This is a genomic window from Bacteroidota bacterium (assembly GCA_016722375.1).
Lineage (GTDB): Bacteria > Bacteroidota > Bacteroidia > Chitinophagales > LD1 > Bog-950.
This window is the reverse complement of record JADKJG010000005.1, coordinates 57,672-115,342: the sequence shown is the minus strand read 5'-3', so window position 1 is coordinate 115,342 and position 57,671 is coordinate 57,672. Positions and strand designations below refer to the sequence as shown.

At 43.1% G+C, this 57,671-nt stretch carries 50 protein-coding genes and 4 pseudogenes (2 of these 54 cut by a window edge); 28 read left to right on the top strand and 26 right to left on the bottom strand.

All coding sequences use genetic code 11. From position 1 onward, the window contains the following. Window positions 1-545, bottom strand: the 5' portion of a protein-coding gene (locus IPP77_07850; protein MBL0309574.1) for a hypothetical protein. The gene continues 25 nt to the left of window position 1, outside the view; 545 of the gene's 570 nt are visible here — the first part of the coding sequence; its start codon is at window positions 543-545; its stop codon lies beyond the left edge, outside the window. A gap of 512 nt (window positions 546-1,057) precedes the next feature. Here IPP77_07850 and IPP77_07845 point away from each other — a divergent pair. Further along, window positions 1,058-2,128, top strand: coding sequence for a nucleotidyltransferase domain-containing protein (locus IPP77_07845; protein ID MBL0309573.1), 1,071 nt, complete (start codon window positions 1,058-1,060; stop codon window positions 2,126-2,128). Further along, on the top strand, window positions 2,128-2,907 hold the full coding sequence (locus tag IPP77_07840; protein MBL0309572.1) for a hypothetical protein: 780 nt from the start codon (window positions 2,128-2,130) through the stop codon (window positions 2,905-2,907). Before IPP77_07845 ends, IPP77_07840 begins: the two co-directional genes overlap by 1 nt. A gap of 39 nt (window positions 2,908-2,946) precedes the next feature. On the opposite strand, the gene IPP77_07835 is transcribed toward IPP77_07840, so the two are convergent. Both IPP77_07835 and IPP77_07830 read right to left on the bottom strand, forming a co-directional pair. Then, window positions 2,947-3,453, bottom strand: coding sequence for a hypothetical protein (locus tag IPP77_07835; GenBank protein MBL0309571.1), 507 nt, complete (start codon window positions 3,451-3,453; stop codon window positions 2,947-2,949). Window positions 3,454-3,704: 251 nt separating this feature from the next. Further along, window positions 3,705-5,509: pseudogene (locus IPP77_07830) on the bottom strand (ATP-dependent helicase). 400 nt (window positions 5,510-5,909) lie between these two features. Here IPP77_07830 and IPP77_07825 point away from each other — a divergent pair. Further along, window positions 5,910-6,116, top strand: a complete 207-nt coding sequence (locus tag IPP77_07825) for a hypothetical protein (GenBank protein MBL0309570.1) — start codon at window positions 5,910-5,912, stop codon at window positions 6,114-6,116. Window positions 6,117-6,180: 64 nt separating this feature from the next. On the opposite strand, the gene IPP77_07820 is transcribed toward IPP77_07825, so the two are convergent. The 4 genes and pseudogenes from IPP77_07820 to meaB all read right to left on the bottom strand — a co-directional run bounded on the left by IPP77_07820 (window position 6,181) and on the right by meaB (window position 9,741). Further along, complete coding sequence (locus tag IPP77_07820) at window positions 6,181-6,690, bottom strand: peptidylprolyl isomerase (GenBank protein MBL0309569.1); 510 nt, start codon at window positions 6,688-6,690, stop codon at window positions 6,181-6,183. Between the two features lie 95 nt (window positions 6,691-6,785). Beyond that, window positions 6,786-7,818, bottom strand: a pseudogene (gene selD, locus IPP77_07815) (selenide, water dikinase SelD). Continuing rightward, the gene (gene mnmH / locus IPP77_07810) at window positions 7,808-8,842 is read right to left on the bottom strand and encodes a tRNA 2-selenouridine(34) synthase MnmH (protein MBL0309568.1); all 1,035 of its coding nucleotides are present in this window, start codon (window positions 8,840-8,842) and stop codon (window positions 7,808-7,810) included. Before mnmH ends, selD begins: the two are co-directional and overlap by 11 nt. 5 nt (window positions 8,843-8,847) lie before the next feature. After that, on the bottom strand, window positions 8,848-9,741 hold the full coding sequence (gene meaB / locus IPP77_07805; protein ID MBL0309567.1) for a methylmalonyl Co-A mutase-associated GTPase MeaB: 894 nt from the start codon (window positions 9,739-9,741) through the stop codon (window positions 8,848-8,850). Window positions 9,742-9,794: 53 nt separating this feature from the next. Here meaB and IPP77_07800 point away from each other — a divergent pair, with 53 nt between their 5' ends. From IPP77_07800 to IPP77_07790, 3 genes are read left to right on the top strand one after another with little or no spacing between them, the layout of a single operon-like run. After that, complete coding sequence (locus IPP77_07800) at window positions 9,795-11,021, top strand: O-antigen ligase family protein (GenBank protein MBL0309566.1); 1,227 nt, start codon at window positions 9,795-9,797, stop codon at window positions 11,019-11,021. After that, entirely contained in the window at window positions 11,014-11,763 is a 750-nt protein-coding gene (locus IPP77_07795) for a glycosyltransferase family 2 protein (GenBank protein MBL0309565.1), read from the top strand. Before IPP77_07800 ends, IPP77_07795 begins: the two co-directional genes overlap by 8 nt. Further along, window positions 11,760-12,887, top strand: coding sequence for a glycosyltransferase family 4 protein (locus IPP77_07790; protein MBL0309564.1), 1,128 nt, complete (start codon window positions 11,760-11,762; stop codon window positions 12,885-12,887). Before IPP77_07795 ends, IPP77_07790 begins: the two co-directional genes overlap by 4 nt. A gap of 31 nt (window positions 12,888-12,918) precedes the next feature. On the opposite strand, the gene IPP77_07785 is transcribed toward IPP77_07790, so the two are convergent. Together IPP77_07785 and IPP77_07780 are read right to left on the bottom strand one after the other, a co-directional pair. Further along, window positions 12,919-13,158, bottom strand: a complete 240-nt coding sequence (locus IPP77_07785; GenBank protein MBL0309563.1) for a type II toxin-antitoxin system HicA family toxin — start codon at window positions 13,156-13,158, stop codon at window positions 12,919-12,921. Continuing rightward, a complete protein-coding gene (locus tag IPP77_07780) occupies window positions 13,155-13,388 on the bottom strand; it encodes a type II toxin-antitoxin system HicB family antitoxin (GenBank protein MBL0309562.1) in 234 nt (77 codons plus the stop codon). The genes IPP77_07785 and IPP77_07780 overlap by 4 nt, the downstream gene beginning before the upstream one ends. Before the next feature lie 126 nt (window positions 13,389-13,514). Here IPP77_07780 and IPP77_07775 point away from each other — a divergent pair, with 126 nt between their 5' ends. Next, on the top strand, window positions 13,515-14,234 hold the full coding sequence (locus IPP77_07775) for a DUF4292 domain-containing protein (protein ID MBL0309561.1): 720 nt from the start codon (window positions 13,515-13,517) through the stop codon (window positions 14,232-14,234). Beyond that, complete coding sequence (locus IPP77_07770) at window positions 14,231-15,565, top strand: peptidoglycan DD-metalloendopeptidase family protein (protein MBL0309560.1); 1,335 nt, start codon at window positions 14,231-14,233, stop codon at window positions 15,563-15,565. Before IPP77_07775 ends, IPP77_07770 begins: the two co-directional genes overlap by 4 nt. 39 nt (window positions 15,566-15,604) lie before the next feature. On the opposite strand, the gene IPP77_07765 is transcribed toward IPP77_07770, so the two are convergent. Together IPP77_07765 and IPP77_07760 are read right to left on the bottom strand one after the other, a co-directional pair. After that, entirely contained in the window at window positions 15,605-17,023 is a 1,419-nt protein-coding gene (locus IPP77_07765) for a hypothetical protein (protein ID MBL0309559.1), read from the bottom strand. 25 nt (window positions 17,024-17,048) lie between these two features. Beyond that, the gene (locus tag IPP77_07760; GenBank protein MBL0309558.1) at window positions 17,049-18,152 is read right to left on the bottom strand and encodes a hypothetical protein; all 1,104 of its coding nucleotides are present in this window, start codon (window positions 18,150-18,152) and stop codon (window positions 17,049-17,051) included. A gap of 632 nt (window positions 18,153-18,784) precedes the next feature. Between IPP77_07760 and IPP77_07755 the strand changes: the two are divergent. The 13 genes and pseudogenes from IPP77_07755 to IPP77_07695 all read left to right on the top strand — a co-directional run bounded on the left by IPP77_07755 (window position 18,785) and on the right by IPP77_07695 (window position 34,352). After that, a pseudogene (locus tag IPP77_07755) lies at window positions 18,785-19,613 on the top strand (IS5 family transposase). Window positions 19,614-19,697: 84 nt separating this feature from the next. Beyond that, complete coding sequence (locus IPP77_07750; protein ID MBL0309557.1) at window positions 19,698-20,180, top strand: hypothetical protein; 483 nt, start codon at window positions 19,698-19,700, stop codon at window positions 20,178-20,180. 302 nt (window positions 20,181-20,482) lie between these two features. Continuing rightward, the gene (locus IPP77_07745) at window positions 20,483-20,773 is read left to right on the top strand and encodes a hypothetical protein (GenBank protein MBL0309556.1); all 291 of its coding nucleotides are present in this window, start codon (window positions 20,483-20,485) and stop codon (window positions 20,771-20,773) included. A 7-nt stretch (window positions 20,774-20,780) separates the two neighbouring features. Further along, window positions 20,781-21,068 (top strand): hypothetical protein, encoded by a 288-nt coding sequence (locus IPP77_07740; GenBank protein ID MBL0309555.1) that lies wholly within the window; start codon window positions 20,781-20,783, stop codon window positions 21,066-21,068. Between the two features lie 54 nt (window positions 21,069-21,122). Continuing rightward, a complete protein-coding gene (locus IPP77_07735; GenBank protein MBL0309554.1) occupies window positions 21,123-21,578 on the top strand; it encodes a hypothetical protein in 456 nt (151 codons plus the stop codon). Between the two features lie 1,011 nt (window positions 21,579-22,589). Beyond that, complete coding sequence (locus IPP77_07730) at window positions 22,590-23,201, top strand: fibronectin type III domain-containing protein (protein ID MBL0309553.1); 612 nt, start codon at window positions 22,590-22,592, stop codon at window positions 23,199-23,201. A 172-nt stretch (window positions 23,202-23,373) separates the two neighbouring features. Further along, window positions 23,374-23,592, top strand: coding sequence for a hypothetical protein (locus IPP77_07725; protein ID MBL0309552.1), 219 nt, complete (start codon window positions 23,374-23,376; stop codon window positions 23,590-23,592). Continuing rightward, window positions 23,582-23,914 (top strand): type II toxin-antitoxin system RelE/ParE family toxin, encoded by a 333-nt coding sequence (locus IPP77_07720; protein MBL0309551.1) that lies wholly within the window; start codon window positions 23,582-23,584, stop codon window positions 23,912-23,914. The genes IPP77_07725 and IPP77_07720 overlap by 11 nt, the downstream gene beginning before the upstream one ends. Window positions 23,915-23,973: 59 nt before the next feature. Beyond that, window positions 23,974-24,210: a twin-arginine translocase TatA/TatE family subunit gene (locus tag IPP77_07715; protein ID MBL0309550.1), complete on the top strand. Its 237-nt coding sequence runs from the start codon at window positions 23,974-23,976 to the stop codon at window positions 24,208-24,210. A gap of 62 nt (window positions 24,211-24,272) precedes the next feature. Next, the gene (gene gatA / locus IPP77_07710; GenBank protein MBL0309549.1) at window positions 24,273-25,706 is read left to right on the top strand and encodes an Asp-tRNA(Asn)/Glu-tRNA(Gln) amidotransferase subunit GatA; all 1,434 of its coding nucleotides are present in this window, start codon (window positions 24,273-24,275) and stop codon (window positions 25,704-25,706) included. Window positions 25,707-25,817: 111 nt separating this feature from the next. Then, window positions 25,818-26,414: a Holliday junction branch migration protein RuvA gene (gene ruvA, locus IPP77_07705; GenBank protein ID MBL0309548.1), complete on the top strand. Its 597-nt coding sequence runs from the start codon at window positions 25,818-25,820 to the stop codon at window positions 26,412-26,414. 30 nt (window positions 26,415-26,444) lie between these two features. Beyond that, complete coding sequence (gene sprA, locus IPP77_07700; protein ID MBL0309547.1) at window positions 26,445-33,953, top strand: cell surface protein SprA; 7,509 nt, start codon at window positions 26,445-26,447, stop codon at window positions 33,951-33,953. 171 nt (window positions 33,954-34,124) lie between these two features. Further along, window positions 34,125-34,352, top strand: a complete 228-nt coding sequence (locus IPP77_07695) for an OmpA family protein (protein ID MBL0309546.1) — start codon at window positions 34,125-34,127, stop codon at window positions 34,350-34,352. Here IPP77_07695 and IPP77_07690 read toward each other — a convergent pair. From IPP77_07690 to IPP77_07675, 4 genes are all read right to left on the bottom strand, one after another. Beyond that, entirely contained in the window at window positions 34,339-35,019 is a 681-nt protein-coding gene (locus IPP77_07690; protein MBL0309545.1) for a phosphatase PAP2 family protein, read from the bottom strand. The two genes, IPP77_07695 and IPP77_07690, sit on opposite strands and share 14 nt — an antisense overlap. Window positions 35,020-35,564: 545 nt before the next feature. Continuing rightward, on the bottom strand, window positions 35,565-37,517 hold the full coding sequence (locus IPP77_07685; GenBank protein MBL0309544.1) for a KUP/HAK/KT family potassium transporter: 1,953 nt from the start codon (window positions 37,515-37,517) through the stop codon (window positions 35,565-35,567). A 290-nt stretch (window positions 37,518-37,807) separates the two neighbouring features. Beyond that, window positions 37,808-38,488, bottom strand: a complete 681-nt coding sequence (locus IPP77_07680) for a response regulator (GenBank protein MBL0309543.1) — start codon at window positions 38,486-38,488, stop codon at window positions 37,808-37,810. Beyond that, entirely contained in the window at window positions 38,485-39,567 is a 1,083-nt protein-coding gene (locus tag IPP77_07675) for a DUF4118 domain-containing protein (protein ID MBL0309542.1), read from the bottom strand. The genes IPP77_07680 and IPP77_07675 overlap by 4 nt, the downstream gene beginning before the upstream one ends. Before the next feature lie 243 nt (window positions 39,568-39,810). Between IPP77_07675 and IPP77_07670 the strand changes: the two genes are divergently transcribed. From IPP77_07670 to IPP77_07650, 5 genes are all read left to right on the top strand, one after another. Continuing rightward, window positions 39,811-40,323, top strand: a complete 513-nt coding sequence (locus IPP77_07670) for a ferritin (protein MBL0309541.1) — start codon at window positions 39,811-39,813, stop codon at window positions 40,321-40,323. Window positions 40,324-40,446: 123 nt separating this feature from the next. After that, entirely contained in the window at window positions 40,447-43,251 is a 2,805-nt protein-coding gene (locus tag IPP77_07665; GenBank protein ID MBL0309540.1) for a gliding motility-associated C-terminal domain-containing protein, read from the top strand. Between the two features lie 9 nt (window positions 43,252-43,260). Further along, window positions 43,261-43,848 carry a riboflavin synthase gene (locus tag IPP77_07660; protein MBL0309539.1) on the top strand — a complete coding sequence of 196 codons (588 nt, stop codon included), beginning with the start codon at window positions 43,261-43,263 and terminating at the stop codon, window positions 43,846-43,848. Window positions 43,849-43,918: 70 nt separating this feature from the next. Further along, window positions 43,919-44,977, top strand: coding sequence for a flippase-like domain-containing protein (locus IPP77_07655; protein ID MBL0309538.1), 1,059 nt, complete (start codon window positions 43,919-43,921; stop codon window positions 44,975-44,977). 310 nt (window positions 44,978-45,287) lie between these two features. Continuing rightward, window positions 45,288-46,565 (top strand): HlyC/CorC family transporter, encoded by a 1,278-nt coding sequence (locus tag IPP77_07650; GenBank protein MBL0309537.1) that lies wholly within the window; start codon window positions 45,288-45,290, stop codon window positions 46,563-46,565. Window positions 46,566-46,574: 9 nt separating this feature from the next. On the opposite strand, the pseudogene IPP77_07645 reads toward IPP77_07650, so the two are convergent. After that, window positions 46,575-48,393 (bottom strand): annotated as a pseudogene (locus tag IPP77_07645) (ABC transporter ATP-binding protein). Between the two features lie 120 nt (window positions 48,394-48,513). Between IPP77_07645 and rbfA the strand changes: the two are divergent. Together rbfA and IPP77_07635 are read left to right on the top strand one after the other, a co-directional pair. Then, window positions 48,514-48,978, top strand: a complete 465-nt coding sequence (gene rbfA, locus IPP77_07640) for a 30S ribosome-binding factor RbfA (protein ID MBL0309536.1) — start codon at window positions 48,514-48,516, stop codon at window positions 48,976-48,978. 6 nt (window positions 48,979-48,984) lie between these two features. Then, window positions 48,985-50,220: an ABC transporter permease gene (locus IPP77_07635; GenBank protein MBL0309535.1), complete on the top strand. Its 1,236-nt coding sequence runs from the start codon at window positions 48,985-48,987 to the stop codon at window positions 50,218-50,220. 68 nt (window positions 50,221-50,288) lie between these two features. Here the strand turns inward: IPP77_07635 and IPP77_07630 are convergent, their stop codons facing one another. The 10 genes from IPP77_07630 to IPP77_07585 form a co-directional block, all read right to left on the bottom strand. Then, entirely contained in the window at window positions 50,289-50,699 is a 411-nt protein-coding gene (locus IPP77_07630; GenBank protein ID MBL0309534.1) for a hypothetical protein, read from the bottom strand. Between the two features lie 153 nt (window positions 50,700-50,852). Continuing rightward, window positions 50,853-51,320, bottom strand: coding sequence for an RDD family protein (locus IPP77_07625; protein MBL0309533.1), 468 nt, complete (start codon window positions 51,318-51,320; stop codon window positions 50,853-50,855). A 35-nt stretch (window positions 51,321-51,355) separates the two neighbouring features. Continuing rightward, window positions 51,356-51,778 (bottom strand): DUF2807 domain-containing protein, encoded by a 423-nt coding sequence (locus IPP77_07620; GenBank protein ID MBL0309532.1) that lies wholly within the window; start codon window positions 51,776-51,778, stop codon window positions 51,356-51,358. A 48-nt stretch (window positions 51,779-51,826) separates the two neighbouring features. Then, window positions 51,827-52,081, bottom strand: coding sequence for a hypothetical protein (locus tag IPP77_07615; protein ID MBL0309531.1), 255 nt, complete (start codon window positions 52,079-52,081; stop codon window positions 51,827-51,829). A gap of 68 nt (window positions 52,082-52,149) precedes the next feature. Then, window positions 52,150-53,829: a PspC domain-containing protein gene (locus tag IPP77_07610; protein MBL0309530.1), complete on the bottom strand. Its 1,680-nt coding sequence runs from the start codon at window positions 53,827-53,829 to the stop codon at window positions 52,150-52,152. 1 nt (window position 53,830) lies between these two features. Continuing rightward, window positions 53,831-54,172, bottom strand: a complete 342-nt coding sequence (locus IPP77_07605) for a PadR family transcriptional regulator (GenBank protein ID MBL0309529.1) — start codon at window positions 54,170-54,172, stop codon at window positions 53,831-53,833. An 86-nt stretch (window positions 54,173-54,258) separates the two neighbouring features. Next, window positions 54,259-54,612, bottom strand: a complete 354-nt coding sequence (locus IPP77_07600; GenBank protein ID MBL0309528.1) for a hypothetical protein — start codon at window positions 54,610-54,612, stop codon at window positions 54,259-54,261. A 388-nt stretch (window positions 54,613-55,000) separates the two neighbouring features. After that, entirely contained in the window at window positions 55,001-56,077 is a 1,077-nt protein-coding gene (gene nuoH, locus IPP77_07595; protein MBL0309527.1) for an NADH-quinone oxidoreductase subunit NuoH, read from the bottom strand. After that, the gene (locus IPP77_07590) at window positions 56,078-57,196 is read right to left on the bottom strand and encodes an NADH-quinone oxidoreductase subunit D (protein MBL0309526.1); all 1,119 of its coding nucleotides are present in this window, start codon (window positions 57,194-57,196) and stop codon (window positions 56,078-56,080) included. A gap of 5 nt (window positions 57,197-57,201) precedes the next feature. After that, window positions 57,202-57,671, bottom strand: the 3' portion of a protein-coding gene (locus IPP77_07585) for a hypothetical protein (GenBank protein ID MBL0309525.1). The gene runs 88 nt beyond the window's last position; the window shows 470 of its 558 coding nt (coding positions 89-558); its start codon lies beyond the right edge, outside the window — the gene reads right to left on this strand; it ends in the stop codon at window positions 57,202-57,204.

The following is a 57,671-nucleotide window of genomic DNA, read 5'->3' as shown; positions in this document are numbered from 1 at the left end:
GCGTTTTTCATATCCGGCTTGGCATCATGCACCGCCCTGAATTCATTCATACTACCAAACCAGTCCAACGCTTCTTGGCGCATCAACTTAGAGGGTTTATCAGACAAAAAGGCACTGTATGAACTATAAGGATACTCTTTGAAATCATCGGCAAGGCCGTGTGTTTCGGGATTGGCGTGAATGTAGCGGATCAAGGTGCCGAAATAATGTTCATTCTCTACTTCTATACGCTTAAAATTTTTCTGAAACAGGCTACCGGTGCGCGACTCTTGTTTGTTGATGGCCTTTGCATAACTCATAAGCATCCTTCGGAACTGTTCGCTAACGATTTGTTCGGGCGTTCGTAAACTTTCCAAGTCTCCGAGACTTGGAAAGTTTTGAGTACGAGGGATGGCATCGGTACTAGGACTTAGAAAGTTTTCTTTAACCCGCACCAGCAGGTGAAAATGATTGGGCAGCAGACAATAGGCGAAAGTATCGAGATAATCGCCGAGGTAGCGATCGTATTGCTTCAGATAAATAGCCTTCTTCGGAAAATCGTCCATTTATCTCCCTCTGGAGGGAGTGTAGAGGGAGGAAATTAAACAAACCCGATTTTCCGAAGAAGGCTAATAAGGGCAATTCTCGGGTCGGTAAAAAATATTCTCCCGATTGTTGCCCCGGTTATAGATATGGTAGAAAGCACCGGAGTGAAGCGGTGAATAATAATCCATCATCTAAAGTATAATTTTCTGAGAACGAAGCGATACCATCCCTCCAAGGGATGGTATCGTTCTACGTGCTCGTAAACATTCCAAGTCTCGAAGACTTGGAATGTTTGTTTAGCTCTGCCCGCTAATAGCCTTCAAGGACAGGGTTTAAATGGTTGTTTGTAAACACCGGAGGTAGTAAAGGGCTTGGGGAAAGGGAGATAGGGATAAAATGCCCCGACGACTTTGAGAAAGTTTGGGAATGGGGGACGTATTTATATGCTTTAATTGCCACCGCTCATTTCGATAGTTAAAATGATAGTCACGCCAAGTATTTTATTTTTGACCAGCATTCCAAACTATTTGCTGTGACAGAATACCTAATTGAAAAAGTAGACTTAATAGAATTTGCAAGGAAACATGGAAGAGAGTGGAAGGGTATTTCTGGGGCGATCAATTTAGCCGAAAAATACCGCGTTTCTATATCTCAGGCCTTTCCCCCACCGCCACTATTTTCTTCTGATATTGACTTGGTTGTGTTCGGTTCTTTGGCCCGAAACGAATGCACAGAAGGAAGTGATTTAGATTGGACATTGCTCATTGATGGTCAGGCAAATTCAGTTCATCGCGCATCTGAATTGAGTGTAAAGCAGGCACTAGAAAAAATCGAACTAGCTAAGCCGGGAACCACAGGGGTATTTGGCCACATGACATTTAGTCATGACTTGATTCATTATATAGGAGGACAGGAAGATACCAATCATAACATAACTCAACGAGTATTAATGTTGTTGGAGTCTGAAAAAATTGCTGTTGGGGGTATTGGTGCTCAAGGAACCGCATATGATCGTGTCACGAGGGGAATTATACAGCAATATATAAATGATGATTCCGGCTTTCGTTCTGAGCGGGGAAAGCAATTAAAAGTGCCTAGATTTTTGCTCAATGACATTATACGTTTTTGGCGGACAATGTGTGTAGATTTTGCATATAAACAGCGGGAACAAGATGGCAGAAAATGGGCTCTGAGAAACCTAAAGCTGCGCATGTCAAGAAAACTGATCTATGCTAAGGGACTTTTGATGTGCTTCAGTTGTTATCAAAACGAAAATCTTAAGAATTTAGCAGACATTGAAAATCATCTTTTTGCCTGCGTTCAAACAAGACCGCTAGAATTTATATTAAGCATTTTGATACGCTTGAAAACACCAGAAGAATTAATTCTTCAACTCATGGATGCTTATGACAACTTTATTGTGCTTTTGAATTCATCTAAAAGAGATCATCTTGAAAAATTGCCACTGGATAAAGTCTATACTGACCCAATATTCAGACAGGCGCGAGACAACAGTGATAAATTTAAAGAAGCGATGAACAGAATCTTTATCTTTGAGGCCCCATTATTGAAAGAGTTTACACTTAAATACGGTATATTTTAATGAACGTTGGATTTTCGACAGGAAGCTTAGCACTCGGTGATTTTCGTAGGGGAATAGAGATGTGCAGAGGGAAACATGTTAATGCAGTTGAGTTATCTGCATTGAGAGAAAGTGAATTGGCTGGACTTATTGATTCGCTAGATGACATAGATATTGCCCCGTTCGAATATATTTCGTTTCATGCACCCAGTAAAATAGTTCATTATTCGGAGAAAGAGGTTGTATCTCTGTTATCCAAAGTGGCTGAGCGGCGCTGGATGATTATTGTACATCCGGATATTATTACGGAGTTTGACGTATGGCAGCAATTAGGGCAATATTTGTGCATCGAAAACATGGACAAGCGAAAGAGCATAGGCCGTACCTTTTATGATATGGATGCTCTTTTTGAAATGCTACCCGAAGCTTCTTTTTGTCTGGATGTTGCACATGCTCGGCAGGTGGATCCGACGATGTCGGAGGCATTATTAATGCTGATGGAGTTTAGAAAACGCATCACCCAGATACATTTGAGCGATGTGAACTCAAGCTCCGTTCATGAGCCCCTGAACATGGAAGCCATTCTTTCTTATCGGAGGATCTCTAAACTGATACATCCCGATACTCCTATTATCATTGAGTCGCCAGTAGTTGAAAATCAGATGAATCAAGAGGTAGAATATGCCGAATACATTTTCGACGATGAAAAGTTTAATCGAGACCTATCCCGCTTTTCCGAAAACTTCATTGTGAAGGAAATGATGAACAAGCAGAAAGAGCAGACCTCAGTCTTTGCATAGCCCGCTCGCTGTATATCCACCATCTTGTTCAAGTTAAAATTAGTATCCAATTAAAACTATTCCTTCTAGTGGAAGTTTTAAGCGGCTATTGATATAAAGGGTTTCAAAGAATTGAAAAATTTTACTGAAATCATCGTTGCCACGATAATCATTTCTTACAGCAAGAATTAAATAATTGACACTTGGCATCATGCAAGCTTGGAAAACATCTTTCAAAAACTGATTGTTGACATAAGCCCTGCCAGCTTCAACTTCTAAAACAATTCTGTTATCACCACTTACAGCATCGGCATCAAATGATTTATCAATTCTGTTATTCAAACTAAATAAAACCGGAACTTTAATTTTATCTACTTGTGATTTACTTGCTTCAACTTTGAAATTTAATTTTTCTAAAGAAGGTCTTATTATCTTTAAAACTTCATCACTATTCAATGTGTTTTCTGGAGATTTTATTTTGTCATAATTTTTATCAAAACAATCAATGACAGCTTGCACCTCTTTAGTGATGCCGAATGAGCGAGGGAATAATTGATACTGTAACATAAAATATAAGTTGCTTGATTTTGACAAAGGTAAATATTTGGTGGACGGTTTTTTCGAATTAGAGATTGCAGGGCACATTCTTATACTGTGTTGGACTTGCTCCGTCGGGTCGTGTTGTATATCTGCGCAAAGGCTGTAAGAAAACGGTTGATTAGATGTTCGAAAGTTTCAAGTTAGTAGTGTTTCAATATAGCAGTCTTTATCATTTTGCGTCTTTTGTTTTTATCGGTCTGCAAGTTGTCACGTGTCCGTTACCCATATAGTTCTTCAAGCTCTAATTTTTTAATTCTTGATCTTATGGCCCCTTTTGTTCGTCCGAAATGTTTAGCAATGTCACGAGTATTTACACCTTCACAAAACATTACTGTCAATTCTTTATCAAGTTCATCTGTCCAGGGTTTGTAAGCGTCTTTGTGTTTTTCTCGCACTTCATCAAGAGAGTATGCTTTTTCAGTTGGCGCATCCCTTTTTCTGTTTTCGGAATCGAAATAGGTTTGTTCCCCTTACTTGAAATTTCAATCACCTTCTTTTCTTCTTCGGCCAAAACTCTCATTACTTGAATTTGAGGAGAAGATGGAAAGTCAGACGGCATCAAGGTTTCTGGAATATAAATTTTGTTTCGCGTTCTTGTTACTGCCACATACAGAAGGTTAACTTCTTCATTGAGTTTGGCTGTGCTGACTTCCCCTTTTTCCTTTTCTTCCTTTATCTTCTCTAATTTTTCTTTGTTGATGAAATCATTTACAATGTGAATTGCATCATACTCCATTCCTTTGCATCGGTGAACAGTTGAAAAAATTACTTCTGCCTTTTCTTTCTCGTCATTCTCAACATGCTTTTCTTTAATTGCTTTGATGATGTTTGGAATTTCATTTCCATACTCCCTCACAATTTCAACCATCATTCCGAGTTGTACATCTTCTGTTTTCTCAATATAATCTTCCAGCTCATTTAAGTCATTCATTGCCTTAATCAGCCTATCTTTGATGAGATGATGTTTGCCGTTGTAAAGATTTAAAACATCATAAAGTGATGCCCCTTCGTCTGCGTAAGTATAAGAGTTAATGTTACCTTCAAAGTAAATGTGCTTTACTTTTTTCTTTTCGGTTACATACTCAATAGCTTTCAAAAGAAGTCCAAGATTTGTTCTTGCAAGAACAGCTTTCGTTTTTACTTCTTTGCTATTTCCTTTTCCTGTAATCGGAATGTGTTTGTCTTCGCCAATATGTTTTTTCCATTTGAGTACTTCCATTGCAAGATTTGCAATGTCTTGACTGAAGCGAAAACTTGTTGAAAGATTGAACGTGTTGAAGTCTGCTTTTTCAAGAGAATTTACCGCATGTCGCCAACCATAAATTTGTTGGTGAGTATCACCAACAATAACTTTGGTTGCTTTCTGTTTGAGAAATACATCAAGCATCGCTTGCGATGCGTCTTGTCCTTCGTCAAACAAAATGTAGTTGTAATATAATTTTGGATTTGACAGCTGAAATTTTTTCAGATAGAAGTCATGAGTGATTTCAATTTCTCCTTTGTCCATCTTACTTAACAGCAAACGAGATTGATTTTCTATGTATTCGTAAAATGTGGTTACAAACGCTTTTGCTTTGCTGTCGGAAACTGTGTCAAGATAATTTAAGTCCTGAACTTTTTGCTTGTCGCTGTTGCAGAAATAAGTAATAAATTTGTTGATGTGGTTAGCCACAACATATTCGGTGTGCTTTTCTCCGTTGCCTTGCAAGTTGAGTAGTTCAGCAATTTCGTTTGTCTTGTAACCTTGTGCCTTTACTTTGTAATCATGTTTGAAAACAACAAATTTGTAAGCAAGCGAATGAGCCGTTTCTACTTTCACATTGTGAAGTCCTTTGTCCGCAAACTTTTTAACGGCTTCTAACTTTACCGATTTGTTGAAAGCAAGGTAAAGTATTTTGCTATTCTTCGGCCGTGTCTTGGCATATTCAATTATGGTTGTTGTCTTACCCGAACCAGCAACAGCATTTATTTTGATGTTACCAGCAGAATTGATAATTGCATTTTGTTCGGCTGTCCATTCCATTTCAATTCAAAGAAAAAGAATGTTACCGGCAAAACAAAATATTTGTGTCATTGTCTATCAGTTGATTTGTTTCAGAATATTTCAAGCTAGCGCTGTCCTAATAAGGTTATCGGTAACATGTATTATGTAGAATAGATATATTAAAAACTTCGAGCAATTTCCCCCCCAATCATCTAATTTCTCAAAATTTTAGATTCGCAAAGTTGTGCGATTTTTAATTATACTCACAAAAAATCATATCCGTCCCTTCCCCATCCACCTTAATATAACAAAACAACCCCCTTTAATCCGAAATATCCTGTGTTTCGTCAAAAACATGTTAAATCATCTATTTTCTGCAAATACCCAGACTCATTCTGTGACAGAATGAGGCAAAACCGCGGCAGAATTAGGCAAGTCTGTGACGAAAATAGGGAAGTCCGCCGCAAGATTAGGGAAACTCGTCATAGAAATAGGGAAGTGCGGCGCAGAAATACCTAAATCCGTCGCAAGAATAGGGAAGTCCACCACGAAAATAGGACAGGTTGCCACAGAAATAGGCAAACTCGCGATGGAAATAGGGAAATCTGTAGTGGAAATAGGCAAGATTGCCGCAGAAACAGACTAAATAATGGCAAAAACAGCTATCGCCGTTGCCAGAAGAAAGAAGAAAGTTTAAAAATCAGTAATGCTTAATGATGGCTGTGGTCGCCGTGTTCATGCACGTGGCCATGCTCCAGTTCGGTTTGGTTGGCTTCGCGTACTTCCAGCACAACGCCCGAGAAATAGAGAGGTTTTCCGGCAAACGGATGATTGAGATCAACCGTAACCTTATCACCTTCTATATTGACTACCCGTCCCTGGAAGGGGTTGCCATCTTGGTCTTGCAGGGGCACTACGTTGCCCACAAAAACCATTTCATCCTGTACTACACCGTCAACGGCAAACACTTTTTTATCTAAAGAGATGACCGCCTGTTGATCATATTCTCCATAGCCGTCCTCGGCGGTGAGGGAGAAGTTGAATTGATTTCCGGCAATCAAGCCTTCGAGGCTTTTTTCAAACTTATCGAGCACATTGTTATGACCGACCAGAAAAGAAAAGGGACTTTCTTTATCTGCCGCATCCATCACCGGTCCGGTGGGTTCGGTGCGCAGTTCATAAGTGATTTTTACAACGGTGTTTGGAGCAGCTTTCATCATTTTAATTGAGCGTTATAGAATAGAACAAGAATCGAAATGCCTATCGGGGGAGAGAAGAATGTCGTTTTCTTGCGAGGCAAAATTATAATTTTTCTTCAGGAATTAATACGAATGCTGACACTGTTTTGAGGGCTCATGCGCCCGATGAGGGCGGGGTGGAGGCCGGATTTTTTGGCAATCGCCAAAAAATCTGTCTGTGCATGTGCATCTATCGAAACCAATAAACCACCGCTGGTTTGCGGATCGCAGAGCGTTAATAAAGACTCGCCGTTGATGCCCGCCACTTTCTTTTCATAAGATTTCCAGTTGCGCATGGTGTTGTCGGCATAGATAAACTTGGCAGCCAAATCTTTCACACCGCTCATCAGGGGAACGTTCGGGTAATCTATTTCGGCACTGAGGCCGGAGCCTTCGCACATTTCAAGGAGGTGCCCGAGCAATCCGAAACCGGTCACATCGGTCAAGGCATGTACGAACGACTGTTCGCCCAGCACTGCGCCAAAGGAATTAAGTTGGCACATAGAATCCACCGCCTCTTGAATGGCTTCGGCTTGGATAATCTCTCTTTTCAGCGCAGTGGCGAGCATACCGGTGCCGAGAGGTTTGGTGAGATAGAGCAGATCACCGGCCTTTGCGGTGGAGTTCTTTTTCAGGTTTTTGATTTCGACGGTACCGGTCACCGCCAAGCCAAAGAAAGGTTCGGGAGCGTCAATAGTATGTCCACCGCCAATCACCACACCCGCCTGTGCGCAGGTGTGTTTTCCCTCCGGCGATGATTTGTTGCGCCACCGCTGCCGGTATTTTTTCAACGGGAAAGCCGAGGATGACGATAGCGAGGAAAGGCTTTCCACCCATAGCATATACATCGCTCAGCGCATTGGCCGCAGCGATTCGTCCATAATCAAAAGGATGGTTGACGATGGGGGTAAAGAAATCGGTGGTGCTGATGATGGCCGTGCCGTCGCCCCGATCATATACCGCAGCGTCGTCTTTCGTTTCGTTACCAACGAGTAGGTTTTTATCCATCGGGCTTTCCCCGCTGTTTTTCAAGATTTCTTCCAGCACGGAGGGGGCAATCTTGCATCCGCAACCGGAACCGTGGGAGAATTGAGTGAGTTTAATTTCCATAATTTTTATGTGCTTGTTCTATAAGTGTATTTGCAATCGAATCCGGTTGGCCATCTTCAAATAGGAGATGGATAATATTCTTGGTGTCTTTCAACGCTATGCCTTTTTCGTAAGCCTTGTCGTAATAGCGCAAGGCGATTTGTACTGCTTGAGGTACATCGCCGGAGGCGAGTGCATCTATAGCCAATTTCCATTGTTCATTGCCCAGTCGCTTTTTAATTTTGGTGATAGATTCTTTCAATTCTTCTATAGAGAAAGAGCCATATTCCCGAATCAGTTTTTTTAAGCGTATTTCTTCGGGCAGTTCAATGACAAACAGAGGTGATACCCTCATGTGGTTCCAAAGATTCAAATCAAGAAATACCCTACCGATGGTGCGGCTTTCATCTTCTACCCAAACCGGTTTGTTCCGATCGAAATACTTCATTTCTTCTGCTACCAGATTTTCGAAATGCTCCGTGCTGGGTTGCGCCGCCTGCCCCAAAGCGCCGAAGGCAGAGCCTTTGTGCTGCGCCAGTGCTTCGAGGTCCACCATTTGCGCACCCCGTTGTTTTAATTGTTGAAGAACATCTGTTTTGCCGCTACCGGTTTTTCCTCCTAATACGATGAACCGGAAGGGTTCAGCCAGAATGTTCAGCACGCGGTGGCGATAAGATTTATAACCACCTTTTAATACTGAAACTTTATAACCGTGTTGATGCAGTAGCATGGCAACACCTTCGCTGCGCATTCCTCCGCGCCAGCAGTGTACGAACACTCGTTCGCTTTTTTTGTGTCCGACTACAAACTCAAGGAAGCCCGGTATTTTCTTTTCGGCAATCTGTCGTCCCATTATAATAGCCTCTTCCTTTCCCTGTTGTTTGTAGAGCGTACCAACTATTTTTCTTTCCTCATTATTGAATAGGGGCATGTTGACCGCCTGTGGAATATGTCCATATTCATATTCCCCCTCCGACCGGACATCTATCATAAGATGCCCCGCTGACTGTTTCAGAAACTCGTCTATTTCGAGTGAAGTAACCATGCCGCTCAAAGATATTGTTGAACGAAACTATAAAGGTTGAAGTTCTGTCGGTTCATCTCGTGACTAAGAGCCTGTTTCATTTTGTCTAAATCGAAATTCTTCATCTTGTTTTTAGAAATGATTCTGACTGCCTTTTCGGATAGCAACACCAATTTGCGTTCTTGATTTTGTGGAGCGCTCTCTAATTTTTTGAATGCAGCAATCAATTCAGGCACACCGGTGGAATCTACCGCTACGGTTTTCAAAATAGGCAGATGTTCTTTACCATTCAATTGCAATTGGTTGGATAATGAACTAACCAGAGCTTCGGCATCGGCACGGTCGGATTTGTTGATGACGAAGATGTCGGCAATCTCCATCAGGCCGGCTTTCATCGTTTGCACAGAATCACCGGCTTCGGGAACCAAGATGACCACCGTGGTATCTGCGAGCCCGGCAATTTCCACTTCGCTTTGCCCCACGCCCACGGTTTCGATAAACAGATAATCAAAGGGATAGCTGCGCATCACTTCCACTACTTCTATAATCTTATCGCTCAGTCCACCCAACGAGCCGCGCGTAGCCAGCGAACGGATATATAAATTGGGATTGGTGAAATGAGCACTCATCCGCAGCCGGTCGCCGAGCAATGCGCCGAGGTTGAAAGGGGAGGAGGGGTCAATCAAAATCAATCCGATTTTCTTGTCTTCGCCCAATAAAATACTCAAGACGGCGTTAAGCAGCGTACTTTTACCTGCGCCCGGCGGGCCGGTGAAGCCCACGACGGGGATGTTTTTGGGTTGCAGGTGATGAAGAATATCTTCAAATCCTTCGACTTCGTTCTCCACTAAGGAAATGGTACGTGCCAGAGTTTTATAATCGGGAATGGAAAGATTGTCTGACAAGAGTTTTATGTTTATGCTTTAAAATTAAAATCCTTTTGCAAAGCCCGATACCCAACAATAGTTTTTCATTGAAAAGATGGATAGGAGAGGATCAGTTATTATGGGTCATTGTCGGCTGCTGTCAACTAGTCTTTATCGGCTTTGTGGCTTCGCGTGCGCTGGCGAGCATCGGGATGATGTCCATGCTGCTGGTCAGTTTGCTGTTTTATGGAGGAGATACTTTTAAAAACTATTTCGCCCGAAAGGAATGGTGGATTCTGTCCCTTTTCTTTTGGATTGTTTTGTTTTCAGGGATTTATTCTGAAGATAAAACGAGTTGGATGAATTGGGTGAGGATAAAATTACCATACATTGCCTTGCCCTTGGCATTTGCCCCGCTTAAAAAGCTTTCCACCAAACAAATCACTGCGCTGCTTTATGGATTTATCTTGGTGTTTGCTGTTAGCACTATAGTGGTATTGGTTCGATATTTTTTGAACTATGAAGCCATCACCGAATCCTTCTCGAGGGGCAATGGTATTCCGATGCCTTATAGTCACATTCGTTATTCCCTGATGTTGGCTTTCTCTTTTTTCTGCTGCCTATGGCTGCTAGAACGGAAAGAATATCTATTTGGTTCCAAAGAAAGATGGGTCTTGATTCTTTTGGCAGCTTTTGCTTTTGTCGCCTTGCATATACTGAGCGTGCGCAGTGGATTGCTTGCGCTTTACATCGGGGTTATCTTTCTCGCATGGCGAGAGGCGTTCCGGCGCAAACGAATTTTTCAAAGTCTGTTGGTTGTTGTAGCCGTATCCATATTGCCCTATTTGGCTTATCACTTTCTACCCGGTTTTCATAATAAGATAGAATACATGAAATGGGATTTGGCTCAATATCGCGAAGGAAACATCAACGACTATTCAGATGCCATGCGTCTGGTGTCTATGAAGGTGGGGATGCAGATATGGAAACAACACCCCTTGATTGGAGTAGGTTCGGGAGATTTGAAAATTGAAAGCGACAAAGTGCACGCCAGTGATTATCCTGAGATCAGCGAACAGAACAGGCGTATTCCGCACAATCAGTTCATCTGGGTGCTGGCAACGACGGGAGTAATAGGGTTACTTCTTTTTCTAATGGCATTTTTTGTTCCGCTTGTGGTGAACGGACATTACAAGCTTTGGATATTGACACTGCTCCACCTGATTCTCTTTTCTTCCTTTCTGACGGAGGACACCCTAGAAGAGCAAATCGGCACGGGCTTTTATCTTATTTTTCTGTTGGTATTCATAAATTACGATCGCCGTAATGAATAAACTAACGGTTGTTATTATCACTTATAATGAGGAAACCAACATCGGAAGATGTTTGGATTCTGTTTGTGGTATTGCCGACGAAATCATTGCGGTAGATTCGTTCTCCACCGACCGGACTCGTGAAATTGCCGAACAAAAGGGAGCGAAAGTCCATGCCAGGAAATTTGATTCTTATGGGATACAGAAAAATTATGGTAACGCCTTGGCAAGTCATGACTATATCTTCTCCATAGATGCAGATGAAGTATTGAGTGAAGAACTTAAACAATCAATCATAGAAGCGAAGTCCAATTTTCTCCATGATGCTTACGTGATGAACCGTTTGAATTTCTTGGGAAGCAAACCAATCCGCACCTGTGGCTGGTATCCGGATAAGAAATTGCGTTTATTCAGGAAGAATAAAGGAAAATGGAATGAAGCGCTCATCCATGAGAAATTAGAGATGCAAAATATGGTATCCGTAGCTCACCTGTTCGGCGACCTGCTTCATTACACATACCCTACTCAAGAGTCGCTTATCAAGCAAAGCGATAGGTTTGCCTCGATAGCTGCACAGCAATTAAAAGATAAATCCCTCCTCTATCTTATAATGAAAATGCTTTTCAGTCCGATGTTCAAACTCTTCCGAAACTATTTTTTGAATTTAGGATTTATGGAAGGCAGCCTTGGTTGGACCATCTGTTATTACCAAAGTCGCGAAGTCTTTCTGAAATATTTTCTAGCGATTAAAATGAAACGGTGATGAAAATCGGTTTCGATGCCAAGCGCGCCTTGAATAACTCCACCGGATTGGGAAATCATGCTCGTATTCTTATCAATGCCTTGGCACAAAAATTTCCCGAGCATGAATACCTGCTCTTTTCGCCCAGATCAAGGGAGGAGGAGTTTTATAAACTGTATGACAAGTTGCAAATCATTGCGCCAAAGACAAAGTTTGATAAGGCATTCTCTCCTTTTTGGCGCTCGTTCAGCATGATCGAACAATTGAAGGGACGAGGCGTGAATATTTATCATGGACTGAGCAATGAACTGCCGTTCAATATACATCAGTCGGGTATTCCATCGGTGGTGACGATTCACGATTTGATTTTTCTGAAACACACGCAGCAGTATTTCTTTCTTGACCGGAAGATTTATGAGATCAAAACCCGCTATGCTGCTAAACATGCCAACCGGATTATTGCTGTGAGCGAGGAGACTAAAAATGATTTAGTGCACTTTTATAAAACCCCAAAAGAGAAAATAACAGTCATTCACCCGGCGGTGGAACCCGTGTTCTATAAAATAGCGACCGTGGAAGCCAAATCAGAGCTCAAGAGGAAATATGCGCTCCCTGAAAAATTCATGCTCAATGTATCTTCCTTTTTCCCACGTAAAAATCAAAAGACATTGATTCGCGCTTTTGATTTAATCAAAGATAAAGTGGACGAGAATTTAATCCTTGTCGGCTCTGGCGGTTCGGAAAGGAAAAGTATCCTTCATCTTATTGCTCAAATGAAATTGGAACGCAGAATAAAAATCATTTCCGGCATATCCAACGAAGAACTGCCTACGCTCTATCAACTCGCTGCTGTGTTTGTATATCCTTCCATCTATGAAGGTTTCGGAGCGCCGGTGCTCGAAGCGCTGTGCAGCCGCACTCCTGTTATCACTACGTCCGGTGGCTGTATGCAGGAAGCCGGTGGAGAGCATTCCATATATATAGATCCACATCAGCCGGAAGAAATTGCTGATGCACTGATTCGAGTGTTGCGGAACGAATCTCTGAGAAAAGAAATGATTGACAAGGGCTATGCTCATGCGCTGTCGCTGACTCCAGAGACTTTTGCAGAGAAAACTATGCGGGCCTATTTGGATGTAACCTGAAACATTTACAGGTGAAAGGTGGAAACCAGATTTATTTTGCTTCTATCCAAACGACAAATTCTTCCATATCCATAATCAAATCTTCGCGAACAATTTTGCGTAGCAGTCCTCTTGGTATATCGTCATTATGATGAACGGGTATAGTTGTCACCCGACCGTCGGGATGCTTCATCCGGTAATGAGAGCCTTTAATGCGAACGATTTCAAAGCCATGTTGCATCAGCAGCCGCACTAAGTTTTTCCCGGACATGACCGGCTGTTTGTTGCTCATGCCACTTTGACGTGCAACTCGCGAAACCCGATAAACTTATTAATCTCTAAGGCAGGCTCATCCTCCATACACAAATCAATTGCTTCACGAATATTTTTTAGTGCCTCTTCCACCGTTTTGCCATAAGAATGGCAACCCTTAAAAGAGGGGCAGGAAACAATATATACATCGTCCTCGTCCTGTTCAATTAGAATAGGGAGGTGCAGGGTTTTCTCATCGCTGATTTTCATAAGGCTAAGATATAAGAAAACCTGATCAGATAGTTCCCTGTTAATTCCCCCTAATTTTTTAGCCCGGCGACGCTGCTTCATAATATTCTACATCTTTGGCACGTTATTTATCAGGGCTCAATTAAAATGAAATTTAAGACGGTTGTTTTATTCATGGTGTATGTGGTGTTCAGCGTTTCTGGCTTTGCACAGGAACCGCCTATTTCTGATGCGGACACTTTGATAGCGCGCATCGCAGCAACACAGTTTGATTATCAAACCCTTTCGGCGCGGGCCAAAGTGAGTTGGAGCGATGGTGATGAGCGGACTTCTTTTCAAACCGGCATAAGGATGAAAAAGGACAGTCTGGTATGGATGAGTCTATCCACCGCGGGTATTGAAGGCGTGCGCCTGTTGATAGGCCGCGACTCGATGCGGGTGCTCAACAATTTCTCTGGCGATATGACTACCCACGACCTTAGCTATTTGCAATTCTGGCTGCCCTTCCCGGTCAACTTCAATCAACTGCAACAATTCATAGCGGGGCAAAGAATGAGCATCGGCGAAAAAGCGGCTTTAGTGACAGAACAGGATAGCTTTTGGGTGCTTCACACTGAATCAAACAATATGCGCGAAACCGTGTGGGTGGACAAACAAGAGTACACCCTCCGCAAAATTCTGTTGAAAGACAAGCTTCTGAACCAGGATATGGAAATTATTTTTGAGGCCTATGCGGCGCTGAATGAAAAACCGTTTTCATATCGGCGACTCATGACTATTCATCACGGAGCGGCAGTGATGCAAATGTCCATTGAAATCAGCCGCGCAAAACGGAATGAAGAATTGACCTATCCTTTTGATAAATGAAAACCCAGTTGACAGTGCCGAAGGCTTGGATGCCAATTGACTTTGGTCGGTGGTCTATGAAAAAGATAGCTCAGGTTTCCCTTTGTATCCTTTTTAGCTTGATCTCCTTTGTCCATGCAGACGCGCAAAGCACACAGAAAAAGAAGGTGCAACTTCAAAGTCAAATGAAGAAGTTGCAAGAGGAAATCAAGTTGATTAACGCCGACATGAAGCGGACCAGTGCCAAAAAGGTGAAGAGCCTTTCGGAGATACAAGCTCTCCAGGCCAAGATTCGTTCTCGCGAAAAACTAATTCAAAATCTCGGAGGTCAAATCAATGAGATGGACGAGGAAATCAACCTGATGGAATCTGAACTCGTCGAAAAAGCAACGGAGGTGGAGAAGATGAAACAGGATTATGCCGAGATGTTGCGCAAGAGTTATGAAAACATCACACTTCAAAATCAGGTGGTGTTTCTGCTCTCCTCCGCTACTTTTTATGAGGCGGCCCGACGATATAATTATCTATTGCGCATTGCCGATTACCGGCGCGGACAGGCTAAGGAGTTGCAACTGGCCATAGAGGATTTACAGAGCCGTCACGATACGTTAGCACTTAGCAAAGAAGAAAAGCAAACTATTCTCGGCCAGCAAACCCACCAGAAGGTGCGCATGGAGCAAGAGAAACAGGAGAAAGACCAAGCGGTAGTCATGCTACAGGAAAAAGAAAAAACGCTGCGCAAAAGAATAGAGCAGAAAAACAAAGCTGCTCAGGCACTCAACAACAAGATTCAAAAGATTATTGAAGAAGAAATTCGCTTGGCAAGAAAGAAAGCGGAAGATGAAGAAAAGCGGCGGCGCGAACAAGATGCCAAGAAAGGCATTGTGCGCAAAGCTCCGACCCTCATCACCTTGACCCCCGAAGAACAGGAACTGTCGAAAGGCTTTTCAAACAATCGCGGCAAGTTGCCTTGGCCGGTGCTGAAGGGCTACGTCATTTCTTCTTTTGGCAAACATGAACACGCGGTGCTGAAAGGAGTGATGGTAGAAAATAACGGCATAGACATTAAAACCGAACGCGGTGCAGAAGCTCGCGCACTTTTTGGAGGAACCGTCGTGAGTGTGTTCTATCTGCCCACCACGCAAAACTGTATCATCATCAAGCACGGCGAATATTTCACGGTCTATTCTAATATTGAAACCGTCAGCGTGAAGCCCAATCAAACGGTAGACATCAAGCAGTCACTTGGCAAACTTTACACCGACTCAAGCGAAGACGTGACAAAGGTCCATTTGGAAATCTGGAAAGGCAAGGACAAATTAGATCCAGATGTTTGGCTAGCGGGCAGATAAATTATTCCGACCAACCGCTGCCATCCATCACCGGCTCCATCACTTCTTATATTTATCCATATACGGGATCAGCACCACATCGCCGTTCAGCATAAAAGGCAGGCGATAGAAGCCGATATTGTCCTCCAGCCATTTGTCTTTTATTTTCCAGTCTGTAAAATTATCGTTCGTCACCAGCAGGCAATGATGTTTTTTGACTTGTTTAATCAAATGTACATCTGCCGGAATGCCCGAAGGAGATTCTGAATATTTGCATAATTCCTTTATCTCCTTCAGCAACTCCCGGTCTTTCACTACATGATAAAGATTGCTATCCGAAATGACGTGGATGTCCTCAAAATGATAATCCGTTCTCAGCTTCTTCACCACAATCAGAATATTTTTCAATTCGGCCTTGAACCCATCCTTCTTCCGGTCGGCCATGTTGGAGTTGTAGGCCACGTTGCTTCCATCTACCACCACCATTCTCAGTTCAATATGTTTGGTTTCAAACAAATTCTTATCCGCATCGTAGGTGCCGAATAGCTTCACCTGATTGCTACTGACTAAAAACTTTTTGACCTCTTCTTCTGTGCTCAGTTGCCGCGTAAACCACTGCGGAAATTTCACTTGGCCATCCTCCTCTGTCCGCTTATAGTCTTCTGTTGATTTGACAAAGAAATCATACAGCTTTTTAAATTCGGTGGTCTGGCCGTTCGGCAGTTTGGAAACAATGCTGATCAGCAGCAGCTCATCAAAGGCGGCATCGGGATAGATGGATAGGCTCAGATCTACAAACTTTTCCAGTTCTTTCTTGCTTAGAATACCCTTCGACTTTGCCAATTTGAATTCCTCCAAAGAAATGAAGCATCCTTTATTGAACAGTTTAAAATCGTCAGAATTATTCAATCCTTTTTCAATCGCCATCTGATGTTCCAGCGGATTGGTAAAGCCCGCTTCCCATACGGTCATGAAATGCCGAAAATCAGTAAATGACTTCTCCTGTGCATAGTCAAACAAATCTTTCACGTGGGTGATTTCCCCTAAGCGAGGCAGCGCCGGATTGTCGTTGCGCGTTCTTTCAAAAACTACATAGCCGTCCACATAGCCTTTCGTTTTCATTTCCTCAAACACCGAGGCATCAGTGATGCTGTGCTCTTGTGCCGTTTGATATTCGGCATAGGTGCTACAGTTGATTTGCTGCGCGGCATAAAAGGTAGTAGAGTCGGGAAAACTATTTTCTGTGGCGGTTTGAAAATCTTCGAGCGATTCGTAGCCTGCTGTGGGGCATACATACAAAGCTCCTTTACTCGCCAAGCCAAAAGCCTCGGCATCCGTTTCGGGAATGCGAGTGACGATAATCTGCTTCAGGTGATTGGCATTGGCATAATGAACAAATTCTTCCAGCGACCGCAATTCGAGCAACTGCTCCGCCTTGCGAATGATGGCGTGGTAGTAGTCATACTTTTTGGTTTTCATCGGCTATGTTTTTAAATGAATAAAGTTACAACTCCAGCGATTGTTTATCATACATTTCTTCCTCCGGTTTGAGCAACTCCGGTTTGTTGACCAATATCAGCACCGCTTTTTCGCCAGTACAGTTTTCGGGCATATTCTTCTTAAAAGCCTCGACAGATTCTTTGGGAATCATTCCACACCACTCCAGATAATCCCAAACAATCTCTGCCGGACAGATGGATAGAAAATTTTCGGTGCGGCTCTTTTGATTCAACTGGGCCCGCACTCTATTCAGCAACATATTCTCTGCTGCTTTTTTCTCTGCCTCTTGCACATAATCCAGCAAATGGGTAGAGAAATAGTTTCGATAAGCATCAAAATTTTCGGGACCAAAGTCTTCCTTCATCAAAATGTGGTGCCAGTCCTCTATCGCTTTCCTCATTTCGGGATGCGGAAATAAATCTTGTTTAATAGATTTCAATTCGGCAGCCGTAAACGCAGTCAAGGCGGGCAAATCAGGCAGCCGAAAGGTCAGCACCTCGGCGTTTTCGTCTGCCTCATCAATATCGCTCACCACTATATTAGCTTCGGACACATAATCCCAAAAAGGGAGAGTGAACGCATAGCCATCAGTTTTGTCGGTCCAATAATCGCGCAGATTTTCGCTATATGCTTTGGCATCACGCTCGATGGACTCCGGCATTTCGACAGAGGAGCCGTGTAGAATAATCTCGTTGGCCTCCACCAGAGGCATCAGTCCCAAATATCCCGCGCGAGCGAAACTTTCTTTGAATCTCTTCACGGCTTCTTCATATAGAACGTCCATGGCATGCTCCACCTTTTTGCGAGCCACAATCATCTCCTTTGTTTCGTGTTTCACTTTATGGCGCATTTTATTCCGCGCTTCATAGTAGATTTCTACATCTTTCAGAAACCGCGGATTGGGCTCATGGCGGGCAAAGTCCATAATCATCGCCTTCTTAAACTGTCCCGATGGATTACTCCACCCTTGTTCAGCGTCCACACCCATCACGCTGCTGCCGGCCACTAGGGCTGCATCGCCAACCAAATAGCTGGTCCGGATAATCTGCCCGTCGAAAAGCGGGTGTATTTTAGAATGTGTGAAATTGATGCATGAGAATATTAACATAAATCTGATTTTTCAAACGAACGTTTCAACCGTCTTTATATATAAGAGCAAATTAAACGCTCTTCCGCGAAACTTAAAAACCAACAATTTCTCTAACGCATAAGTACTTGTTTTATGCTAACAGGGACCGAATAGCTACGAACTGGTCCCTGTCTCTTGCTAACAGGGACCGAATAGCAGCTAACAGGCACCTATCTTTGGCTAACAGGGACCGAATCGCTGCGAACAGGCACCTGTCTTTGGCGAACAGGGACCGAATAGCTACGAACTGGTCCCTGTCTCTTGCGAACAGGTACCGAGTAGCAGCTAACAGGCACCTGTCTTTAGCTAACAGGGACCGAGTAGCTACGAACAGGCACCTATCTCTTACTAACAGGGACCGAATAGCTACGAACAGGGACCTATCTCTTGCTAACAGGGACCGAATAGCTGGAGATGGGTACCGAATAGCAATGGGTCGGTCAAAAATGGAGAGAGGGGAGGACAATTTGGCGGAAGAAAGCAGGTGCTGCCCAAAAACATTAGACTTCTTTCCAAAATGGGTTTATTCTAAAAATAAGTACACTAGACTATGTGTTCTGTTGATTGAATTGTGGAAAAACAGAAGTTTGATAATTTCTTTGCTTCATGCGATGGACAATTATTCAAAACAGCCAAAGGCACAGTTTAAACGTAGTACAGGAGTCACCTGAGAGGTGTTTCATCTGATGGTGCAGGCTCTAGAAGAGGCAAATGCAAAAGCAAGAAAGCACCTGCCGTGGAGTGGCTTCCAAATTAAGTTTAGAGGATAAGATTTTGATGCTCCTGATGTATTACAGGGAGTATCGAACCATGTTCCATATTGGCATTACCTATGACATTAGTGAATCGGCGGTTTGTAAAATAATTATGGATACGGAGCATAAGCTCATCAACGATCCCCGGTTTCATTTGCCTGGCAAAAAAGGTACTTACCTGTCCGGAAAATAAGTTTGAGCTAGTCTGGATAGATGTGACGGAAACCCCTATTGAGCGACCTAAAAAAACAGCGGCGTTATTACTCAGGTAAAAAGAAAAGACACACCTTAAAATCACAGATAATAGCAGACCAAAATACCCGACAGATTGTTTGCACCGAAGTGGGAAATGGACGCAAGCATGATTACAAGCTGTATAAACAAAGCCAAACACCCATCCATCCCACCATAACCGCAGAAGTAGATACCGGATACCAAGGATTACAAAAGGCACATCCCAATACCGAAATACCAAAGAAAAAGAAGCAAGAAAAATCCGCTTACCAAAACAGATAAACAAAGAAACCAACGGATATCCTCCAGCAGGGTGGCTATCGAGAATATCATCCGAAAACTCAAAATATTCAGAATACTGGCTGAAAAATATCGAAACAGAAGAAGAAGGTTCAAATTGCGGCTCAACCTAATCGCGGCTATTGCTAACTTACTAACTAAGCCTATTTGATTTTGGAAAGAGGTCTATTATATACGTTTTGCCTTTTTTGGTGATGCTCATTATAATTGTTTTTCAAAAGATGAAAAAACACGGATGGTGGCGAATGATTATTTAGCCATCTTCGTTCCATACAATAAAACATTAATGATGACTCGAATTCAGGAAATATTTTGTGACAGCACTTCGGATCGGCTCCCTGCGCAGCCGCTCTTTACATATAAGAGTACCTATCACCAGTCGGCGTACCGAGACCGGGTGTTTGTGGACTTTTCGCTTTTCGTGGTTGATAAGCCCTCTTTGCATCTGGGCATCTGGCGATGCCGCGTCAATTTCTGGCTACCTGAAAATACGGACATAAGCGAAGAGCTAAACAACCTGCAATATTATATGACCGGTTTCCGCCGGGCATTGGCAGAAGCCGAAAAGTTTGTTTTTAGCAAATACGGCCTTCAACAAATCCTCGCTCCGCAAACTGATGAGCAGCTAACTGAGAAATACGAGACACTGGAATCTACCCGAATAGCCCGGCAGCAATCCGGCGTGGTACAGAGAGTGGCGAGGAAGTTTGAACCATGATTAAAGTGATTAAATAATTACGATGATTAGCGAAGAGTACAAGCTTTCAAAATTAACCGGGAAAATTATCGGTTGCGCTATGGAAGCTCATTAAAACAATCCTGATTTTCCGAAGAGGTCTAATATACCTTTTAGAAAGTTCGATTCCCACCTTCGGTACTTCCCTAAAAGTTTATTTTCGACCTGTGAATTATTTACTACGGATAGACGAAGCGAAAAGCCACGAAACGTCCAACATTTCATTCCTTTCAAGTTTGTCCGATTACAGGCTCGAAAAGAAGCTCGCCATTATTCGGGAGCAGATGATTATTGCTGAAAAAAATAAACAAGGCGAAGCCATCGAGCTGCTTAAAATCTGGGAAAGACAAGTGATTGAAGCACGAGTTTTGAAACATGAGCAACAACCGGTGCAGGCTGAAATGACGGAGATAGAAAGAGAGCTTGCCGAAATAGAAGCGCAAGAGGAAAAGGTTGAAAAAAGAACGAAAATTCTTGAAGGCCTTACCAAGCAAAGCGAGGAAGCGACTATTGATGATGAAGAAACAACCACCGAATATCAACCGCCGAGCGATAATCAATTAAAGCTTTTTTAGTCCGACCATGACCGTCTCTAAAGAACAGGCGAGAAAAACCCTCGAAAAATTAGTAGCACAGTTCAGCGAACAGGCTGCCTCTTACAAAAGCAGTTCTTACGATGAGGCGAAGCTGCGCATGGACTTTCTCAACAAGTTTTTCAAAGCCCTTGGCTGGGATGTAGATAATGAAGAAGGTCTGGCAGAAAGTTACCGCGAGGTGATTTATGAGGACAAGGTGAAAGTGGGCAAAAGCACCAAAGCGCCTGATTATGGCTTTCGACTTTCGGGCAGTTTCAAACGATTGTTTTTGTAGAAGCCAAGAAGCCCGCGGTTCAAATCAAAACCAACAAAGAAGCGTCCTACCCAGTTGCGGCGCTACGGGCGCAGCGCACAAACGGCTGTTTCGCTGCTCACCAATTTTGAAGAGCTGGCTGTTTATGATTGCAGCAAGAAACCTTCGCTGAATGATAGCGCTGCGGTGGGCAGAATCAAGTACTTGCATTATACAGAGTATCTCAACGAGTTTGATTTTCTATACGACACCTTCAGCCGCGAAGCAGTGGTGAAAGGACGCTTTGACAAATACATTCAGAGCGATACGCAAAAGCGCGGCTCGGTGCCGCTCGATAAAGAATTTGTAGAATCGCTGAACCAGTGGCGCAAATATCTGGCTGTCAGCATGGCGAAAAATAACCAGAAGCTAAACGAAGAGCAATTAAATTTTGCGGTGCAGCAAACCATTGACCGCTTGATTTTTCTTCGCTTTTGCGAAGACCGCAGTAGAGCATTATGGCAAACTGAGAGAAGCATCTGCCAAAGGTGATGCCTACAAAAACCTGCTGGCGGTTTTTACCGAGGCCGACAATAAATACAACAGCGGTCTTTTTGATTTTGAAAAGGACACCATCACCCCCTCTCAAGAGGGGAAGAGTTTAGTCATTCTATGCAATGGATGAAGGAAGCGGAGGTTGTATTTGTCCAGCCCTAGGTGTAGGCTCTGCCTACACCCTACCAAGCATTCAGCTTATAGCTGAAGAATTTCATGCAAAAAACCCTGACCATCTCCTTCCCGTCAACACCATTATTCAATCTGCAATTGCGTTCGACTCCTTTGGAGTCGTATGTTTATAGCATATCGTTCGCTATAAACATACGACCGCATCGCGGTCGCACTTCCTTAACTTAATGGCATTGCCCAGCTCAACTCACCAGATCTTTACCCAATTTTTCCCCCATCAGCAATCTGAATCAAAAATGTTCTTGAAGGGAGAGGAGATATATCGAGTGTTTCTTGTTTACCTTTCATTTCCTCTCGAAAAAAGCACCCGAATACCTTACTCCTTCTGGGTTTCAGAAGATATAGGTCAAAATTCGACCCCTTTTTGAGGCCTGTTAATAATTTTTTTTGCCCTGCCTTGCAGGGCTTTATGCTCGAAATTGAAAGATTTTTTCGATGCACTATTGATTTTAGTATGTTTAGGCTTATATTTGCATCGTCTTTAAGTTCAGAACGCTGATAACAAGGCTCCGAGCGAAGAAGATACCCCGCCGAAAGGCGGTGAACAGACCACCTCCTCTTGGTAATAAAAAGAGGTAATGACAGAACACAAGGTGCGTTTCATATAATGAAGAATCGGTAAATTCAAACTCGACCCTGAATTTGCCGAAGGGGTCGAGTCTTCATCAAAGAAATGTTTTTAGTTCATGGCAGAGGCCTCCGAATGTTACCGGCTGGCGCCGGCAAAGTGGAGATGGTTGCACTAATAATAGTAGTAATAAAGAGCCTGTTTTATGAGAGCAGGACCGTTTTTTTAACCTTTTAAACACAAAAAATATGAAATTGAAAATGGGATTTATAGGATTGAGCGTGCCTTCAGTAATTGAGCGCTCCAGATTGATAACAGGGGCTATGACGGGAAATGTGAATTTCCCGACTCCCGACCCCACCCTTGCAGACGTGGTCACTGCTACAGATGCGTTGGAAGTATCGTATAACGCATCGCGTACCGACTCGGTGGAAATGGCCATCATGCGACTTCGGCTCATGGATTTGATGAACCTCATCCGCAAACTGGCAGCCTACGTACAGGCTACTTCGGGAGGAAATGAGGAAAGCATTTTGTCAAGCCGCTTTGATGTAGTCTATCGCGGTGCCCCTCTGGGCCCGGTGGGTCAGGTGTTAAACCTGCGGATTAAGCCGGGCAGTGTTCCGGGAAGTATTCGGGTTCTTTGGAACTCGGTAGTAGGTGCCGGAGCCTATCAGGTGCAGATTTCGACTACCAATGTTCCGGATTCGTTTCAGTTGGTGCGCATTGCAATACGCACTAACGCAGATTTGAACGGACTGATTCCCGGAGACGTTTACTTCATCCGCATCGGGGCTGTAGGCCGCGATGAATACGGAGCCTGGAGTGACGTAGGCACGGTGAACGCCAGAATATCTTAAGTCCTTTCTGACGTTGAAAGGCAACTGAAAAAAATGATTTGATATCATTTCTCACGCCGAGCGTGAAACAAACAGAAACCCTGTCCCGCTGCAGCCGGATGGGGTTTCTTTATTTTAGAAATCTGCTGAGTCGCGATGCGAATATTTATTTGGTTTATTATATCTTCGTGCAATGACTATAACCCTAAAAATAAAGAACAAGAAGAAATTGCCATTTTTCATGGAGTTGATTCACCAATTGGGTTATGTAGAGGTGGTGGAGACAGAAGAAGGGAGCGACACAGACAAGGAGTTTGTACAGGAGGTTAAAAAATCCATGCAAGACGTAGCGCTTCATCAGTCCGGGAAGAAGAAACTCAAAACAGCCAGACAGTTGTTGGATGAAGTTTAGGATAATTGCTACCGAGCCTTTCGAAAAACAGTTTAAAAATCTTTATTGGAAATATCCTTCTCTGAAAAAAGAATTGGAGTGGCTTGTAAATGGGCTTGAAACTATTCCTAAGCAAGGCACTTCTCTTGGTGCCGATTGTTTTAAGATTAGAATAGCTATCAAATCCAAAGGTCAAGGTAAGAGTGGAGGTGGACGGATAATCACCTGTGTTAAAATCGTTCATAAAACGGTTTATCTCGTCGCTTTGTACGATAAATCGGAACAGGAGTCTCTTTCTGATGAAAGGCTACATCATTTACTTAAAGCCGCAAGGCTGATTTAATAAGCTATTTTCCTCCCCTTTCCCTGTTTTGAATATCTTTGCAGGGTAAATAATCAGTCATGCAAGAACAATATGCAATATTCGGTTTAGGAACTCCCGAAGTGGTGTTAATCGTGATATTGGCTTTGGTACTTTTTGGAGGCAAAAAAATTCCTGAGCTGATGCGTGGTATTGGGCAAGGTGTCCGGGAGTTTAATTCGGCTAAAGCCAACATCAAGACGGAAATAGAAGAGGGAATGAAAAACAAACCAGCCACCACCAACGAAACCAAAGAGAAAGAGGAAGAGAAAGCCTGATTTCCCAAGTACTTTCAACAGGTACTTTCCCTAAAAAAATTTAAGTATTAATTGACGCGGCAGTGTTGCAACACCCTACCCTAAAACATATTCAAGAACAACTGAAGAGCGGAGCGCAAAGCTGCGAAGGCTTGGTGCAGTCCTATTTGCAGAAGATAGAGGCCAACCATCATCTCAATGCTTTTCTTGAAGTATTTGCCGAAGAGGCCTCGCAGCGGGCTTTATACCTCGACCGTAAATTAAAAGAAGGTAAAGCACCGGGCAAATTGTTTGGCTTGGTTATCGCCATCAAGGACAATATCTGCTACAAAGATCATCGGGTTTCTGCCGGATCAAAGATTCTTGAAAACTTCACTTCTATTTATAGTGCTACGGTGGTTGAAAGGCTATTAGCCGAAGATGCCATTATTATCGGTCGCACTAATTGCGATGAGTTTGCGATGGGTTCGAGCAATGAAAATTCTGCCTACGGAAATGTTTTGAATGCCATAGATAATAACCGGGTACCCGGTGGCTCTTCCGGTGGTTCGGCGGTGGCGGTGCAGGCAGGTCTTTGTCATGCTTCGCTGGGTTCAGATACCGGAGGTTCTATTCGTCAGCCGGCTTCATTTTGTGGGCTGGTAGGCCTAAAGCCCACTTATGGAAGAGTTTCGCGCTATGGTTTGATAGCCTACGCTTCTTCCTTTGATCAGATTGGCCCCTTCACCACTAATGTAGAAGATGCTGCGTTGATTACCGAGGTCATTTCGGGTAAGGACGAGCATGATGCTACTTCCTCTTCCCAGAAAGTTCCAGCCTATTCTTCCGAATTAAAATTTGAGAAGAAGGCGCGGATAGCTGTTTTCCCAACGGTAATGAAAAGCGAAGGTTTGAATCGGGAGGTGCTCCATGCAACCGAAGAACTTATTAGGCATCTTAAGGAGGATGGTCATACCGTGGAAGAAGCAGCGTTTGATATGTTGGACTATTTAATTGCCACTTATTACGTGCTTTCTACTGCCGAAGCATCTTCTAATCTGGCCCGTTATGACGGACTTCGATACGGCTATCGCTCAAAAAATGCGAAGGAATTGGAAACAGTTTATCGAAAATCACGTACAGAGGGGTTTGGGAAAGAAGTGAAGAACCGAATTATGTTAGGAACCTTTGTGTTGAGTTCAGGATATTATGATGCCTATTATTCCAGGGCCCAGAAGGTGCGGAGGATATTGTCGGAAAAGTTGCAAATGCTGTTTCAGCAATATGATTTTATACTCTTGCCTACTTGTCCTACGGTGGCGTTTAAGTTTGGAGAAAGAACGGATAATCCGGTAGAGATGTATCTGGCGGATATATTTACGGTATTGGCGAATCTGACCGGTGTGCCTGCTATTTCGTTACCGGTGGCGGAAGCTAAGAATGGCTTGCCGATTGGTGTTCAGTTGATGGCGAATAAATTTCGAGAGACGGAGCTGTTTGGATTTTCGGAAACTTTGATGAATTTAGCACGGACATAATAGACAATCCACAACAAATTATTAGTAATTAATCTGCCTTAAACTAAGCCTATCGCGCCTTTCTACTCTTATTAGAAAATTATTTTTAGCGCGATAATTTATTAGGCAGGCATGATAGCATATCTTAGCGGGAAAATCACATTCAAAAGCCCTACTCATATCCTTCTCGAAACAGGAGGCATAGGGTATATGGTCAAGATTAGTCTGAATACTTATGAAAGAATTCAGAAGATGGACGCCTGCACCCTGCACACTTCACTCATTGTCAAGATTGAAAATCAATCGGTCTCCGGTTTTGACCTCTACGGCTTTTTTGAGGAGACGGAAAAGGATCTTTTTGAAAAATTGATTTCTGTTTCCGGGGTTGGAGCTGCTACGGCGAGGATGATGTTGTCCTCATTTAAGCCGGATGAAATTAAAAATGCCATCATCACAGAGAACGAAGCCATGATTCAGAGTATCAAGGGTATTGGTCCTAAATCGGCTAAAAGAATCATCCTGGAGTTGAAGGATAAAGTTGGAAAAATGTCAGCCGAACACAGTCTACAACCCACTTCAAACAATACTTTGAAGGAAGAAGCGTTATTCGCTCTTCTTGCCCTCGGCTTTAATAAACAGGCGGCAGAAAAGGTGATAATCAGGCTGATGAGTCATGGAGAAATCAAGAGTGTGGAGCAATTAATTAAGGAGGCACTAAAGTTGCTTTAGGCATCAATTGCCTGTTCATTCAGAAAAACTTTGAGAGTAAAACATAAAATATTTGGAAGTATTTTGGCGCTAAGTTCGCTGAGCATTTTGCTCATGGCTTATGCGGGAAGTCGTCCTTTGCCATTTCGGTATTCCTTGCCGGAACCTTTGGCGGCTATCCCTGATTCTCCTGAATTAAAATATCCGTTGAAAGAGCGCGACGGTGATTTTGTATCGGACAAATCCAAAGACCCTTTCTATTTAAAAGATCCGCCGGCAGTAGAAGAGAAGGTGGAATACGATCCGGTTACGGGAATGTATGTCGTTACCGAAAAAGTAGGCGGCAGCAATGTGCGTCCACCGACGTATATGACGTATGATGACTACCTGAAGTACACTGAAAAACAGGAGCGGGATAAATATTGGAAAGAAAGAGCCGGCGCGATTCACCTGGTAGAAGAAAAAAACTTAGTGCCGCCTATTCAGGTAAAGAAACAATTCTTCGACCGGTTGTTTGGTGGAAGCAAAATTGAAATACGCCCGCAGGGGAATGTTGAAATGACTCTGGGAACTAACTTTCAAAAGACAGCCAATCCCAACATTCCGATACGGAACCGGAAAACCGGAGGCTTTGATTTTGATATGAATATCAACCTCAGTGTGATTGGCAAGATTGGGGACAAATTGCAGTTGGGGATCAAATACAACACCCAGTCGGGTTTTCAATTTGATAATCAGGTGAAGATTGGTTACACCGGTGATCAGGATGATATTATAAAGGTGATTGAAGCGGGAAATGTGAGTCTGCCATTAAATACCCGTCTGATTACCGGAAGTCAGGCGCTGTTTGGTGTCAAAGCACAATTACAATTTGGAAGGCTGACCTGGACTAGCATTATATCTCAACAGAAGTCGAAGAAGGAAACGATGGTGATTGAAAACGGAGCACAAAGGCAGAACTTTGAAATTCGTTCTGACCAGTATGACGAGAACCGACACTTCTTTTTATCGCAGTATTTCTATGATCAGTATGATAATGCCCTGTCCGGCTTGCCTAACATTCGTTCGGTAGTGAACATTACGCGGATGGAGGTTTGGGTAACCAACCGCACGAACGTAACACAAAACGTAAGGGATGTGCTGGCATTGATGGACTTGGGGGAGGCAGCACCCTATTCCAATAAAATTGTCAATACCTCTGGTGGAGATACACGTCCTCGCAACGAAGCAAACGACCTCTATCCGAAACTTGTTTCCAATCCATCTTACCGCTTCGTAGATAATACGGTGGCTACGATGCTCAGCTCTAATTTTCAGTTGGAGCAAGGTCAGGATTTTGAAAAAACTTATGCGCGCAGACTGAATGAGAATGAGTACACCTATCACAAGCAATTAGGTTATCTCTCCCTCAATTCTCAACTGAATCCTAACGAAGTGCTGGCGGTGGCATTTCAATATGAGTATAATGGAGCGGTCTTTCAGGTGGGCGAATTTGGCAATCAGATTCCGCCGGACTCAAATGCTACCTCCAAAGTGCTGTATCTGAAAATGTTGAAGGGAACATCTGTTCGTCCCACACTTCCAATATGGAGACTGATGATGAAAAACATCTACTCGCTCGGAGCTTATAATGTAAGCAACGAAGATTTTCGTCTTGACATTTACTACAATGACCCGGGCGGCGGATTAAAGCGTTACATGCCCAAAGGCTGTATTGAAGGCAAGCCGATTATCCGCGTAATGAATCTGGACAAACTCAATGCAAACAATGACCCACAGCCGGATGGGCTATTTGATTTTATACCGGGTGTAACAATCCTTCCACAAAACGGACGATTGATATTTCCGGTGGTGGAGCCTTTTGGTTCTAATCTTCGAAATGCTTACACCACCTGTGGCACCGGTGAGAGCATCATTAACCAGTATACCTATGATCAGTTGTATGACTCTACAAAATTCAGGGCGCAACAATATCCGGAGTTTAATCGCTTTGTTATTAAGGGGCAATACAAAGGCACCAGTGCCAATCAGATTTCGCTGGGGGCAGGGAATATTCCACGAGGCTCGGTAGTCGTTACCGCCGGTGGACAAAAATTAGTGGAAGGCGCACAGTACACCGTGGATTATAATTTAGGAAGGGTGACCATATTGGATCAGGGAATTCTTAACTCGGGACAACAGGTGAAGGTGGATTATGAAAACAATAACTTGTTTGCCACGCAAGTTCGCTCGCTATTTGGAACGAGATTAGACTACCGGATCAGTAACAAAATAAATATTGGTGGGACGCTGATGCACATGGGCGAACGGCCCTTCACCCAAAAAGTAAATATCGGCGATGACCCCATTCAGAACACTATTATGGGTCTGGACTTCAAATATGAAACCAATGCGCCTTGGTTGACGAAGGCCTTAGATAAATTGCCCTTTTATTCTACCAAGGAAATGTCCACCATCTCCACTTATGGAGAGTTCGCCTATCTGAAGCCGGGGCACTCCAAAGCCATTAATGGTCCGGGTAAGCAAGGGCAGGTTTATATTGATGATTTTGAAGGGACCAGCACCGGTTATGATTTGCGCACCCCGGCCATCAGTTGGAAGTTGGCGTCAACACCTCGTAACTCGCCAGACGCTTCGGGTAAAATAATGTTTCCGGAGGCAAATCTCATTAACGATGACCGGTATGGATACAACCGGGCCAAACTGGCATGGTATCGGATTGACAACTCGTTCTTTACAGATTTTAATGCACCCGCTATTGTAAAGGCATTGCCGGAAAACACCAAGAATCACTATGTGCGGTTGATTCCGATGCAGGAAGTTTTTCCTAATCGTCCGGTACAAACACTGGATCAAAATGTCTATACCTTAGACTTGGCTTTTTATCCAAGAGAGCGGGGACCATATAATTATGAGTATAGCGATCAGGCCGATCCGGGTTTTCAAACGAAAACGTATGGAGTTAATAAAGATGGCAGTTTAAAAACACCTCGTGGCCGTTGGGCGGGTGTGATGCGAGGGATTGATAACAGTGACTTAGAGGCAACCAACGTAGAATATATCGAGTTCTGGATGATGGATCCCTTCCTTTATAACACCACCAGTACCGGTGGCAAACTGTATTTTAATTTGGGAAGTATCTCTGAAGACATCCTGCGCGATTCGCGTATGTCTTTTGAAAACGGACTAAGCGCCGATACCACTTCATTGGACAACACCGCTTGGGGAAGAGTGCCTAGGCTACCGCCTTTGGTAGATGCTTTTGATAATGACCCCGCCCTGCGAAATGTCCAGGATCTCGGTTTGGATGGATTAAGCGATGAAGATGAGCGGCAAAAAAAACAGGTATTCCTGAATAAGATTCAACAGACGGTTGATCCGAGTGTGTTTGCCAAACTTCAAAACGATCCGTCCTCTGATAATTATGTGTTCTTCAAAGACGAAGATGTTTATGGCAACGTAGGAAACATCCTCACCCGCTATAAAGATTATTGCGGACCGGAAGGTAACTCACCGGTGCAAACAAACAGTGTACAGACTACCGCACAGACCAATGTGCCGGACAAAGAAGATTTAAATAGAGACAACTCATTAAATGAGAATGAGGAATACTTTCAGTATGAATTGGACTTAAAGCCGGGCATGGATGTAGGAAACAATCCTTACATCGTTTCAAAGGTTGAAGGCACCGGAGTGGATTATCAGAATATACCGAGCCGTTGGCTACAGTTCAGAATTCCGATTCAAAAATATAGCGCGCGCGTGGGCGGCATACCGGATTTCAAATCCATCCAGTTTATGCGGATGTTTATGACCGGTTGGGAAGATACAGCAGTGGTGCTGCGTTTTGCCACATTGGAGTTGCGCCGCAATCAATGGCGTACTTATAATCTGCCTCTGGATGATCCTTGTGAAGGCTTGGCCACGGACAATTCGCCTTCGTCCTACTTTAATGTAGCCTCTGTAGGAGTAGAAACCAATAGCAGCAAAACACCGGTCAACTATATTTTGCCACCGGACATTGAAAGGCAACAAACCTTAGGGGCGCAAGCCAACTTGTTGATTGCACAGGACGAACAATCTATCGCGCTTTCTGCCTGCGATCTGAAAGATTGCCAGACCAAAGCCGTGTTTAAAAACCTGATGCTTGATTTGAGGCGTTATAAAACTCTCAAGATGTTTGTTCATGCCAACCGGGTAGAGGGGGAGTTGCCGGTTCACGACAAGGAAGTAACCGCCTTTGTTCGTGTGGGCTCTGACTTCAAGGATAACTACTACCAATATGAAATCCCATTAACAATCACAGCAGATGGCTCTTACAACAGCGGCAATACTTCTGACCGCACAATTGTTTGGCCCGACAGCAATGTGATGGACATCACGCTGAAAGATTTCATCGCACTGAAACAAGCAAGAAATGCTACACCAGGATTTCCACACAGCGCGCCGTTTTATACTACTGATTCCAAAGGCAAGTTGTTGAGCATTGTAGGCAACCCGGACATCGGAGCCATCAAAACTATGATGCTGGGAATCAGAAATCCCGGTGTGGCCGATGCCAATAATCCCTTGCGCGACGGCGACGATGGACAAGCAAAATGCGTAGAAGTTTGGTTCAACGAAATGCGGGTGAATGGTTTTGAAGAATTTGGCGGCTCCGCGGCCTTGGGTACTATGAGCATCAAACTGGCAGATTTGGGTAATGTGAATCTCGCGGGCGAAATGCACACTAAAGGTTTCGGACAGGTGGAGCAGAAAATTGAACAACGGTATAAGGACAATCTATATAAGTACGACTTTTCCTCCAACATTGAAGTGGGTAAATTGCTTCCGGCCAAAGCCGGTATTCGGATACCGTTCTATGGTAACTACTCTCAGGCTTTCAGCACACCGGAGTTTGACCCATACCAATTTGACATTCCTACCAGAGAAGCCATCAAAAATCTTCGCTCGGTTTATGGAAATGATTCTGCAAGAAATTACCGCGCACAGGTACAAACCATCAACACCAATCGAGGATTCAATTTCAGCAATGTCCGTGTGGTGCCGCAAACTAAGCAGAAGGCTCCGCAGATTTATGACCCGGGGAACTTTAATTTGACTTATTCCTACAATGAACTTCTTTTAACCGACCCCTTCATCGAAAAGAACTCTAAAAAAGCATGGTTGGGATTGATAGGGTGGAGCTATGCACCGCAGATTAAGGATTTCACCCCGCTGAAAAAAGTATTCAAATCTAAATCTAAGTGGTTTGACATTATCCGTGATTTTAACTTCAATCCGTTCCCATCCACTTTGGCCGTCACCACACAATGGACTCGTGATTTACATGAAATAAAACTTCGTCCGTTGGGAGAAGTGGATTTTGAAATACCCACTACTTACAGCAAGAATTTTAGATGGATTAGAACCTACACTTTAAAATACAATCCTTTTAAGTCGTTAAGCATTGATTTTAATGCCACGAATAATGGGCGATTGGACGAACCGGATGGGCCGCTCAACACCAAGGAAAAGCGACAGGAGGTATGGCATAACTTCAAACAGGGTGGCCGGAATACCAATTACAATCAGTCGCTCGCGGTTAGCTACAACATACCTATTAACAAGATACCCATTTTTGATTTCATCAATTCCAATGTCGGATATACTTCTACTTATAACTGGACAGCCTTCCCTTGGCAGTCGGACCCGGTCACAGGAAAGCTAGTGCAGAATACACTGGCAAATACCATCAATAACTCTCAAAACAGCAGAGGGAAAGTTGATTTAAACTTCCGCAAGATTTATGACAAAATACCTTTCCTGAAAACTTATAATTCACCCAACCCGAATGTGGGCGACAAAGCAGAGAACACGAAAAAACGCGAAGCCACGAGAAAGGCTCGCGAAAAAATTAAAACCGAACTGGAAAAGCTAAAGGAAAGACGCAGTAAATTGAAAGATGATCTGCAACTGGCAAAGTCGGAGACGAAGGCCGACACCAGTGGCAATAAAAAGGCAACCATCAAAAAACTGAAGAAAGATTTGAAAGCGAACCGTCAAGCCATCAGAAAGAAAAAAACAGATTTCAACACCAAACAGTTCCCATCCAACTCGTTCATCTCCATACCTATACGGCCTCTGTTGGCGCTAAAGAGAGCTACGATAGATTATAAGGAGAATAAATCTACTACCCTTCCCGGTTTCGTGGGCTATTCGCAGATATTGGGAAATCAGGTACACAACAATGACTTCACTACGGACAATAACATTCGCAGTGCGCCGGGCTTTGATTTTGTTTTTGGTGGGCAACCCGGTGACCGGTTCTTCTATGGAACGGACATAGCCAAACGAAATGCCTGGTTAGATCGGGCTGCTGAAAAAGGCTGGATTTCCAAAGATACTCTGTTGAATCAGCAGTTCACTCAACTGCGTTCGCAGCGATTAGATATAACTACAGGCTTTGAGCCATTCCCTGATTTGAAAGTGGACTTCACGCTGTTTTGGGATAAGACCATCAACCATTTAGAGTTCTTTAAATACGTGCCGGACATAAACGGTGATTACAGCTTTCAGCATCTCAATCCGGTAGATATGGGTTCCTATACTATCTCCTATCTGCCAGTAAAAACCATGTTTAAGAAAATTGATGCCCAGGGCTTCTCGGAGGTCTATCGAAATTTTGAAGCTAACCGGGAGATTATTTCGCAGAGGCTGGGCACCGGTACCTATTTCAACCCCAGCGATACCACTTATAATAATGCCTATACAAATGGCTATGGTCCTAAATCTCAGGATGTATTGATTCCGGCATTTCTCGCAGCCTATGAAGGGAAGAATCCTAACAAGATCAACCTCAATCCTTTCCGCAGCTTGCCGATGCCTAACTGGCGTATTGCTTATACCGGATTCTCTAAATTCAAATGGATTCAAAAAGTGTTTTCCAATCTGACGATTACGCACGGATATAGTTCTACCTTGACCGTGAGTAGTTTTCAAACCAATCTGGATTACACACAAAGCATCCGCAAACACGGCGAGCCGGGGCTGGACAGCCTGAACGGCAATTTTTATCCTGCATATAATATGCCCAGCGTGTTGATGAATGAACAATTTTCGCCGCTTATTGGTATTGACATGACCACCAAAAACAATATCACAGCCAAGTTTGATTACAAGATGAGCCGGATGATGACGATGAACTTCGCCGATTTCCAACTCATCGAATTAAAATCAAAGCAGGTTACCTTTGGCGCAGGATATAAAGTGAAGGGGCTAAAACTGCCTATCCGGATTAAGGGGAAGAAAATCCGGTTAGATAATGATCTGAACTTCCGTTTCGATTTCAGCTATCGGGATAATGTAACAATCAACCACCGGATTGACGAACTACAGCCGCAGATAACTCAAGGAGCCGTCACCTATACCATACAACCTTCTATTGACTATATCATCAGCAAGCAGTTGAACGTGCGGCTGTTCTTCGACCAGACCAGAACTATCCCGAAAATATCTAACAGCTTTGCCACAACTAATACCAGAGCAGGTTTAACGCTGCGCTTCACGCTCGCTCAGTAATTTTCTGATAAACCAACCAAGCATCTTCCTCGGCATATGCTGTGCCCTTGTCAAAGTAAGGATGATAGCATTTGGATATTTGAAAGCAGCTATAAGCTGCCATTCTTGCGGGACGGAGGCAAATATCTTCGCCCAGTTGGGGCGGAGTACATGCCATTGAAAAAAGAATTGGTGATTGAAATTGCAGGGCATACGGATAACGTAGGTGCAGTAGAGACCAATCAAACATTGTCAGAAGACTGCGCCAATGTGGTGAAACGGTATTTGCAGAAAAAAGGTATTGCTCCTGAACGGTTGCAGGCAAAAGGTTGTGGGGACACAGAGCCCATTACTAATAATGATTCTCCTCAAGGTCGACACAAAAACCGGAGAACTGAAGTGCATATTATTTCAGAATAGCAGAATCAAGTTTCTCTTTTTTCTTTTTCATTCCGACTCTGTGTAAGTACGGGATTCCAACACCCACCAACGCTCCCACTGCATAGCCGGTAATCACATCCGTCCAATAATGTTTTCCTGCTTCATAGCGCATCACTCCTGTCAAAACGGGAAGAGCAGCGCAGGCAGACCAAATCACTGGCTTCCATTTTGAACGAGGATGATAATCTGAAAATGTTTGTGCAAAGAAAAAACTCATCGCGGCAGTTTGAGCGGTATGTCCAGAAAAGAAAGACCGATAGTTGTCCTTCTTCCACTTGCTTTCAATTGGAACATTAGGATTGTACATCAGAGGACGAGGACGGTGTATCGAATTTTTGAATAGCAGCGTCAGGGCTGTAGAGGCAAGCATTGTTTCGGCACTCATTATTACAATCTTCCCAAAATCGCGTCTGGAATTCTTTGAAATCAAATGGAACAAGGGCAGGGATAAGGCCGCATAATCAGTAATATCGCTAATATATCTCGCGCTTTTTGAAGTGTTATAAGTTGCGCCCCGATCAAAACGATTTACATCGGCACGGTCCAGTAATAAGATGGATTGTTTAGAAGGCAAACTGAATGCGTCGCCTATCACATAAGAACCGCTGGCCAGCACTATGGTTCCTATCCCAAGAGTGAGCTCCATTTCAGAAGTTATGCGATAGGGCGAATTGTTTTGCTGCCCAAAACAGAGTAGGCAGGAATGGATGATTAGAAAAAGCGCGATTAACTCAGCTTTGATGAAACTCAATTGTTCTTTACATTTCGTTGTAATCGTAAAAATAAAGTAAAGTGCCTGACAGACAAGGTGTTTGCGCCGTTTTGATGCAAACAGATACTATTTTGTACCAAGCACTATGCGTTTTGAGGCAAACACCGATGGTTCTATACAAAACACCTCGCGTTTTGACCAAAACAGACAATGAATGCACCAAGACAGATAGCGTTTTGTGCAAAACAGCTAAGGTTTTATGTGAAACGCTTAGAATAGTCCGCCGATGGGAGTGTTCACTAAAAATGTGTGCAGCTTCGCTCAAGAAGTGTGCAAGATAGCTGGAGGGCTGCTCCGCTACAAAAATGCCTTAATCATTACAAAAGCATACATCAAAATACAAATAGATCGCTCCTCCCGGTTGATTTTTTTTCTGTTGCCAATAGGATGGCATAAATAGGATATACAGATGTGTGTTCTTATTTCACCCTTTCCAAATCAATTTTGGTGGAAGGCGCAATGCGGATGGGTACCGTTTCTTCTTCTACATTGGTTAACTCCAAGCCAAAATCTTCGGCTGCTGATAGAGAGATGCTTTTGATAAAACGGTAGCCCTTGATGATGAACTGTTCATAAGGAGTTAAAGCATCATCAATCGCCACCCGGCTGTTGAGCAGGATAAATTTAAAGTCGGCTGGCATATTGAATTTGCGCAACGATGGGTAATGGGATACTTCATCCACTTCACCGTTTTGCACCATTTCTTCCACAATCTGGTTGAACATCAGGTTGACTTTGTGTTCCACTTTGAAGCCGAAAGAGAGCCGCACAAAAAATATTCTTCGCGAAACAATCGTATCCACCATGTAGGAAGCCCCGTAAGGTTCATTCGTTATTTCGACATGAATGAACCAGTAAATGTCCGCGCGCCTCGGTCGTTTGCGAAAGATGGAATAGATGATGTTGGAATCAATATGGCTTTTATCGTTCGCCATGCTCATATACACAAGATTGTTGGCTTCGCGCGGAATAGAATCATCCGACATCAACTCCTTTATCGCATTGACGTGCTGTCCTATTTCTACAAACTCAATATGCTTTTTGCGTAGTTGTCTTGCTTTATAGAAAATCCACATGCCGAAAAATAAAGCCACCGCAATGGTGAATGTGAACCATCCTCCGTGTTCAAATTTCTTCAGGTTAGAAACAAAAAATGATAGTTCGATGGAGATGAACAATGCCGATATACCCCAAGTAAAAAGGCCAGGTCGTCGCTGTACATACATCAAATACGTAAGCAAAATAGTGGTCATCAACATATTGATAGTGATAGCCAATCCATAGGCTGCCTCCATATTGCCGGATTCGCGAAATATCAATACGACTGCCAGACAACCGGCACATAAAAACCAGTTGATTGCCGGGATATACATTTGGCCTTGAAAGGCGGTTGGGAAAATCACTTTCAGATTGGGCCATAAGCGAAGTTTCATCGCCTCGTTCACCAAAGTAAAACAACCAGATATCAGCGCTTGCGAAGCAATGATCGTAGCCAACGTGGTAACCGTAATGCCCACCGGAAGAAACCATTTGGGCATCATTGAAAAGAAAGTAGAGTGTCCTTCTGGCCATGTCTGGCCATTGAAGAGACGCAGCAGATGTGCAGATTGTCCAAAGTAACAGAGTAATAGCATGAGTAGAACATAAGTCCAACTGATACGGATATTTTGTTTGCCACAGTGGCCGAGGTCAGAATACAAAGCTTCGCCACCGGTGGTGCAGAGAAATACTGCTCCCAGCAACCAAAATCCCCCCGGATATTTCAGCAGCAAATGAAAGGCATAATAGGGATTCAGCGCTGCCAGTACAGAGGGAAATTGCCATATCTCTATCAGGCCAAAGATACCAATCATCGTAAACCAAATGAGCATCACCGGACCGAAAATTCCGCCCACAATCCGAGTGCCGAATTGTTGAAAAAGAAAGAGCCCGAAAATAATGATCAGTACAATCGGTACAGTTGGAATATCAGGATCAAGAATTTTTAACCCTTCAATGGCAGAAGAGATGGAAATGGGCGGTGTGATAAATCCATCAGCAATCAACGAGGCACATCCTATAATAGCTGGGAAAATGGTCCATTTAATTTTATATCGCCTTATGAGCGCATAAAGAGCAAAGATGCCACCTTCGCCCCGGTTATCAGCATTGAGCGCAAGGAATATATATTTGAACGTAGTGATGATAAGCAAGGTCCAGAAAACACAAGAGATGCCACCATACACCAGTTCCTTTGAAATGGAATGCCCGCTTACAATCGCGTTCAGTACATAGATAGGAGAGGTCCCTATATCGCCATATATTATTCCAAGTGTGATGAGAATGCCTGCGGTCGTAAGTTTGGTGGGACTTCCTTTTTGACTATCGTTCATTTGCTTTTTAAAATCTAACTATGGTGGAAAGAATAATCCGGTTTTCGTCCTTGACAAGATCGGCCGTAAAGTACACGGGGTCGCCGCTGGGAGAAGTATTCCCTTCGCATCCTGAGAAGTTAATCATGCTAGTATTTTGGTTTGCGAACTCGATATAAAAAGCGATTAAGCCGTTTAGCAGATAACACAAACAAGTAGAAATCAAAGGCAGTTGTGCTCCTGCTGCTGGGGTCAGAGGGTTTCATTCCGATATTTTCGTCGAATTCATAAACTATAATTATGGTTTTGATTTATCTTCCAGCAAACCGATAGCCTACCCCCGACTCTGTAATAATGTACTCTGGTCGGTTAGGGTCGGTTTCTATTTTTTTTCTTAGTTGTGCAATAAACACCCTCAGGTATTGTGATTCATGAACATATTGGGGGCCCCATACCTGCTTGAGCAGATACTGGTGTATCATTACCTTTCCTTCATTTTTCATCAGCAAGGTCAGCAGACTATATTCAGTGCCTGTTAATTTCAGCACCTCATTATTTTTTTTCACCGTTCTTGCGATTAAGTCTAGAGAAAGATCACCCAGATTAATAACCGATTCGGATTCTTCTGTGTTTTTACGCAGTGCGGAACGGATGCGCGCCAATAACTCTCCGGTGCGAAATGGTTTCACTAAATAATCGTCCGCTCCGTTATCCAGTGCTTTCACAATATCTTCTTCACTGCTCTGCACCGACAAGATGATAATTGGTTTGTTGTACCACTCTCTTAGCTTCTCCAAAGTTTCATGTCCGCTGGCATCTGGCAGCCCGATGTCAAGCAGTATTAAATCAGGTGGATGGTTTGCGGCAGCTATTAAACCTGCTTTTGCGGTTTCCGCCGAGTGAATCTTGTAGCCATTGGATTGCAGGGTAATTTCCAGCAACTTGATGATAGCGGCTTCATCATCTATCACTAATATTTCAGCGTTGTTCATTTTTCAGTAAGTTTAGGATAGGAATGTTTCGCCGGAATTTCAATAGTGAACCGTGCGCCGCCCAAAACCGAATTTTCTACCCACACTATGCCGTCATGTGCTTCTACAAAACCTTTGACAATAGATAAACCCAAGCCGGTGCCACCAGATTTGGCTCCCTGAAGCCGATAAAATTTATCGAACACCTTGTTGATTTCATTATCAGGAAACCCTTTTCCATTATCTGATATGGTGATAATCAGTTTATCCTCTCTGGTGGTCGCCTTGATGCTGATAACAGTATTCTCCGGTGTGTATAGTCCGGCGTTATTAACCAGATTAAAAAGCGCTTGTTCCATCCACACAAAATCAAGTTGAAACAGAGGAAAATTTTCGGGGATATGGACATTTACTTTATGATGGCGAAGATTAATTGCTGCCAGCTTCAATGCAGCATATATAATCTCATTCACGTCGCACCAGTCTTTTTTAGGTTTTAGTAATCCGGACTCAATTCGCGACATATTCAACAGATTTTCGACTTGCTCGTTTAGCCTTAATGCCGCCCTAGATATTTCATGCACTAGTTGGGTTTTATTTTCCTCCGAAAATTTTTCATTTTCTGATTGAAGATTATCTGAAGCACCAATAATGGTAGTAATAGGGGTGCGCAACTCATGCGACAGAGAGTTCAATAGTGTATTGTAGAATTTAACCGCATTTGCTTTCTCTTCTTTGTCTCTAGCTTCCTTTTCCACCTGCCGGATTTTATAAGTCAATACCCCGTTCACTAAAGCAATAATGAAGTAAGTAACCAGCATGATCCGATCTTGGGTAGAACCAACTGAAAAAGTATAACGAGGTGGAATAAAAAGAAAGTCCCATAGCAGGGCACTTAAAAACGCTGAAAGCAGAACCGGGATAATATCATAGAACATTGCCAAGACAGATACCGTTACCAGTAATGCAAAGGCAATAATCTGGTAACCGATAAAATCATAAGTAGTGTAGCCGACAGCTACTACCAATACTATCGAGATAATACTGACGAGGTATTGGGTTGATTTCTGCGGACGATTGAAAAGAAACCTTGACAAGATGTTTGAATTACGTTGCAAAAGTAGACTTGATATTATAAATAATGTATAAAAGAATCGAAAAGTCCTATAAAGATTTTATAAAGGCCGTTCTTAACTTAGATGGCGCCATCTATTCAGAGGAGCATTACAAAACTTAATTCCAATATTCCGAGTGACATGAAGAATAATGGTTAAATTTGGAATCCTTTCCTGTACGGTATCACAGGGAAATCTTAATTTCGAATTTCATAAAAAACCAATTATATGTTGACGAAAAAAATCGAAGCAGCTTTAAACAAACAAATATCCCACGAGGCAGACTCTTCACAGGTCTATCTTGGAATAGCCTCTTGGGCCGACGTGCAGCCGGGGCTGGAAGGGGTCAGTGAGTTCTTTTACATGCAATCAGAAGAAGAGCGCCTGCACATGATGAAGTTGATTCGGTTTGTGAACGAGCGCGGAGGCAATGCCGTCATTCCTGCCTTGAAGCAACCAGCGCTGAAATTCATCTCGCTGAAAAAGGCTTTTGAAACCTTTCTGAAAAATGAAATCACTGTTTCTGGAAGCATTAATGAACTGGTAGATATTTCCTTGCATGGAAAAGATTATGCCACACATAATTTCCTGCAATGGTATGTGGCAGAGCAGATTGAGGAAGAAAGACTGGCGCGCCGCCTGAACGAGAAACTGGATATGATAGGTTCTGATAAGAGCGGCTTATATCTTTTTGACCGCGACATTATGACGAGTAGGAGTAAGATAGGTATTAAGGGATAGTATTGCTTAATTAGGGGAAAGATAAAAGCCCTGAATCGGAATGGTTGCTCATGTATCAATATCTAAGCATCCCGAATCATACACCCTAACCTTTGTTTCAATGAGTGCGCTTCTTTTTATAAGATGATCTTTTTAAAAAAACCATACTTTCTTCTTTCCCTGCTTTTGTTCAGTGGCGTACAGATGGTTTTTGCTACACACTACCGCGCCGGAGAAATTCTTTATAGAGTCGTTGGAAACTATCGGATAGAAGCAACAGTCATCACGTATTCTAAGTGGAGTTCGCCCAGCAATTTGGCTGACCGAGATACTATTGACATTACCTGGGGCGACGGCTCTCGTTCTTATCTGGTGCGGAGAAACGGGCCGGATGTCAATCCACCCAACGGAGTGCCTGATGGAGTTTTTGTAGCGGATGACATTAAGAAGAATGTTTACGTCGGCGAGCATCAATATCCCGGAGCGCCGCCGCCACCGAACCGCTATTATATCATCAACTTTTACGACCAAAACCGGATGGAAAGCATTGTGAACATGTCCAATTCGGTCAATGTTCCTTTCTATCTCGAAGACACGGTCAAATTTCCGACCGACCTTGCTAATATAGGGTTTAACTCTTCGCCTATTCTTTACTATCCACCGATAGACTATGCCAACGTCAACGACACTTTCTATCACAATCCATTGGCGGTAGATCCGGATGGTGACAGTTTGATTTTTGAACTAATGCCCCCGTTGCAGAACGTCAATGCGCAGGTGCCGCTTTATGTTTATCCAGACCAGTTTTGTCGCGCGGCGGGACGACCGGATAATCTTTTTCAAATGAATCGGTTCACCGGACAGATTATTTGGGCGGTGCCTTGTCAACAAGGCATTTTCAATATCGCCTTCGTGATTCATGAATACCGACAGGGAATCAATATTGGAACGCTGGAACGGGATATGCAGATTATTGTATTGAATCAGAATAACGACCCGCCACAACTTGCCCTGATTCCCGATACGTGCATTCGGGCTGGCGACACCCTGCTGGCGCAGATAACCGCACGAGATAGAAATACAGGACAAACCGTGACGCTTTCAGCAGATGGAGGTCCGTTTCGCGTGGCGGTCTCTCCGGCAAAGTTCAGTACGACGCCGGGAAATCCGGCTAATGGTAGTTTCAGATGGTACACCACCTGCGACCATATTCAGGTGCAGCCATACATGGTCTTATTTCGGGCGGCTGATAACTATACTCTTTCTGGCCCGGGCGGTGCTAATGCAGCCAATCTGGTGGATTTGAAACCCTGGATGATTCGCGTGATTCCTCCACCGGTGGAGAATCTGAAAGCATTGGCGGATAAAAACGGAGTAACGCTGACTTGGGACAATCCCTACATCTGTGCTTCCTCCCCTTATTTCAGAGGCTTTTCTATTTGGAAAAAAACTGGATGCGACCCTTTCGAGCCTGAGTATTGTGAAACCGGCTTGGCAGGAAGAGGATATACCCAACTCACAACCAATAATATTCAAGCATATACCTATCGCGACAACACGACTGTGGTAGGACAGGAGTATAGCTACCGGGTGGTAGCCGAATTCTATAAACTACCGCCGAATGGATTGGAGGCGCTCAAGTTTGATTTGCAGCAAAGTATAGCATCGAATGAAGCCTGCGTGTTTATGCCGATCAACGTACCGGTGATTATCAATGTAAGTATTTTGGAAACAGATATAACCGATGGAAAGGTATTCGTGCGTTGGACAAAGCCATTAGCCGGAGGAATAAACTTGGACACTATACTATTCCCTCCACCTTACCGGTTTGATGTTTACCGGAGTAATGGCTCTAGCTTTTCTAGCCCCATTATGATTCACAGCACTCCCGATGCCGCCTCCTTTGCTGCTTTGAATGATACGGTATTTGTGGATTCTTTACTGGATACCAAAACAACTTCGTGGAGCTATCGGATATTATTTTATTCAAACAACGATACTGTTGGCGCTACAGCTACTGCGTCCTCCATTTTTTTGGATGTACTTGCATCAGATCAGGCACTCAATCTGACCTGGGGCGAGCAAGTGCCTTGGATCAATGATAGCTTTGCCATTTTCAAGTTGAATAAACTAACATCTCTGTATGATTCTATCGCCGTTTCTTACACGCATACTTTTGCTGATACCGGACTCATCAATGATTCACTCTACTGTTATTTTATAAAGGGATATGGGCATTATGGTTCGGCATTTCTTCCTGCGCCTCTGATCAATTTATCGGAGGAGGATTGTCAAATTCCGGTAGATACTACACCGCCTTGTCCGCCGGTTCTCAGTGTTACCAATGACTGCGAACTTCATTTGGAACAATCTTGGACAACGGAGGAATATGTAAATCGCCTTGTCTGGATAACACAAAATGATCCCTGCTCGAATCAAATCCATCATTTCTATATTTATTATGGTAGCGATTCTTCCAATATGGTTCGCATTGATAGTACCGGTAGCAGAGAGGATACCACTTTTCAGCATATTCAGGCGGATAATCTGGCTGGATGTTATGCCGTCACGGCTGTTGATCGGGCGGGAAATGAAAGTGCTTATAGCAATGTGTTCTGTATGGACAATTGTCCCTATTATATATTGCCGAACACCTTCACTCCAAACGGAGATGGAAACAATGATTGGTTCCGACCCTTCAAGCCTTACCGGTTTGTTTCTAAAATTGAAATGAAGATTTATAATCGTTGGGGCGAAAAAGTATTTGAAACGACCGATCCAGAAATCAATTGGGATGGACGCGACCAAAAGACTGGTAAAGAGTTGAGCGAAGGAGTTTATCTCTATGCCGGGTATTATTTTGAGCAGCGCCTCGGAGGATTGATACAACAGCCATTAAGCGGACAGAAAAAGGGTGGCGGGTTTATTCATTTAATAAGGGGAAAGTAGAACCAGTCAATGTTCACAGGAATCATTGAGGTTATCGGAAAGGTGATACATCTGGAGAAAGCCGGAAGCAATGTTGATTTGATTATTGAATCGCCGATTTCCGAAGAACTGAAAATTGATCAGAGCGTTTCACACAACGGTGTTTGTCTGACTGTTGTTGAAGTGAAAGGCAGAACCCATCGGGTCACAGCTATTGATGAAACGCTGAGGAAAAGTAATCTGGGGACACTAAAAATTGGTGACAACTTGAATCTGGAACGCTGTACTAAAGTAGGTGAACGTTTAGACGGGCATATTGTGCAGGGACACGTTGACCAGTGCGGAGAATGTTTGGCGGTAGAAAATCAAAATGGAAGTTGGATATATCAATTCAAATACCTGCCTTCTGTGCAGAATCTGGTAGTGGAGAAAGGTTCTATTTGTATCAATGGTATCAGTCTCACCGCCTTTGATGCTTCTCGCAATACCTTCAAAGTCGCTATTATTCCTTATACCTATAATCACACTAATATTAAGCATGTCAAAATCGGTTCACTAGTGAACCTTGAGTTTGACATCATCGGAAAATATGTGGCGAGGATGATGGAAGGAGCCTAAACAAGGGACCATCTTCCCTGAATCTAAAATATCCCGTAGATATTATCTATTTCGCGACTTGATTTAGTACATGTCCGAGGCAGAAAACACACCATCTTTTAAACTATCCCGACTGATTATTCCGATACTTATCGGGGTATCGGCCTCTGCCTATCTCATTATCACGAATTTTCATCCCTCGGCGTTGGCCAGAGTAGAACTATCAGGCAAATTATTTTTGGGACTTTCTTTAGCGGCACTCATTATTGTCATTCGGGGTTTTGCTTTTATGTTTAAGTTGAGGCTCAGCACCGGTAACCGCCTTTCGTGGTACAAGACATTTGAAACTGTCGTGATGTGGGAGTTTAGTGCTGCCGTTACCCCGAAACTGAGCGAGGGAGCTTTTGTCCTTTATATCTTGAAAAAAAGTGGGTTGAGTTACGGTCGCAGCACGGCGGTGCTGATGCTCAATTCCTTTTTGGATAACCTTTCTTTTGTGTTGGTCTTTTCTATTCTCTACTACATCATCGGTCATCAAATGCTGGTGCTGCCGGGCTATTGCCCCGACTTGGCCGGTCATGAAATTTTGCAGGGCATTCGGAGTTTGGCGGATAAGGCATGGATTGGATATGTGTTGATGTTTTCACTTTGCCTGTTTCTTGCTTTTTCGTTGTTCATTTTGCCTCATTCTGCCAAAAGATTTTTTCATCAAATTGCCCGACTGAGTTTTTTGAAAAGATTCAGCAAGGGACTGATCCATCTAGGTGATGAAATAGAAAATACTTCGCGCGAGTACAAGAATGAACCTATTGGATTCTGGATAAAAATATTCTTCGCTACCCTGCTCAACTGGTCTGCACGTTATATTCTTCCCGCAGCACTTTTTTTCGCCTTTGCACAAGAAGCGGTACCCGTCTTAGAAGTTTTCGCCCGCCAATATGTTCTCTGGATTTTTCTGGTGATTCCCGCTACACCCGGTGCCAGTGGATTGGCGGAGATTTCTTTCCTTGCACTAAACTGCGATTTTATGCCGGTGGGTTTGGGCGTAGCGATTGCGCTCATTTGGCGTATTTATACCTACTATATTTATCTATTGCTCGGCTTGATTATGCTACCCAAATGGGCGAACGGGTTGAACCGGAACATTTAGACCGGATAGCTTTAAAAATTTACCTTCACACAATGAAGATTTTACAATATCTGGAAAAAGCTTGGATTATCGCCGCAGTTTGCGCGTTGGCCTTAGCAATATATAACCTGATACGGATAGGAACCCTTGCTGATAACCACGTGTACTTTCCATTTTTTTGCGCTATGTTCTGTTTATTGATTTGGTTCAATGTACGGGGACAGCGGAAATTCAAAGAAAAAATATTTGACAAGGAAGAGGAAGGGGAAAATTAGCTGTCCGGCTCATTGGCCGGAGTAATATTTTTTTCTTATTTTGACTTTCGAAATCTATGCAGATTTTTGCCTTAATTCTCTCGCTTGTCCTGATTGCTTTTTTTTCGGGAATCGAAATCGCCTTTGTTTCAGCCAATCGGTTTCGGATTGAATTGTTGAAGGAAAAAGGTTCGGGGAGTGCGAAAATCGTTTCAGAGTTTGCTAATAATGCGTCTAAGTTTATCAGTTCCATGCTGATCGGACTAAACGTTATGCTCGTTATTTTTGGTTCCCTTATTGCTCGATTGCTGGACGCCACTTTTTTTCTAAATCACTTTGGTCTGGCACTTAGTGACTTGTGGCTACTTGTGATTCAAACCATGGTCACCACTTTTGTTGTACTGATCTTCGGTGAACTGACTCCTAAAATTCTTTTTCGGGTAAATTCGGATCAACTTCTGCTGTGGTTTGCGTACCCCACAAAATATATTTTTTATGTCCCGTTGAAACCACTTTCCAATTTATTTCATGTTATTTCTGGCTGGATGATTCATAAAGTGGTTGGCGTGGAACTGGTGGAAAGCCAGCAAGTGTTTACCAAAGAAGATTTGGAATATTTGGTGAAAGAAACTGCCGTTAGCGAATTTGAAGGTGATGTAGAGACCGACCATCTCAACACAGATATTTTTGAGAAGGCCCTTTATCTGAAAGAAATCAAGGTGCGGAACTGCATGGTGCCTCGGTTGGAAATCCAAGGGATGGATGTGAGCGAAGGAATTGACGATCTGAAAAAAAAGTTTTTAGACTCTAAACTCTCGCGCCTAATTGTTTATCAGGAGACTATAGATAAGATAATCGGATACATCCATCATTTTGACCTGCTTAAAAATCCCGCTACAATCAAACAGGCAGTACGAAGTTTGCCGGTCATCCCCGAAAGTATGACGGCGCGTGATTTAATGCTACAGTTTATCCGCGACAAAAAGAATATTGCTTGGGTGGTAGATGAATATGGTGGAACGGCCGGCATCATCACGCTTGAAGACTTGATGGAAGAAATTTTTGGCGAGATTGAGGATGAACATGATGTAGAGCGGTTGACAGAGAAAAAAATTTCTGAATCGGAGTATGTTTTTTCCGGAAGAATTGAAGTGGACTATCTCAACGAAAAATATGATCTTAAAATTCCGGAAGGAGAATATACTACTCTCTCGGGCTATATTGTAGGAGGAGTAGAAGACATACCAGACGCAGGTGCGTCGCTTAATTTAGATCAGTTTCGCGTCAAGATTTTAAAGGCCTCGGACAAAATTGTTGAATTGGTCAATCTGCAAATCATAGAGCGCGATTCCTAAAGATCCGGTTCAGAATACTTGCAACTCTACCAGTCGTTTATAAATTCCATTCTTCGCCATCAGGCTGATATGATTTCCCCGCTCGGCAATGGTCCCGTCTTTCATCACGATAATTTCATCGGCATGCTGTATGGTGGACAAGCGGTGAGCAATAACAATAGTGGTCCGGCCTTTCATCAATTTTACCAAGGCATCCTGAACTAATCTTTCTGAATTGGAATCAAGAGAGGATGTTGCTTCATCCAAAATCAGGATAGGAGGATTTTTTAATACAGCGCGAGCAATGGTCAGCCGTTGTTTTTCTCCACCGCTTAATTTTCCACCGCGGTCGCCTATAATAGAATCATAGCCATGTTCTAGCCGGGAAATGAATTCATGTGCATTGGCAATTTTTGCCGCATCTTCTACCTGTTGCCGGGTTACATCTTGCATGCCAAAGGTGATATTGTTGAAGACGGTGTCATTAAACAAGATAGATTCCTGCGACACCATGCCGAATAGATTTCGTAACTCGTGAAGTTTAAAGTTCCTAATATCTATGTCATCTATCATAATCTTCCCATCGCTCACATCGTGAAACCGGGCGAGCAGGTCCACCAGAGTGGTTTTTCCTGCACCTGACTGCCCGACCAGTGCTACCACTTTGCCCTTTTCAATTTTCAGGGAAATGTTGTCTAATATCTTTTTGTTATCGTAGTTGTAGTATGAAAAACCTACGCCCTGATATTCTATACTCTGTTTAAGTTCTTGAATAGGAGTAGCGTTCGCCTTTTGGGGAATTTCATCCTGAGCATCTATAACTTCAAAGATTCTTTGGGCGGAGGCTAGCCCTTTACGGATATTATAGAACGCAGAGGAGAAATTTTTGGCCGGAGGAATCAACTGGCAAACAATACCATGAAGCCAATGAAAGTCTCAGCTTCGAGACCCTCATGCTTTAAAACCAGCATCCCCCCGAAATACAGGACACTGCAAACGACACACATCGCGAGAAATTCAGTGAGCGGAGAAGATAACTCTCGGCGAGTCAGGATACGCCGATTCAAACCAAATAAAGAGTTATTGATCCGCGCAAACTGATTTCGCATAAAATCTTCTGCATTAAACGCATAAATCACACGCAAGCCTGAAAGGGTTTCCTCCACCACAGAAAAAAGTAGTCCACTCGTAGCCTGTGCTTCAGAGGATTGTCGCTTGAGACTTTTTCCTACCCGGCCAATAATGAACCCCGTAAACAGCAGCATTATAAAGACAAAGGCGGTCAACTTAGGGCTAAGCAAAAGCAAAGCCGCCAGATAAATCAGAATATTCAACGGTTCGCGAACCGTGACTTCGATGAAGCTGATGATACTGGTTTCTACCTCCTTTACATCTTCGGTGACTCGTGAAATCATATCCCCCTTTTTCTTTTAGAATAAAAGGACAGAGGGAGTATCAGCAATTTGGAATATAAATCCTGCCGCAGGTCGCGTACCGCACCGCTACGGATAGGAGCTAGAAAATAGACTGCCAGAAAGCGGGAAATATTTTTGAAGAAAAACAAGACGGCTACTGCTATACAGAATTTTATGAGTGCTGCTGCCTGACCATGCTGTTGAATCTGCGCACTTAATATGTATTTCAGGTAGTCCATAAAATAGGAGCCATCAAAGCGAAATTCAGGTGCTGCGGTATTTTGCACCTTTTCAAACAGCAACTGAAGGAATGGAATAATCATCACCACCGAAAAGAGAGAGAAGAATACCGTGAGGATATTAAACACCATATTTAATCCGGCATAACCCGAATAGGGTCGGATATATTTGAGAATTCGGAAGAGATTCTTCATGTGCCAACAAATATAAGTTTATCACACAGAGTGTTTTTCACTTCTGCTAACACTTGGTTGCGCTTATTATTTCTTACTTTTATCGGCTGCAATTTTTCAGTATCATTTTAAAACTATCAGATGGATTCGCGCAGACAAATGAAATTGGTCTCTGTCATTAGAGAGGCGTTTACCGATATCTTAGCCCGAGACGGAAAAAATATCTATGGCAAATCTTTTGTGACCGTTACCAACGTCAAAATCACTTCCGACCTCTCACTTGTTCGGTTCTACATCAGTATTTTCAACGCGGAGAATCCGGAAGAGGTCATTCATCAGTTCAATGAGCAAAAAACAGATTTGAAACGGAAGTTGGCGGAAAAAGTACGTCACCAATTGCGCATCATGCCAAACATCGAATTTTTTAGAGATGAAACTCTGGAGTATGCTTCACACATGGATGAAGTCTTCAAAAAAATAAAAGAAGAGGACAAAAGAATCGTTGAATTAGGAATGCAGAATGATGAGCCAAAGGAAAAGTCGAGTCCGGTCAAAAAAGCGGCTAAGCCTACTGTTAAAAAATCCAGCTCTACCAAATCGAAATAGCATTTCATGCTCGCGCTGCGCATTGCTTTTCGTTACCTCTTTTCAAAAAAATCAACCAACGCTATCAATATCATTTCCTCCATCAGTATGCTGGGTATGGGGGTGGGGGCATTTGCTTTGATTGTGGTCCTGTCGGTTTTCAACGGATTTGAGGGCTTGGTGTTGTCGCTCTATAATTCTTTCTATCCCGATATTGAAATCACCGCTATTCAGGGAAAAACATTTGAGGAAGATTCCGTGCAGATGACAAAGATTCTCCGAACGGATGGAGTGATCTCGTTATCGCGTGTGTTGGAAGAGAATGCCTATCTGGAATACGGACCACAGTCCCAATTAGGGACATTAAAAGGAGTAGATGAACATTATAAGGAGGTTGCCTCTGTTCATCAATGTATCCGCGACGGATCTTTTCTGCCTAATGATTCCTCCCGAGCCTATTCGGTTATTGGAGCTACCTTGGGTCAATTGCTGAATGTAAATGTTCAGCGTTCTGCGGAACCTTTGCGAATTACCGTTCCGCGTAAGGGTGTGCGAAGTGCATTCAACCCCAGCGATGCATTTAATACAATCATGTCCGTACCGGTTGGGGTATTTGCTATTCAACAGGAGTTTGATTCGAGGTATGTTTTCGTTAGCCTGAATCAGGCTCGGGAACTATTGAACGAAGAACATGCCGTTTCGGCGTATGAAATAAAAACAGCTCCGGGAGCTAACCTCGGCGAAATGAAATCAAAATTATCTTCTCTACTTGGCGAACGATTTATTGTAAAAAGCCGCTATGAGCAGCACGCTGAAACCTATCGGGTTATGCTGATTGAACGCTGGGTAACAACCGCTATTCTCGGTTTTATAATCCTGATTATTTCCTTCAACATCATAGGCTCGCTCTCCATGCTGGTAATAGAAAAAGCAAAAGACATATCGGTACTGCGTGCCTTGGGCAGCGGAAAATCGCTTATCCGAAATATTTATTTATCTCATGGACTACTGTCCTCCTTACTCGGTGCTTTCAGCGGACTGGCTCTGGGCTATATTTTTTGTCTGTTGCAAATGCATTTTCATTTTCTCAAACTCGGCAACCTAGCATGGTCGAGTTTTGTGATTGATTATTATCCTGTCCAGTTGAAATGGGCGGACCCCTTTATCATTCTCCTTATTATTGTGACCGTTAGTCTTTTAGCTTCTTGGTTTCCTTCTCGCCGCGCCGGAATGACCACCATCGTCGAAGGGCTGAAAACGTAGAGATTCTAAAACAAAAAAAGAGCCGCACCATGGCGACTCGTTTTGGTTAATCAAAAATCTTTGAATTTCTATTTTGCGGCAGCAAGCAGTACCGGTGGATAGGCTCTTTCCACTCCGTCATTACTCACTGTTTTAACCCGATAGTAAACGTCTTTGGCAGGAGAAAAAGGAAAGCGATCCGCTTGAAGCATATAGCCATCTTTGGTTTGCTGATCTGCACAGGAAATGTATTTGCATTTACCGAAATAATTAAGGGTTTCTGCACTTCTTTCTATAACGATATGGTGGTACTGATTCATATCTCTTATTAAGAGGTGCATTAATACCTCACCCCTGCCTCTTTCTATATCTAAAGAAACCTCCTCATCTGTAGATTTAAAGCTGGATGTTGAGTTGTTACTGTCTGGGCCGCCTGAAAAGGCATAAGACGAAAACAAAATCAGACATACGGTAATTGAATGAGGTAAGATCTTTTTCATTTTTGTGTGTTTTGTCCTTACGTATACGGCAATAAGATTTCATCAGTTTCAAAAATGAAGCAGATTCATACTCTTGCTATTTGTATGTAACAAGCAGACCCCTTCCGCTTGGCCAGCGAGGGAATCACTACTCAGAAAGGGCTGTTTTGTTGGCTATTGCCTCACAATCAGGGTGTCTGCAATTTTATCATGCAATCCCTGTTTGCGACTATCGAATATTATCATCAGATAGCCGATACCCAGAATCAGGCCAGAAAGTATTTTAGACAAGTTGCGGAGTAAAGCGGTGCTAAGAGATACTCGCTCATTGTTGAGGCCAGTGACTCGAATTCCCAAGACAATTTTACCCAAAGTCCCCTGATATTTAGAAGATTCCATCAGCGAATAGTAAACGATGTTGATCCCTTCACGAAGCAGATTGTGCCAGGTTATCCAAGACCACATACATCCATCCGACCAAAAGAAATCCCAATTACCTTCAAATGGGTAGGTAAATGCCCATCCCAAAAAAACACGAAACAGGATAGTTAAACTGATGGAAATAACGATCCGGTCAATAAGGAACGCCCCTAAACGTCTCATACCGGAGGCATAATGGTTGTTGATGGAGATGACTTGCATAGCTCTAATTTTTGTGATAAAATATTCTGATTGACTTACTTCTTTTCTACTTTTCCTTTTCCTTCACTTTTCAGCTCTTTCACCTCGCCCGGTCCTTTATAATACAACATCCCAATAGCGGAGGAGCGAATATAAAAGGCACTGTCTGCATAAACTTCAGCCATACCGACAGCCGTGTTGTGAATCATGAGTGTCGCTACTTTTAGATCAAAGGCGGACAACATTCCAACACTCTTGTTATTGATGCGCGCTTCGCGAACCTTCCCTTTCAAGGTGGTGCTTCCCACAGAGTTCAGGTTGGCTCTCAGATAATCTGCTTCAACATTCAAATTCAATTTACCTACGGCATCTGAGGACAATTCTAGGCTATCTAATTTCAAAGCACCTTCCGTCTTCAAACTTCCGATTGACTGATTTTCCAACTCAGTTATTTTCCGGATGTTGATGTACACTTTCATTTTTGGCTTACCCCGAATAGGCGCATCCTGATTGGTTTCGATATATAGTCATTCACCTTCGTTGCGGACATCAATATAGTTCTGAAGATTTTCATCGGCCTCCACTTTTACAGACTCCGGTTCACCAGTTTGTGAAATCTCAATAGGAAATACGCCAGAGATAGAAAGTTTAGTAAAAGGAGTGACTTTGCGCTCTTCGGTTACCACACGCCCGTTTCCTCTGCGACCGCAGCCAGCCAAAGTAGTGAGCATTGCCAAGCCAATCAGCGAAAGAAGAATTAGAAGGAATGATTTGGTTTTCATCTGATAGATGTTAGAATGAGATACAAAAGGCAATCACTTTCAAAGAATCGTTTGTTCGATACGGGCATTTAAAAATCTCCGTTCTTATCTTTCTTTTCTGCAGACCGTTTCTGCGCCTTGGAACTATGAATATTGGTGTCCTCATCCGAATCTTCACCTTTATTGCTCGAATGGTTTTCTCCCTCCAGACATTTCACCTTTCCTCCTTCCACCGTCCAAACTGTATTAGCAAATTGTGTGTCGTTGAAACGAGGGTCATCTTTTACAACGGCTTGCCAGTAGTCTATGTTATCGGCAAATTGCACCTTTTTCCCTTCGGGAATAGCCAATCTAATTTTCATTTTCTGCGCTCGGAATTTTCTGTTTTTACTGATGTATAATCTAGGATTAAGGTTCAGCGTAGTATCCGTTTGGCTGAATTTATAAATGACCGATGCAGCATTTTGCTCAGCATCTCGTCTGTCCCTTCCTCGTGCCACCGTAATTTCCTGAATATAAAATGAATCTCCTACTGCGGGCATCAATTCAATATGAGGTTTGCCAATAGGAACTTCTAACAGGTCGCGCAGGTTAGTTCCGTTGATATAAACCCCATCCATATCAATATGGAAATCTTCTAGTATGCTTTCATTTTCATCCAAGCTATTTCCAGTGCCATCGGTCAATTGAACCGCCAACGTGCCTTGAGCTGGTTGGATTAAGGCTAACTGCTCCTTTCTGTTGGCTTCACTTCTAAAACTTATGACGGTTTTATAACCGGATATCAGGAGCAACACCAAACCGGTGACCCATGATGCCAGTAAAATCCATTTCAGAGGACGCGCTGGTGAACGATGCCCTAATATTATTTTCAGGCTGAGATAAATCACTGCAATAATCGGAGTAGCACAAAAAAGCAAGAAGCCAAAACTGAACAGAGAGATAGTGGAGGTGTTGTCCACTATTAGTCTGGAAGCATCTGCCAGTGAGGAAGTTCCCAGTAGATAAAAAGTCCCAAAGCCAATGCTGACAGCCACTAGAGCAATCATGGCAAACACAACTGCTACAATAGCTGCTAATTTGAAAGCTACTTTAAGAATTTGAGTGAAAATATCCCACAGTTTCTCAAAGAAATTTTCTTCCCTCACAAAGTGTTCTACCGAACTGCTTGCCCTACTGGCAGCTTCCTTCACTTCTTTTTGAATACTGGTGATATTAATCGGCTCTCCTTTCATCTGTAATTTTTCGGCGGCTGTGTTTGCTTTGGGTACGATAATCAGCAAGAGCAGATAGAGCCAAATAATATTCCCATAGGTTACAAAAATCAGAATGATGGCCGCTATGCGGATCCAAACTGGATCGTTGATACCAAAGTAGTGGCAGAGCCCTGAAATCAATCCTCCTATTTTTGCTTCATCTGGATCACGGAATAATTTCTTTTTCACCGGGTCGGACTTGGCTACTGTAGCACCAGTCGTTTTTTCTGTTTCTTCGGCTGTAGGTTCTTCTCCGGCAATATCCTCCGGCTTGCCCATTGCATCTATGATTAACTGTACTTCTTCTTGACTCACTACCTCTTTGCGCTTGGCCAAATTCTGGCCCAGCATTTCGGCGATGCGCGCTTCAATGTCGTTTAGAATTTCTTTTCGCTCTGCTTCGTCGTTGAATTTTTGTTTCAGTGCGTCGAGATAGCCGTGCAGTAATTCGTAAGCATTTTCATCCATGATAAAGGCCATGCCTGCGAGATTGATATTCAATGTCTTTCTCATCTTAATTCGTTTTTGTGGTTAGGTGAATGATATTGTTTACAGAGGCGGTCAACTCGTTCCAACTTTCGGTCAGCTCTTTCAGAAACGTTTTACCCTCTTCGGTCAAGGAAAAGTATTTCCTTGGTGGGCCGGAAGTAGATTCCTCCCAACGATAGGAGAGCAGCCCATCATTTTTTAGTCGTGTCAGCAAGGGATACAAAGTCCCTTCCACAATGAGCAATTTTGATTCTTTCATCCGCTCGATCATTTCGGTGGGGTAATGTTCCCCTTCTGAGAGAATGGCCAGAATGCAGAATTCCAAAACCCCTTTGCGCATCTGTGCCTTATTGTTTTCAATATTCATGTTACTTGATTTTAAGTGCTGCCTGAAAATGTATTTCGTGCTTTTCGTCCTCCAGATCCATTGTGAAGTCTTTCAAGTTGCTAAGTTTAGGACGCTATAAAACGGACGATCAGAATAATTCTTTCGGAATTAGCCACATTTTTAATACTGATATCTTGCAATTGGTTTAACATATAGTTTTTTAACTCCTGATTCGATGATTGTACATCCTCTACCCGGACCCGCCCTGATTCATCTACATTGACCACTGCCTTGACTTCCGTAATGTCTGTTCCCTCACTCATCATCCGAGGAATAGATATGTTGCGAATAATTTCGCGACGAACATGCTCCTTTGATGCTTTAGATACTTGATTTGGAACAGAAGCAATGATTCCAAGAGTTCCCATGAGCAGAAAATAGGTTGTAATAATCGCGATGGTCGAGATTTTGTTTTTCATATCTTTTCGGTTTGTTATGGTTATACAAGTTATTTGACAATGCAAAGATATGGTTATTATCATGTACTGTGCAAGGCATAGTACTATATATTTTCAATAAAGTAGTCTAAAAGCCTGCGGCAAAGCGAGATAAAGATTTGTTAAAAAATATTTAGGCTGCGATTTCAGATGCAAAATCCATCTGACTTAACTTCTTTAAGGGAGAATAAGCGGGTCAACAAGGGAGAATAAGCGCCTCGTATTGTTCAAAAAAGGCAATATATCAAAGGGTAAGCCCGTGTCTTGGGCTAATAGCTACCAATCTTTCGTTGTCAAGGATTGGATAGCTCTACAGTTGGACACAAGAAGGTTGAAAGAACTTGTCTTTTCCCTCCAGCCGATGTTTCTATTAAAAATGCCAGTCCATGATTGCCACAATAGTGGCGAGGAGCAGATTGAAAAGTCCGATGGGAAGCAGGTACTTCCATTCCAAATTCAGCAATTGATCAATACGTAGGCGGGGGAAGGTCCACCGAAACCACATAATAAGAAAAATGAGGAAGAACACCTTGCCGAAAAACCACACGATACCGGGGATGAAATCCATAATATGATTGAAGGATGTCCACGGACCAATATGAAAAGGCATCCATCCACCGAGAAATAGCGTGGCACCAATAGCACATACCACAAAAATGTTGGCGTATTCAGCTAGAAAAAAAAGTGCAAAACGCATGCCGGAATATTCGGTATGAAATCCTGCCGTGAGTTCAGATTCTGCTTCAGCTAAGTCAAATGGTGCCCGGTTAGTTTCGGCAGTAACAGCGATAATGAATATCACGAAAGCAATGAATACCGGTATATGTCCTTTAAATATCCACCACCCGTTTTCCTGAGAAGCAATAATATCATTGATAGATAGGCTACCGGTAAAGACGACAATGGAGAGAATGGATAGACCGGCGGAAAGTTCATAGCTGACAACTTGTGCGCCGCTTCGCATAGCACCCAACAGGGAGTATTTATTATTGCTGGCCCAGCCCGCCATCAAAATTCCAATGACTGAAATAGACGAAACCGCAGAAACATAAAGCACGCCGATGTTGATATCCCACATTTGTATACCCTTCGTAAAAGCAATGGGTGCCATAATCAGCATAGCAACAATCAGCACTATAAAGGGCGCGAGGTTGAAAAGAAATTTATCGGCACCGTCCGGCACCAGTCCTTCTTTGATAACGAGCTTCAAAGTATCGGCTGCTGTTTGTGCTAGCCCTTTATAACCCACCCGGTTAGGCCCTAAACGAATCTGCATATAGGCTGAGACTTTTCTTTCCATGAAAACGAGAACCAGACCTAGGAAGGCGAATAGGGAAATGACACCAATGCCAATCATCACCATTTCAATCAGCCATGCTAATAGCGGAGGTAGCGAAGTGGAGAGGACTTCGTGAATAAAGAGGGCGATATTTTCGAGAGAAATCATTTATCTATCAATATCCGGTATCACTAAATCTAACGTTCCCATAATCGCCACGAGGTCGCCAATCTTTGAGCCGCGTGCCATGTGGTCTAAGGCGGAGAGATTGGAATAGCCTGGTGAGCGGAATTTAATTCTGTAGGGAGTTAATCCTCCCTCACTTATAATATACACACCGAATTCTCCACGCGCAGTTTCCACGCGAGAATAGAATTCGCCTTTCGGTAATTTCAATACTGCTTTTGTCTTTGCCTGAAAATCTCCTTCGGGAATGTTATCAATTAATTGCTCTACAAGCGAAATAGACTGGCGTAGCTCGCCCATGCGAACCATATAACGGGCGAAGCAGTCACCACCGGGTTCAAGGATTTCTTCAAACTGCAATTTTTCATATCCGTCATAAGGAGCCATTTTCCGGATATCACTTTTCACGCCAGCCGCACGAAGTACCGGTCCGCTGCAACCATAAGAGATGGCGTCTTCCGCAGAAATTCTTCCAACACCTTTCATCCGCCCCTGAAAAATGATATTGTCCGTTACCAATTCATCATACTCCGGCAGTTTGGATTTAAACTCCACTAAAAACTCCTTTACTTTCTTTTGAAAATTTGGATGCAGGTCGAACATTACTCCTCCGGGAATGATATAGTTCATCGTCAGCCGTGCGCCACAGGTTTCTTCCATGATGTCGTTAATCATTTCGCGCTCGCGGAAAGCATGAAAGAAAGGAGTGAGGGCTCCCACGTCCATGCCCAAGGCCCCCCACCACAGGCAGTGAGAAGCGATTCGGGTAAGCTCCGCCATAAGAATACGTATGACTATAGCCCGCTCCGGCAACTCGACCTGAATTCCCTTTTCAACGCATAAAGCACAGCCTTGATTATTGATGTGGGAAGACAAATAATCCATCCGGCTGGTTGAATAGATAAACTGCCGATAGGAAAGACTTTCGCACATCTTCTCAATGCTGCGATGAATATATCCAAGATGAGGCTCTACTTTTTTAATCGTTTCGCCGTTCAGGGTGACGATGAGGTGCAGCACTCCGTGTGTGGACGGATGTTGCGGACCTATATTAATAATCAGGTCGCCTTCGGTGGTGGTGGCTATTTCTTCATATTGCATTGAAGCTATTTCTTAGGCTTAAAAGATTTAAACATTTCTCTAAACATTTTTGCGGGACCACTAAATACTTCATCACTTATCCAAAGGTCCCCATCATTTGAGTATTGAAGAATCGCTTTCTTTTGATCATAATTATGAGAAAAGTTTTTATGTATGAACGCCCGTCTACCATCTTTCAAAGTGACTTCGTAGCAATTAAATTTCTTTAGACTCTTTTTTGCCTTGATTACCTCGAAATGCTTTAAAGATAATTCATATTGATATGGATTAACTTTCGACAGCCATAGCTCATGTTTATTCCTTTCAACAAAAAACTTCATTTTCCCGACTAAATGTGCTCTATCTGCTCTCACATAAGCTATGACTCCGTTTGTTAGAGTTACTTCTATCGTATTTGGAATTTCTGGTACTTCTCTAAATTTGACTGGACTAACATCTGTCGGATTGAAATCGTCAAAATAAAAATATTTTGACT

Bases quoted from the DNA above. Each gene is read 5' to 3' on its own strand.
- IPP77_07760 (MBL0309558.1), bottom strand. From the start codon at position 18,152: ATGTTAATATTCTCATGCATCAATTTCACACATTCTAAAATACACCCG.
- mnmH (MBL0309568.1), bottom strand. From the start codon at position 8,842: ATGGTTACTTCACTCGAAATAGACGAGTTTCTGAAACAGTCAGCGGGG.
- IPP77_07660 (MBL0309539.1), top strand. From the start codon at position 43,261: ATGTTCACAGGAATCATTGAGGTTATCGGAAAGGTGATACATCTGGAG.
- IPP77_07650 (MBL0309537.1), top strand. From the start codon at position 45,288: ATGCAGATTTTTGCCTTAATTCTCTCGCTTGTCCTGATTGCTTTTTTT.
- IPP77_07625 (MBL0309533.1), bottom strand. From the start codon at position 51,320: ATGCAAGTCATCTCCATCAACAACCATTATGCCTCCGGTATGAGACGT.
- IPP77_07770 (MBL0309560.1), top strand. From the start codon at position 14,231: ATGAAAACCCAGTTGACAGTGCCGAAGGCTTGGATGCCAATTGACTTT.
- IPP77_07840 (MBL0309572.1), top strand. From the start codon at position 2,128: ATGAACGTTGGATTTTCGACAGGAAGCTTAGCACTCGGTGATTTTCGT.
- IPP77_07745 (MBL0309556.1), top strand. From the start codon at position 20,483: ATGATTATTGCTGAAAAAAATAAACAAGGCGAAGCCATCGAGCTGCTT.
- ruvA (MBL0309548.1), top strand. From the start codon at position 25,818: ATGATAGCATATCTTAGCGGGAAAATCACATTCAAAAGCCCTACTCAT.
- IPP77_07600 (MBL0309528.1), bottom strand. From the start codon at position 54,612: ATGAAAAACAAAATCTCGACCATCGCGATTATTACAACCTATTTTCTG.
- IPP77_07690 (MBL0309545.1), bottom strand. From the start codon at position 35,019: ATGGAGCTCACTCTTGGGATAGGAACCATAGTGCTGGCCAGCGGTTCT.
- IPP77_07620 (MBL0309532.1), bottom strand. From the start codon at position 51,778: ATGAAAGTGTACATCAACATCCGGAAAATAACTGAGTTGGAAAATCAG.
- IPP77_07605 (MBL0309529.1), bottom strand. From the start codon at position 54,172: ATGAATATTGAAAACAATAAGGCACAGATGCGCAAAGGGGTTTTGGAA.
- IPP77_07725 (MBL0309552.1), top strand. From the start codon at position 23,374: ATGACTATAACCCTAAAAATAAAGAACAAGAAGAAATTGCCATTTTTC.
- IPP77_07795 (MBL0309565.1), top strand. From the start codon at position 11,014: ATGAATAAACTAACGGTTGTTATTATCACTTATAATGAGGAAACCAAC.
- IPP77_07655 (MBL0309538.1), top strand. From the start codon at position 43,919: ATGTCCGAGGCAGAAAACACACCATCTTTTAAACTATCCCGACTGATT.
- IPP77_07615 (MBL0309531.1), bottom strand. From the start codon at position 52,081: ATGAAAACCAAATCATTCCTTCTAATTCTTCTTTCGCTGATTGGCTTG.
- IPP77_07685 (MBL0309544.1), bottom strand. From the start codon at position 37,517: ATGAACGATAGTCAAAAAGGAAGTCCCACCAAACTTACGACCGCAGGC.
- IPP77_07765 (MBL0309559.1), bottom strand. From the start codon at position 17,023: ATGAAAACCAAAAAGTATGACTACTACCACGCCATCATTCGCAAGGCG.
- IPP77_07740 (MBL0309555.1), top strand. From the start codon at position 20,781: ATGACCGTCTCTAAAGAACAGGCGAGAAAAACCCTCGAAAAATTAGTA.
- IPP77_07630 (MBL0309534.1), bottom strand. From the start codon at position 50,699: ATGAAAAAGATCTTACCTCATTCAATTACCGTATGTCTGATTTTGTTT.
- nuoH (MBL0309527.1), bottom strand. From the start codon at position 56,077: ATGATTTCTCTCGAAAATATCGCCCTCTTTATTCACGAAGTCCTCTCC.
- IPP77_07590 (MBL0309526.1), bottom strand. From the start codon at position 57,196: ATGCAATATGAAGAAATAGCCACCACCACCGAAGGCGACCTGATTATT.
- IPP77_07750 (MBL0309557.1), top strand. From the start codon at position 19,698: ATGGTGGCGAATGATTATTTAGCCATCTTCGTTCCATACAATAAAACA.
- IPP77_07635 (MBL0309535.1), top strand. From the start codon at position 48,985: ATGCTCGCGCTGCGCATTGCTTTTCGTTACCTCTTTTCAAAAAAATCA.
- IPP77_07670 (MBL0309541.1), top strand. From the start codon at position 39,811: ATGTTGACGAAAAAAATCGAAGCAGCTTTAAACAAACAAATATCCCAC.
- IPP77_07680 (MBL0309543.1), bottom strand. From the start codon at position 38,488: ATGAACAACGCTGAAATATTAGTGATAGATGATGAAGCCGCTATCATC.
- IPP77_07775 (MBL0309561.1), top strand. From the start codon at position 13,515: ATGAAATTTAAGACGGTTGTTTTATTCATGGTGTATGTGGTGTTCAGC.
- IPP77_07730 (MBL0309553.1), top strand. From the start codon at position 22,590: ATGAAATTGAAAATGGGATTTATAGGATTGAGCGTGCCTTCAGTAATT.
- IPP77_07780 (MBL0309562.1), bottom strand. From the start codon at position 13,388: ATGAAAATCAGCGATGAGAAAACCCTGCACCTCCCTATTCTAATTGAA.
- IPP77_07720 (MBL0309551.1), top strand. From the start codon at position 23,582: ATGAAGTTTAGGATAATTGCTACCGAGCCTTTCGAAAAACAGTTTAAA.
- IPP77_07785 (MBL0309563.1), bottom strand. From the start codon at position 13,158: ATGAGCAACAAACAGCCGGTCATGTCCGGGAAAAACTTAGTGCGGCTG.
- IPP77_07665 (MBL0309540.1), top strand. From the start codon at position 40,447: ATGATCTTTTTAAAAAAACCATACTTTCTTCTTTCCCTGCTTTTGTTC.
- IPP77_07835 (MBL0309571.1), bottom strand. From the start codon at position 3,453: ATGTTACAGTATCAATTATTCCCTCGCTCATTCGGCATCACTAAAGAG.
- IPP77_07610 (MBL0309530.1), bottom strand. From the start codon at position 53,829: ATGAGAAAGACATTGAATATCAATCTCGCAGGCATGGCCTTTATCATG.
- IPP77_07820 (MBL0309569.1), bottom strand. From the start codon at position 6,690: ATGATGAAAGCTGCTCCAAACACCGTTGTAAAAATCACTTATGAACTG.
- rbfA (MBL0309536.1), top strand. From the start codon at position 48,514: ATGGATTCGCGCAGACAAATGAAATTGGTCTCTGTCATTAGAGAGGCG.
- IPP77_07715 (MBL0309550.1), top strand. From the start codon at position 23,974: ATGCAAGAACAATATGCAATATTCGGTTTAGGAACTCCCGAAGTGGTG.